Origin of the sequence: Rosistilla oblonga, assembly GCF_007751715.1 — a bacterium.
GTDB classification, from domain to species: domain Bacteria; phylum Planctomycetota; class Planctomycetia; order Pirellulales; family Pirellulaceae; genus Rosistilla; species Rosistilla oblonga.
In genome coordinates, this window is the sequence record NZ_CP036292.1 from 1,038,084 (window position 1) to 1,095,754 (window position 57,671).

Sequence of the window (57,671 nt, forward strand, 5' to 3'; positions counted from 1 at the left end):
TTCAAACCTTCGGGTTTGGCGAAAACGCTCAGCCAACGCAGTCGGATCCCAACACGATCGATGCCGCCGCCGCGTCGGTCCGCAGCGACAAGCGGACCGACAGCTGATTCCGAGCGGCTGAGCTGCTGGGAAAATCGGCGCACGAAAAAACCTCTGTCGCCAAGTTTGGCAGCAGAGGTTCATAGATTGTCGTCCTATTCAAGGACAGCCTTAGTTATCGGCGTGCAAGCCGCACGCAAATTGGGTTCCCATCCCGGCTTGTACAATTCAACTTCAAACGTCCGGTCGACTTAGCGACGGAAGCTTACCATGCGGTAAACGTTTGGAGCACGCAGGTTGCTAGCTTCTGGAGCGGGTGGAGCCGCGTCCGAAGGCGAAGCAGCGTCTGCAGCGGGCTCTGGAGTTGGAGCTGGAGCAGCAGGTGCAGCTTCTTCAACGATTACTGGAGCGCTTTCGACAACAGCACCCGAGCACGAAGCACATGCTGGTGCAGCTTCGACGACAACTGCGCCGCCACAGCTCGAGCATCCGCTTGCAGCAACAGGAGCGCCACAGCAGCTTGGAGCTGGAGTGCTGCAGCAGCTTGGTGCTGGTGCTTCGCAGCAAGTTGGTGCTGGTGCTTCGCAGCAGACTGGAGCTGGAGCTTCGCAGCAGCTCAGTTCTTCAACCATTTCGCAGCAAGTTGGTGCTGGAGGGCAGCACTTGTTCTTCTTCTTGTGGCCTGCTTCTGCCGATGCGCCGAATGCGATGACCATTGCAAATACAGCAACGCAGCTAACGATAGTACGCGTCATTCTGAAATCTCCAAACAAAGTTTGTGGGTACCCAATGCAAACCGATCCAACCGCACGTGCCGGAGTCCGATACGTTTAACCTGGTTCCCGTGAGGACCATCCTCGATGCATCGTCTGCACGCTGGAAATCAGGTCTATAACGGTCGTAATGCAATTTGCAACATTTTTACTGTCACGTTAAACTAACCAACACGCTGCGGTTGTCAATCTAGGCAGTTTGGCAAATAGCGTACATTTGAAACGTTTTTCGCGTTCTTGCTGCCCTCTGGCAAGCGATTCGACAACTCCTTGTACAGTTGGGAAAGTTGCAATGCTTCCGTTTCTGCTTGCTCTGACGCTACTTCAGCCGGTGAAGACGATTGGCCAGTGGGAGGGCGAAGGCTATCGAGCTCTCCGCGACGGAAATCTCGACCGCGTCGCGGAAATTGCCAAAAAAATCGAGGATCAGCACCCCGCATCCTTCTCCGCAGCGATGGCCAGAGGCAGTCTGTTGCTGCGAGCCGGGATGGCCAAAGAAGCGCTGATCGCTTTCGACGAAGCCGCCAAGCTGCAGCCGGCCCAGATCCCTTACATGTGGCAACGCGGGATCGCTCAATATTATGCGGGAGAGTTTGTTGCCGGGCGTAGACAGTTTGTCGTTCATCGCGAAGTGAACGCCCACGATGTCGAAAACGCTGTCTGGCATTACATGTGTGTCGCTCGCGTCGAAGGTGTCGACGCCGCTCGCCGCGAATACCTGCCCGCCCCGGGTGATTCTCGAGTCCCGCTGCAGGAGGTTTACGACCTGTTCGCCGGGACGGCCACGATCCAAACCGTCACCGACGCAATCGATGCGATCCCAGCCCAGTCTCGCGGCGCCGCGTCGGCTCAGTTCTACGGCTGGCTGTACCTGGGAATGTACGAAGATGCTCAAGGCAATCTGGCCGAGGCGCGGAAGTGGCTCGAAAAAGCTGTCGCCTTAAAGCAGACCCACTACATGGCCGATGTCGCCAACGTCCACCTGCAACAGGTTGTCGCTCGGATCGAGAAGCCGGCGGATAAATAGAGAGCGGCCTTTAGGAGAGCAGCCTTCACGTCAGCGATGACCCTTCGCGAGGGCAGCGCTTCTGCTTGCTCATAAATAGGTAGCGCTCACGTATTGAGCCGCCGTTTGGGCATCGTTCAACAGACCGTCCAATTGCCGAGCCCGCACGTCTTGCAGGATCTCGCGAAATCCTGGGCCCGGGGTGAGTCCCAGTTTCTGCAGCGTGTTGCCGCTGAGTAGCGCAGGCGGATCGAGCCGGTCGCGATCCCATCCGAGTCGCTGCCGCGCGGCGGCGACCGCGTCGCCCGGAAGATCCAACGCGCGGGTGACGGTTTCAGCCAGCGTGACGGCATCGCCAGCGTAGCGAGCCGCGAGGACTGGTTGCACGATCGACCAGGGCTGGCGATCGGCTTGCAGCACCGTCGGCAAACTCTCTAATGCAAACGCAGCTCGCGCCGTCTCTTCGTTCGACAATCGCCACAAGTCGGCGATTCGACGGAGCGCATCGCCCGAATCACCGCCGCTCCACTTGATCGCCAACAGACAAACGATCAATCCCGAGACGAAGTCATACTCGCGCCGCGCCACCAATAGTTTTGACATCAGCCCTGCCCCAGTCGTTGCCGGGGCGGCGATCTCCGCCGGCAGATCCGCTTGACGAATCTCCGCGTCCCAGATTTCAGCTAGCTGGGGAAAGACGACGTCGCTGATCCGTGTCTCGCGGAGGGTCGCGAGCCCATCGAAGGCGGCGGTCGCGGCTAACAGACGCCGCATCTCGGCGCCGACCCGCTCGTTGCTGACGACATCGATTTCGGCGGCATGACGATGGAGCGCGTCGCGGGTTGCCGATTCGATAGCAAAACCGAATACCGTCGCCATCCGGACGGCTCGCAGCATCCGCAACTTGTCTTCGCAGATCCGGGCGTCGGGATCGCCAATCGCCCGCAGCACGCCCGCCTGGAGATCGCTGCGTCCGTCGACGAAATCGATCACGCGGCCGGCGATCGGATCGTAGAACAGCCCGTTGATCGTAAAGTCGCGACGTTGGGCATCGTGTTCGGGAGAACTGAATACCACCGAATCGGGGCGGCGGCCGTCGCTGTAATCGCCATCGCTGCGGAAGGTCGCGACTTCGATCGGGTCTTCCCCGGCACCTTTGCGACCCAATACACTGACCACTCCAAAGGCGGCCCCGATCGCCAGCGTTCGCCGTCGACCGAAGAGTTCGCGAATTCGATCGGGCGTGGCGTCGGTGGCGACGTCAAAATCCTTGGGCCGCAGACCGAGGATCCGGTCGCGGACGCAGCCGCCGGCGAAGTAGGCGATGTGGCCGGCATCGGTTAGTTTTTGCACGACGCTGCGGGCGAAGCGTTCGCGAGGGTCAAGCGGCTGGTCGGAGTCGGTCACTACGGGTTTCCAAAATTCCACGAGAACAAGAGCAAGACGCAATGGACACAAACAAGGATCGTGCCGATCGACGCCAACGGACCGGGATGGGAGTCGTCGGTGTCATTTTACGCGAAGATCGGTTTCTGTTGATCCGTCGCAGCAAAACGGTCACCGCGCCGGGATTCGTCTGTTTCGCTGGCGGCGGCGTCGAAGCGGGAGAGTCGGAACAGGACGCCTTGGTTCGCGAGATGCAAGAAGAACTGGCGATCGACATCGTCCCCACCCAACGGATCTGGGAGAGCGTTACGCGATGGGGGACCGAACTGGGATGGTGGTTGATCGAAGCGGCCCACGATTTGGATCCGGTTCCCAACCCAGCAGAGGTCGAAGAGATTTTCTGGCTCAAGCGAAGCGAGATCACTCCGCGGCGGGATCTGTTGGGCAGCATGCCCGATTTTTTAGGAGCCTGGCAGCAAGGGGCGTTCAAGCTGCCGATCGATTACTGATCGGTCGCCCCCGCGTGGGAACGACCTCGCGATGCGGCTACCTATTAATAGACGGGATCAGGTTTCCGATGTCGGCTGACCGGTTCCCAATTGGGCCAAGACTTGTAGCACTCCGTTGAGGTGTGCCATCCGCGGTCCAAAGCGATCGACAAATTCGTTGAGCATGAATTCGCCATCGACAAGATGCTCGGCATTGTCGAGCACTTCGACGGTCAGATTTTCCAGGAACTGGGTCTGCACGCGGCTGAGCGTTTCGGCGGCGCGGTGGCAGTGCTTTGATAGCAACGGGTTGGCATCTTTCCACTGTTGCAGTTCGTTGGAGCGTTGCTTTTGCATCGCAGCGGTCTGTTGCGTCATCTGTTCGAGCAACTGATTCTGCTTCTGTTGGCCGACGACCAGTTCTCGCAGCAGCTCGATCACCTGCTCGTCGCCATCGAACTGAGGGCTTGCCGGTGTGGGGGGCTCCGCCGAGACATCGATGCTAAAAATAGGCGATACCGGTCGGTGAGGATTGGACATCGTCGAGGCTCCAATGATTGCAAAAAATGAGGACTTTTCGAGTATAACCACGGCCTGTTAAAAATGTCGAGCATCTAGAAATGTTTATCAAATTGAAAGATTTGCGTTGCATGCCGGATCGAACGATAGCGCGATATAGACCCATCCAAGTTGGGTCGGGCGAGCCGGGAAAGCGGTCGCAATCGGGCCGATTGTAGGTTTGATAGCATCGGAAAATTCTCCGCTCGCATCGGTCAGCAAAGCTCAAGCGGTCGTAGGTGTCGTACCGATTGGAATGATTGCGGCGACTTTGCCGCGGCAATTGACGATGCAACATGAATGCCGCTGGAGGCACACGATCTTGGCGACCAAGAAAGACATCAACCTTGGTTTTTACCTGGTGCAAAACGACGAAACCGCAGGCTGGATGGGGGGCTATCTGGTCCTCAATTCCAGCGGCCGCCCGCTGGAGTTCCATTGTTCGTTGCCTCTGCGACCGACTCGCACCCAACAAATCCTCTACGGTCCCTCCTTGGGCGCCTATCTGGTCGGCGACCTGATCGGCAAGGCGCTGTTGGATCGTGCCAAGATGAAAACTCAGTTGGTCCTTGCCGACAACGTCGACGCGCTGCCGCTGGCTCGCCGCAGCGGGATCCCGTTCGCCTGCACCGAGGTCAGCAAGCGAGCGAACATCGACGATGTGATCGAGGTCGACGGATGGCAAGCGATCGCGTCGCCGGGGCAGCGCGACGATGTGATGGAGATCCTGCAGAAGTTACCCGCGACGTTCGATCTGAACGAACCGTTCGATCGAATTCGCGAAGCGTTCAGTGAAGCCCGCGGCACGTCCCGCGCCGCCGCCTAACGTTCCCACCACGAACCACTGCAAGGTACGCGTGAACCTACTCGCATTCTCCGATCGAGCTCCCGAAGACGACGAACCGGCTGTCCCTGCGCGCCCCGATCTGCGGATCGTTCTCGCCGAACCGAGCTGGTATGCCGACGAGGATCCCGAGGCGCCGAGCGTCGAATTGATCAGCGAACCGCTGGCCTTCGAGACGCCGAAGTTGCTGTCGGTCAAGTTGAACAATATCAAGATCAAGACGACCGGATTCGATTTCCCTGAATCGCCGATGTGGGGAAAGAAGTCGGAAGAGAAGATCGTCCGCAAGAAGGTTCAACCGGCCGACGAAATCGTTGTTCCGGAAGAGGATCCAGAGCCGAAGGCGAAGAAAAAGAAGTCGGCCACGCGGATCGAGCCGCCGTCGGATGTGATCAAGCTGCAGGACCGGTTGTACTATCTGTTGCAGCCGCCGATGGAATCGCTGGTCGGTTCGGGCGAGCTGAACTTTCCGTTTAAGCCTTTCCCGTATCAGTTCGATGGGATCGCGTTTCTGTTCCCCCGCTACGCCGCCGTGTTGGCCGACGAGATGGGGTTGGGCAAAACGATGCAGGCGATCAGCACGATCCGGTTCCTGTTGTGCTCGGGCGAAGCGAGCAGCATTCTGCTGGTCTGCCCCAAGCCGTTGGTTACCAACTGGCAGCGCGAGTTCAAACTCTGGGCTCCCGAGATTCCGGTGGGAATCGTCGAGGGAGATGCGGAGAAGCGGGCTTGGCAGTGGCGGCATCGGGCGACGCCAGTGAAGATCGCCAATTACGAATTGCTGATGCGCGATCGCGACGTCGTCACCGACCCCGAATTGAAATTTGATCTGGTCGCGTTGGACGAAGCTCAACGGATCAAGAACCGCAACAGCACGACCAGCAAGATCGTCCATGCGATCTCTCGCAAACGGTCGTGGGCGCTGACCGGAACGCCGATCGAAAACAGCCCCAACGATCTGGTCGGGATCTTCGAGTTTTTGTCGCCTGGATATCTGAACAACGACATGACGCCGTTGGCGTTGGGCAAAGCGACTCGCGACTTTGTCTTGCGACGCACCAAAGATAAAGTGCTCACCGACATGCCGCCGCGATTGTTCCGCGACGCCGAATTGGATCTCACACCCGAACAATGGGCGACCTATCAACAGGCCGAAGATAGCGGCGTGATCCAGTTGGAAGAGATGGGCAAATCGCTGACCGTCCAGCACGTCTTTGAACTCGTCCTGCGACTGAAACAGATCTGCAACTTCGACCCCGCCACTGGGACCAGCACCAAGATGGAACGCTTGGTCGCCGACATGGAAGAGGTGGCGGCGAGCGGACACAAGGCGATCGTCTTCAGCCAATGGGTCAAAAGTATCGACAAGATGCGGCCGGCGCTCGAACGCTTCGGGCCGCTGGAATATCACGGCAGGATCCCGCACAAAAAACGGGACGGCGTGATCGATCAATTCAAGAACGATCCCAGCAAGCATGTGATCTTGATGAGCTACGGAGCGGGAAGCGTGGGGCTGAACCTTCAGTTCTGCCGGTACGTCTTCCTGTTCGATCGTTGGTGGAATCCGGCGATCGAGGATCAAGCGATCAACCGCGCTCACCGGATTGGAGCAGCCGGGTCGGTGACGATCACGCGGATGCTGGCGATGAACACGATCGAACAACGGATCGCCGAAGTCCTGGACCAAAAGCGTGAGCTGTTCGAATCGGTCTTCTCCGACAGCGCCAGCCCCGGCACCGTCGGGCTCAGCCGCGACGACATCTTCGGCCTCTTCAAGCTCCGCACCCCCGAAGGGATCGTCAAAACGATCTAAAACTAATTCTGCTACCTAAGCAGCAGGATGATAGGAACTGGCAGAGCGAGGTTTGGCAGAATGATGGGGGCAGAATGATGGGGGCAGAATGATGGGGGAAGAATGATGGGGGAAGAATGATGGGGGAAGAATGATGGGGGCAGAATGATGGGGGCAGAATGATTACCTCGATAAAAATCATTCTGCCCCCATCATTCTGCCAATCTCCATTCCCAGCTAGCGCGAGTTCTGCGTGCAGTTCCTCTGCGTCGCTCCACGAGCCGTGGGAAACGACAATAGCGGTCTTCGCTGGCGGTGTTTAAACTGGTTGAGTTTCTCCCGTTCTCTACGCCAGCGAGCACCTTGATGGATACACGCGCAAATCGATTCCTGCCAATCTTCCTCCTGTTGGCAGGCTTTGGAGTTTCCAAAGCGACCGCTGCCGAACCGACTTGGACTCAGTTCCGCGGTGCCGATCGAGCGGGGATCGTCCCGGACGCAGCGCTGCCGGTGCAGTGGGATGCCAAGAAAAACATTCGCTGGCGGACCGAACTGCCGGGCGAAGGTTGGTCGTCGCCGGTGACCGACGGAAAACGGATCTATCTGACCGCGGCGATTCCCAGCGACAAAGCGGCGGCGGGGGAAGATGCTTCCAACGGCAGCTTCGATCTGTCGCTTCTGATCATCGATGCCGAGACGGGCGAGCTGCAGACGCAACAAACGTTGATTCATCAAACGGCGGAAGAGACTCAAAAGATCCACGCCAAAAATTCGCACGCCAGCCCGACCACGATCCTCGATGGCGACCGGCTCTATTCCCATTTCGGATTCCAGGGAACCGTCTGCACCGATTTGCAGGGCAAGACGCTGTGGATCAATCGCGACCTGAGCTTCAAGGCCATTCACGGTAACGGCGGATCGCCGGTGTTGGTTGACAATCGGTTGGTCTTCACTTGCGATGGTGCCAGCGAACCTTTCGTCGCAGCTTTGAAGACCGACACCGGCGAGTTGGCGTGGAAGTGCCCGCGGCCGGTCGAGGCGAAGAAGAAGTTCTCCTTTTGCACCCCTGCGGTGATCAAGGTCGACAGCAAACAACAAATCGTCGCACCGGGAAGTAATTGCGTTTTAGGAATCGATCCGGCCGATGGATCGATCCTTTGGCAAGTCGACTACGACGGCTATTCGGTGATTCCTCAACCGGTTTACGCCGGCGGCATCTTGATCGTCTGCACCAGCTACGACAAAGGAGGCCTGTTGGCGATCGACCCACGCGGTCGCGGGAACATCACCGAGACAAACGTGTTGTGGCAGCTGGACAAAGGAGCTCCCAAGACGCCGACGCCGCTGATGCAGTCGGGGCTGCTTTATATGATCAACGACGCGGGCGTTGCCTATTGCTTGGACGCCGCCAGTGGCGACCGGGTCTGGCAGAAACGGATCGGCGGACAATATTCCGCCTCGCCCCTGTTGGCCGACGGCAAGATCTACTTCACCAGCGAAGCGGGAGAGACGACGGTGATCCAGGCCAGTCGCGACTTCCAAGAGTTGGCGAGGAACGACCTCGGCGAGCGAACGCTGGCCAGTCTCGCTCCGTTGGATTCGTCGATCCTGCTGCGGACCGCCAAAGCGCTCTATCGCATCGAAACGCCGTGATTTGCACCGGCGAAGATGTCCTGATCGCGGGAACACCGGCCGAGGTCTTCCTGTGGTTGGATGATCCACAGCGGGTCCTGCAGTGGGTTCCGCAAATGATCGCCAACGCGCACCAAGAGGCGGCTGGCCAGCGGATCGGGACTCGGTTCCATCAACGGTTTCAATATAAGAACCGCGTCGTCGCAACATCGGGCGAGATCGTCGCCTTCCGCCAGGACCAATTGCTCGGCATGCAGATCGATCAAGGAGGGATGCGTGTGCGAGTCGATTACCGATTGGAGCCGGCGGGTGATCGGACGATCGTCAGGCAAGACGTTCAGCTGCACTTCCGCCCGCTGCTGCGAATCCCCACGCGGATGGTGGCTCCACTGATCCGTTGGATCGCTTGCAAGCGGATCCGCGGTAACTTGGGGCATCTGAAACGAGTCGTCGAACAGGCAGGAAACTCGTAGCGAGATTGGTCGCGTCGCCAGTTGCATTGCGTGTCGGCAGTGGCACGCTAGTGCAGCGTCAACACCAAAATCGAGGGTAGTGGACGAGGTCACGAGTCCTTTCGCGCCAGAGATTATGGGGACTCGTGACCTCGTCCACTATCATCAGTCCTAAAATCAAAGTTTGACGAACCGCTCGCTCGCTAACTGTTGTTGCGTTTGCTGCGCTGCGACTTCAGCTTGGTTACCCAGCTGGTCCACGATGCTGTTGATTCCTTGGGGGTGTCGAAGGCCTGAGCCTTCCCCTCCAGTTTGCGGCCGCGGGCGTCTCGCAAAATCTCGATCCCCTCGTCGACATATTTGTTGCAGCCCTTGCAATAGGTCGGCGGTTCGTTGACCGACTTTTGACAGTAGGGGCATCGGTAGCCGACGACTTGGCTCTCGGCGGCACGAAACAGTCCCCCCACATCTTGGGCATGGCACCAAGGGGAGTTCTCTTTACGACAAAGCGTCTCGCGCGTGACGACGCCTTGGCGAACCAGGTCGAGGAGTTCGCTGGGCCGCAGCGGCCCGAGTTCGGTTTCTGCGTCTTGTTGAATGAACCACTGGCTCATGCTGAAAACAACCCCTTTGTCCGACAGGCTGTTTGGCATACAACCAGCCTGCGATTGTGTCGATGAAATACTGCCCGTTTGTGTTTTACCACCACCAGTAGCATATCTAAGTTGCCCGGCGAATTATATCGAGCGCTGGGCGATGTGGATCATTAAGAGTAAATTAACAGCGGTGCAGCGGCCAACAAATTTAGTCCGCGATTTTGCCTTTGCGTCGATCGATTCCGTGAGCTCCGATTCCTATGCGATGTCCTTTCTGTCAACACGACAACGATCGAGTGCTCGACACTCGAGCCAACGAAGACGGATTTTCGGTGCGACGCCGCCGCTGCTGCAACAATTGTCGCCGGCGTTTTACGACCTACGAACGGGTCGAAGAGATCGGAATTCGCGTGATCAAAAAGGATCTGGTCCGAGAGCCTTTGAATCGCGAGAAGATTCGGGCGGGGATCGAAACCGCCTGCTGGAAGCGGCCGCCATCGCGCGAGCGGATCGATTCGGTGGTCGAAGGGATCGTCGCGGAGATTCACGGCCAGTTCGAGGACGAGGTCAGCAGCCGGCAGGTCGGCGAGATCGTCATGAAACATCTCGCTCCGCTGGACGCTGTCGCCTTCGTGCGATTCGCCAGCGTCTATCAAGAATTCGATAGTCTAAACGACTTCGTCAACGTCCTCTCGGGACGCCAGCAGGCCTCCAAGGCAAGCGAATAAAGCCGGCAGATCACTCCGCTAAAAACGGATTGATGTAATCCAGGGTATCGCCAAAGCTGATTCCCATCGCGCGAGCTGCGGCGACGGCGGAGCTGTCCGGCGGCACGCGGCGCAATTCTCCCACCGCTTCGGCGATCGTTACGCTGTCGATCTGCGGCGGCTGGTAGCAGACCATTTCGCCAAATCGTTTTTGGACCACCAATCGAACCGCGTGAACGCCCAACTGAGTTGCCAGCACGCGGTCGAAGTTTGTTGGTCCGCCACCCCGCTGCAGATGCCCAAGCACGACGTAGCGGACTTCCTGCTCGATCCGCTTGTTCAGCTGTTGCGAGATCTCGTTGCCGATGCCTCCCAGCAGAGTTTGGCGGTCGGTCTGCACCGATTCCCGGGTGACGACGGCGCCGCTGGGCAGTTCGGCCCCTTCGGCAACGACGACCAACGTGAAATTTTTTCCCATCCGACGTCGGTCATCGATCTTGGCGATGATCCCCTCATAGGACCACGGGATCTCGGGGATCAGGATCACGTCGCCGCCCCCCGCGATGCCGGCGTGCAAGGCGATCCAACCTGCATGCCGCCCCATCACTTCTAAGACCATCACGCGATCGTGGCTCGACGCGGTGGTGTGCAGCCGATCCAAAGCGTCGGTGGCGCAGTTGACGGCGCTATCGAATCCAAACGTAAACGCGGTGCAGGAGAGATCGTTGTCGATAGTTTTGGGGACGCCAACGACCGGCAATCCGGCGCGGTGCAGTTCCAAGGCGATCGAAAGCGACCCGTCGCCGCCGACGCAGATCAGTCCCTGCAGCTGCGTTTTTTGAAACGTCTGCCGCACAGCTTCGATCATCGGTTCGGGAAGCGACAGCTTCAGATCCTCCCCCACGGTCACTCCGAATCGACCGCGATTGGTCGAACCGAGGATGGTTCCCCCCAGCGTCAGGATCCCCGAGGTGTTTTGTGGCGTCAGCGAACGGCAGCGGATGGGATCGACCAAGCCTTCGAAACCACCCTCGAAACCGAGGGTTTCGTAGCCCATCCGGTAGGCCGATTTCACAACCCCTCGGATTACCGCGTTCAGGCCCGGGCAGTCGCCCCCCGCTGTTAAGATGCCGATCCGTGGACGGGTGGAATCAATTGTTGTGGCATCGAAGGCTGTCATGTCGCAATTCCTTAGTGTCCAGTTTGTTTTCCATTTGGCAGCTATTGTAACTCAATGCATGGAACTCGCCGACAGCCATCGCTTTCTTGGGTATCGACGATTGAAAAGCGAAACCGATTGTTATAATCGAGTTAAGAACGGGAGGGCTCGCAAGCAAATCAACCTCGGCGAGCGAATGCCATGAAACAGCAAGTCTTATCTCTATTGCTGATCGCGTCTACCGGCGGATTCGTCGGTTCCGGTTGTGCCCCCAGGGTGGCTCCCGGAGATCCTGAAGTCCCACGCAAAACTGTCTATACCCGAGCCGAGATCGACGCGTTAAAAGCTGAAGGCGTATCGGATCGGGAGCTGAAGAATATGGGGATCAAGGTGATCAAATGACGAACCGATCTGAGGGTGAAGTTTGGGAGCAGAGCTGCGTTGGGAGGCGACGGGGCTTTTGCCCTGCCCCGCGGTGTTGCCGCTTGGCGGGCAGTTCTTCGCGGCGTGCTTTCACTCTCGTCGAACTGTTGGTCGTCATCGCCGTGATCGGTGTCTTGGTCGGCCTGTTGTTGCCGGCGGTCCAATCGGTCCGCGAGGCGGCGCGGCGGATGCAATGTTCCAACAATTTGAAACAGCTGGGCCTGGCGGCGCACAATTATCACGATACCCATCGCTCATTTCCTTCGGGGTGGATCAACCCCAAGCCCTGGGATGCCGATCGCGATTGTTACGGTTGGGGTGCGTTGATCTTGCCCTTTGTCGAAGGGACCGCGGCGGCAAACGCGATCGATGCAGTCCGCGTTCCGTTTAATGCCGCGCTGAACGATTCGGAGAAGTTGCGGGTGATGCGGCAGAAGCAGGAGGTGTTCCGTTGTCCCAGCGACGTGGGGCCGATCGAATCGAGCGACGGGGATCGGAAGCCCGGTGGGGAATCGACGGCCGTTTCAAACTACGTCGGGGCGAACAACATCGGTTGGGCTGAAGCGAGCGACAGCGGAGCCGCCGGCGACGGTGGGCCAGGTCGCCACGGAATGTTTGTCGAGGACAAGGGGATCCGATTTCGCGACGTCCGCGATGGGACTTCCGCTGTGGTGTTGTTTGGCGAGCGGAGGTGGCAATACAACGATGTTCTCGACCGCACGGTCCAGGTGGCCGCTGCGGCATTGGTCTACGGCCGCGAAACAAACGGCAGCCTTTCTGCGGAAGCCAGCGCGGTGATCGGGTTGGGGATCGTGAGGATGAATTACGACGGAGCCAAGAGTGGCGATACCGGAGCGCGACGCAAAAAGACGGGCTTTTCCAGTCTGCATCCCGGCGGGGCGATGTTTGCGTTTGTCGACGGTAGCGTTCATTTCGTGGCGGACAGTATCGAATTCACTGTCAAACTGGAGACCGATCCGACCAGCCTTCACTACTTGGTCAACAACAACGAAGGGAACGGTCCGCCGGACGATGTCTATGAACGTTTGATCGCTCGCGACGACGGGCAGGTTCTGGGGCAGTATTAAAAGTTGCTTCGAGTGAGAAGGCGGGTTCTTCAACGCAGCGATTCGGGGTATCTATTAAGATGTTCCCGTTTTGGTTTCGAACCCCTGCAATTTGAGTCTACCTTCCATGACTTGGACGCTCACCGACGATATCGCTGAAAAAAATGCCGGCGTCTGGACCCTGCGCGGACCGCTGCAAGCTCCCGAAAATGGCTGGCAGATCGGTTGTGGCGAATCTTCGGAACTCGATCGCTTGTTAGCCCTCACCAGCTCCGTCGCGATGCCCGTTTTCCAAGAAGCCGACCGGCCTCTGGAGGACTTGGTCGCGCGGTATCGGCCAAGCGCCGAAGCTGGGATCAGCCTCGATATCCGCTATCAATTGCTGAACGTCTCCCCCTCTCGTTTGGTTTTGCAAGCGACGTATGCGATTCAAACCCGGGAGTTCGAGACGCATCCGTCGTTGCAGATTGCGATTCCCGGGCTGCCCGAAACCGAACTCGCCACGATCAATCGGGCACATGTCGGGGCGATGCATCTGGCCGTCCTGATGCAGCCGTGCGACCTGGCTCAAGCGCGTCGAGTCGACGCTCCGCAAGATGGCGGGATTCAGTTCTACGGCGACTTTATGGAACGCGGCGTGATTCGTAAGTGCCGTCTGCGGTTGATCCTTTCGCCGCTGAGCCAACAGGAATTGCAGGCCGAAGAGGAGTTTGAGGCGTTGATGCGGGAACCGTTGCCGTTGGTCTCATAGCAAACCCGTCGGTTCGGTCACCGGCAGCGTCGATGCAATTTGCGGCTTCACAAATTCGTCTCTCCCCGTCTGAATAGGCGTAGGGCATTTGACATGCCGCAGCGTCGCAATAGAATAGAAGCTGTGGAGGAAACACCGAGTTAGTGGCGAACCAGCGTTCGACTGCTCGTATTTCTGCCTCCGGTTGACTTTCAACCCCGACAGACCGGTCCTGATAGCCCCATTCTATTTCGGTTGGCTATCCGCTTTCGCCGGTTGTTGGAGGGGTACTTGTACCCATCTAATAACGCGAGAGCGAACAAATGACACAGTTGCTTGGTATCGGTATGCCCGGATTGCCCGAAATGATGATCATTTTGGTGATCCTGCTGGTTCTATTCGGCGGGGCAAAGCTACCCACCTTGATGCGAAATCTTGGCCGCAGTGCCAACGAATTCAAGCATGGACTCAACGATCCGGTCTCCGAAGATTCCGACAAGGATAAGCCTGCAGAGTAGGCGATCGACGTCGCTTGGGCGTCCTTAGCACGCTCTTGCTGCAAGCGTTGTTTCTTATCGGTGGCGGATTTCCGTCGCCGATCGTTCGTCCGCGCGAATCCTTCAAGTGATCGGAAGACGCATGTTTGGTCTGAGTCCGTTTGAATTAGTACTCTTTGGCGTTGTCGCCATTCTGCTTTTTGGCAGTAAATTGCCCGAGGTGGCTCGTTCCTTGGGGCAGAGTTATAACCAGTTCCGCCGTGGGCTGAGCGATCTGCAGGGGCAATTTAAGATCAGCGAATTCACCAACCCGAGTCCTACTCCAGCGACTAAGTTGGAAGACTACGACGAACCCGAATACAGCAAACCGGTAGCTCCGAAATTTACGCCGCCGCCGGCTAAGAGCCCAAGCGAAGAGTAGTCGCGGGAAAAGAACTGTCCCCAAGACATGCTCAAGTTCCCCGCCGGTTTTACCGATAAGGTAAGCGTTACGGGGTGGGTAGTTTTTGTCGCGAGTCGCCAGTTTTTGTCGAACTGGTTTGCTCCGGTTACCTCCAATTTGAAGTTGAGTGGATGGGACCGGGACTGCAATTGCTGGCATTCACTTCGGCGGTCGATGTCGCCTCGCAGGTCGGCAGCATGGCCCGCGGCGCCGTGGGAAATTTTGCTGATTTGGTTTCGCCACAGTCGTCCAGCGAAACCGCGGAATCCGCCACTGCAACTTCCGTTTCTCTCCCCGATCTGCTCGATCGGATTCATGCCGCGGTGACCGATCATCTCAAGCGTTTGGGCTTACCCGAACAGACACCGTTTCAGGTCGAAGTTCAGGGCGACGGCGATCTGCGCGTTCTGTCCGATTCCGGCAATCGTTTGGAGATCGAAGATGCGATTCTCAGCGACGATTTGTTGTCCGCAGAAATCCGACAATATGCCCGTCAGCAATCTCCATTTGGCGATTCGTATTCGGTCCACTGGCCGCCGCTGGAACCGTCGGAAATGCTGAACGGCTAACGCTTCGATAAAGCGACGCGTTGGCAAGTTTATCGGCAGCGTCATTGTCGCGATTTGCGATCCCGATTAGCGGGGATTGCTGCGTCGTTCCACACGTGGTTCGCCCGGCCCCGTTTGACTCGATTGAGCTGCCAGCCGTTGCAGGTTCTGCCAAGCATCGGCGGCATGATTCGCTGGTGCGGATTCGGTTGCGGGCTCCGCCGGAACAGCAGTTTCCACTGGTTGTGCCGGGGTCGCTACCGTTGGTTGTGCTGCGGACGCTACCACCGGTTGTGCTGCGGGCACTGCCACCGGAGCTGCGTTAAACTTGCTGCCGGAATAGTCCGACCAGCGTCGTCCGAAGTTGTCTTTTCCCGATCCGGGAGCGACCAGGAAGACCATCCCCGCACCAAACAACAGGCCGGCGGTGATCGATCCCATCAACAACATCGTGTCGTTGGGGCCGACAGGTTTATCACCACTTTGTACCGGACCCAGCGGCGAGATCAAATCGATCGACAGCGCCGCCTGACGCGATGCTTCGGCTTCGTTCAGCGATGCTTCGGCGCGTTCGAGCAGGTTGGTGCGATGTCCAAAGTCGGACAACAGGTTGCTGTACGTGGTCCGCATTTCAGCCAGTTCGTTCAGGCGGTTGCTGAGTTCATCCTGCTTCTTCTGTAGTTTGGCAACGCGATCCGACGCAATGCGGATCTGCGGTTCCATCGACTCGATCGAAGCCTGGATCTCCTGAAGGATCTTGTCGAGAATCTCGCGCTGTGCGGTTTCGGCAGCTCGCATCTTGGGGTGGTTTGCAGTGTAAAGACTGCTCAACGAGGAAGCTGCCAGCTGGGCGTCGGTGTATCCGTCTTTCAGACGTTTCAGTGTTGGTTGGCTGGCCAGCAGTTCGCCGCCCGAAACCAGTAACTGATCGGGATCGGCTTGCCCACGTTTGAGCAACGCCTCGAGTTCGCGGAGTTTCTCGAGTTCCAGTTCGGCTTGCTGGGATTCCTTTTGCAGATCGGTAAGCACCCGCTGCGAATTGCCGCTACCGGCAAAGTTCTCAGTCAAAGAACGCAGTTCTCCCAAGTCGCTACCGACGCTGGTTTCCAATGCTTGCAGTTTTTTGTTGGCCTCTTGGCGATGAGCCGCAGCGAGGTCGCGGGAGTGCGTGAGTTCTTGGATTACGCCAGAAAAGCGGTCGGCGCGAATGTCGCGCATCGCATTGGTGAGCGCTTCGCGGACATAATTGCATAACTTTTCAGCCCGTTCCTGCGTGGTTTCCCGTGTTTCTAAATAGATCACTTCGGTCGCGCCGAACTCGGAACCCTTGGGAGGTCGCACGATAATTCGGCTCCTGGCATCGGCGATAAAATCTTGTGATGGCCCGTTTTCGAGCTCTGCCAGTTCGGGATCCAACCGCGTCAGCGCAGCCATCAGTACGTTGCGGTTGTTCGATAGTTCAAGCACCGTTTCCTGCGCCGCCTTGAGATCGGTTTGGCTGGCGAAGCGCCCCAAAAGATCTTGTTCACCGTGGGCTTCGTTGCGGATCACCAGCGATTGGCTGGCCGAATACGTGTCGACGCGAACGCGGGTGTACGCGTATCCCAGTCCAGCAAACAGGATCGTCGCGCCGGCCCATAGGGGCAGGTAGACACGAATGGTATGGAAAAGATGACGCCACGCGATGGGGGCTGCGCTGCCGGACATGATTCTAACTCTTCTATTCGACACCCAAGATTCAAAACGAAGCTGTTTGCAATACAACTTCTGTGGTAAGCCTAGGTTACAAATAGCGACAGTTCACTTTATGCATCGGCGCTGCTAAAACACCATCTCACCATGATGGTTCTTGTCGTGACCGTTGTGCGAATTATCCGACCTTTCCGCAACAAGCCGTTTTCCAAAATGGATGATCCCGATCTCGATGACAATTTCGAACCGCCAGTTCTGGAGTCGTCGGACCGCTTTTTTATGGCAGCTGTCGGATTTGAAGTTGGCCTAGGGGTTGTCGCTGTTGTCGTGGGGAGTTTTTTGGGCCCGAGAGCCAATGAATTGGTCCCGCCGCTTTCCGATGTGTGGGCAATTTTGTGGGGAGTTGGATTGGGGGCACTGTTGGCGCTGCCGATGGTCGCCATGGTCCAGGGGCTGCAGAAGTTGAGAATTCCGCAGGTCGAAGAAATCAATCGCTTGGGACGCGATCGGATGTTGCCCCTGATGGAGAATCTGTCCAACTGGGAGCTAGCGATTCTCTCGATTTGTGCCGGAGTCGGCGAGGAAATGCTGTTTCGCGGCTGGCTGCAGACGTGGATCACCGGCAGTGAATCGGAGTGGAGCGTTACTTCGATGGCGATCGGTATTTTTGTGGCATCGCTGGTCTTCGGATTGGCGCACGCAATCACCAAACTTTATGTGATCGTTGTCTTCGCGATGGGGATTCTGTTCGGAATCATGTTGGTGGCGACCGGGAATTTATTGGTTCCCATCGCGGCCCACGCGGTGTTCGACTTTATCCAGTTGAAGCTTGCCGTGAGCGAGTTGAAAAAAGAAGCCGCCGGCGGCGAAGTCTCCGCGCCAAAATAATCTCGGCTACGCCAGCAGCTGGTGAAGGTAGTTCTTCAATCCAGTCATTTGGTCGGGCGGAGAGCCGGGCCCCAAAATCATCGGCCCATCTTCGGCCGCCGGTCGCAATCCGTGACTGCCCCGAACAAGCGATGGATCCAGCGGGATCACATCCATTTTGTATCGCATCCCCATCTTCTTCTGCGCTAATCGCAATCCTGCTCGCGCTTTGGATGTGATAAATAATTCGCAAGGGTCGTAACCAGGTTTGCGATGGATGTCGACACACCGCGCGAAATCGGGAGCCTGGGAATCTTCCAGCCAATAATAATAGGCAAACCAGGCGTCGGGATCCGACATCGCGATCAATTCGCCGCTGCGCGGATGGTCCAACTGAAGATCGCCGGGGGGAACGACGCTGGCAATTCCATCGATCGATTCGAGAAGTTTGCGGGCTTCATCGAGGACCGATCGGTCGTTGACATATATATGAGCAAGTTGGTGGTCGACGACAGCAAAGGCTCGCGATTCACCGGGCATCAACATCTCGCCGAATGGCCCGTTCCGAACACTCAACATTCCCGCCCGCCGCAAATGTTGATTGATCATCACCGCTTTATTGACGGGAACCAGCCCATATTCGGAAACGACAACTACCTGGGCACCGATATCTTCAGCTGCATCGATCACTTCCCCGGCGCAAGCGTCGACTTCGGCGACTCGCTGCGGATCGTGATCGGGAAATCTTTGGTAGTCGTAGTCGAGGTGAGGTAGGTAGACCATCGAAAGTTGGGGCTTCTGCTTCCGCATCACCGCCGCGGTCGCTCGAGCGATCCACTGCGACGATGCCAGTCCAGCACCCGGACCCCAGAATGCGAAAAAGGGGAACGGTCCCAACTGATCAGTCAGTTTGCAGTCGGTGAAATCCAAAACGTCAAAGGCTTTGGATCCATCGCAACCGTAATGCGGTTTCGGTGTGCAGCTCCAGCGAACAGGGGCAGCTTGATTGAACCACCAAAACATCTTGGCGGTTTCAACACCTTCGTAAAACTTCTCGCCTTGGATCAGTCCGTTGTGTTGCTGCCAAAAACGAATCTCGGCTGTGTCTCGAAAATACCAACCGTTGCCAACGATACCGTGATCTCGTGGCGGCAGTCCGGTCAACATTGTCGCCTGCGAAGTGCAGGTGACCGCTGGAAATGGGCTCTGCCAAGGCAGAGCGGAGCCGAGTTGCGAAATCCGCGGCGCGTGAGCCGCCAGACGTGGGGTTAAGCCGACGACATTGATGAGACAGACGCGATTCAATTTGCTAGATACCTGGGACTGCGGAACTGAAGCCGAACCGGATGAAGGTTTTGATGGTTCCCAAAGTATAGGTCAGCGGCGTCTCTTCAACACTCACCAAGTCGTTAGGAGCCAGTCGGAGGTTCGCGGGTCCCCCCTTCATGGCGTCACGGATCGAAGCTTCGATCACGACCTCCGAATCATCGGGACGCTTGCGAATGATTTTAACTTTGTCTGCCAGCGACTCGCTCAAACCGCCGGCTTGGCTGATCGCATCCATCAACCGCATATCCCCATCTTTGGGCATCTCGATCATGTCGGATTGGCGAACCAATCCCGTCACGTTGATATAGCGTTCCGGTTTCTCGTAAATCATCACCACGCTACCGTCGACCAGTTGTCGATGGTTCTCGGGGACTTCGTCTAACCGCAACAGGTCGAGTTCGAACTGATCGGGAACCGGCGGTGGGACGGGGGCGTTGGGGTACGCCACCTGTTGGGTTTGGGCCATCGCAGCCAACCGGACGCCGGTCCCAGGTGGATGGCGGATCTGCGCGATCGTATTTGCGTTTTCGCTGAAACCTTCCGCCATGCTAATCGCGGTCATAAGATCGCTTCCGCCGGCGGGCAGTTCATAAGTTTGTGGTTTGTTGACGGCTCCCAAGACCGTGACGTGGTGCGCACGGCGTTGTTCGATGCGCAGCGTGACGTTGGGCGAAACGTAAACCCCGCGTCGAACCGATTCAAACGCGAGCAGTTTTTCGGCATCGGTCAATCGCATCCCGGCGACGGCGACCGGGCCAACAAGCGGAACATTGAGTGAACCGTCTTCGGCGACACGGAGCGTCCATTCGGGTGGCTTCTCCTGTTCGATGCCGGTTGCCACGGTGAGGATCACCGCATCGCCGGGGGTAAGCCGGTCGGCGGGTTGAACCGTACCGGCGAGCGCCGTCATGTCGATCTTTTTGGCGTTAACCGTTTTCGGTGCTGCCAGCTGCTGGGGCAAGTTCGAAGCTTGGTAGTTCGCGGTCGAACTACAGCCGATCAAGCCGGCCAGACCGAGCCAGACCGATAGAAAGAGAGCCAGAGATTTCATGAAAATGGAGTCCGTTCCATTGAAAGCCAATTCCTTGCGCAGATCAACTCGCAAGGTGGAATGTCGATCAACCTATATAGGTAGAAACGCTGGCTCAGCGAAACCCCGATCCCGTCAACCCCGAAAGGTTTTTCGCAATAGAAGGGGTGGAACCCCGGAAGCGATTCGATGGCTGGCGGGACAAACGGCCGTGTGACTCAGAAATCGGAGCTCGCCCGGTAATGGGAGCCGTTCGGAGGCAAGATGGCAGAAGTCTGAAGTACAAACGAAAAAAAGCCTGCTGAGCAAATTAATGCTCAGCAGGCTTTTTAAATAACCCGGCGATACCTACTTTCACGTTGGTATACACTATCATCGGCTCGAAAAGCTTAACTACTGTGTTCGGGATGGGAACAGGTGTGACCTTTTCGATATGGTCGCCGGAAAAGATTTGCTGCAGGTATTTCACCACAGCAAACCTGAATTCTGGTAATTGGTAGAAGATCATCTAGATCCGTGTCGTTGACAGGATCCTAAAACGTTGTTGCGAGTGCAAGATATCGATGGTCAAGCCTTCGTCCGTTAGTACTGGTTAGCTAAACACGTTACCATGCTTACACATCCAGCCTATCAACCTGGTAGTCTTCCAGGGGACTCTCGTCACAAGTGACATACGAAACCTAATCTTGGGTCGGGCTTCACGCTTAGATGCTTTCAGCGTTTATCCGTTCCGAAGTTAGCTATCCAGCCGTGCCGCTAGCGCGACAACTGGTACACCAGAGCTTCGTCCAACCAAATCCTCTCGTACTAAAGTTGAACACCCTCAAGTTTCGAACGCCCACGGCAGATAGGGACCGACCTGTCTCACGACGGTCTGAACCCAGCTCACGTACCACTTTCATTGGCGAACAGCCAAACCCTTGGGAGCTTCTTCACCCCCAGGATGTGATGAGCCGACATCGAGGTGCCAAACCGCATCGCCGCTATGGACGCTCGGATGCGATAAGCCTGTTATCCCCGGAGTACCTTTTATCTGTTGAGCTATAACCCTTCCATACGGGATTACAGGATCACTAAGACCTACTTTCGTACCTGCTCGACTTATGGGTCTCGCAGTCAAGCACGCTTCTAACTTTACTCTCTTCGCCTGATTGCCGTCCAGGCTGAGCGTACCATTGCACTCCTCCGTTACTCTTTGGGAGGAGACCGCCCCAGTCAAACTGCCCAACTGACATTGTCCCTCGCTCTGATTCAAGAGTCGAGGTTAGAACTAAAGCATAACCAGGGTGGTATTTCAAGGACGGCTCCTCCGACACTAGCGTGCCGGTCTCATAGCCTCCCACCTATCCTACACAAATTATACCTCAGCCCAATATCAGCCTGCAGTAAAGGTTCACGGGGTCTTTCCGTCTAACCGCGGGTATGTGGCATCTTCACCACAACTACAATTTCACCGGGTCGGTGGTTGAGACAGTGCTCAAATCGTTACGCCTTTCATGCAGGTCGGAACTTACCCGACAAGGAACTTCGCTACCTTAGGACCCTCATAGTTAGGGCCGCCGTTTACTGGGGCTTCGGTCGCCAGCTTCTCCCCGAAGGGATAACCGTCTTCCTTAACCTACCAGCACCGGGCAGGCGTCAGTCTCTATACATCCACTTGCGTGTTAGCAGAGACCTGTGTTTTTGATAAACAGTCGTTAGAGCCGATTTTCTGTGGCCTACTTGCGTAGGCGCCCCTTATCGCGAACTTACGGGGCCATTTTGCAGAGTTCCTTAACCACCGTTCTCCCGAGCGCCTTAGACTACTCGTCTCACCTACCTGTGTCAGTTTTAGTACGGTCACGTCGCTTCAAAGCTAGGAGCTTTTCTTGGACGTCCTTCCAGAGACTTCGAGAACTTAAATGCTCTCGGCCGACAACCTTGACTTGTGACAGGTTATTTAATCCCCATCATCTCAGTTGCCTTCACGGACATATCTAGTCGTACCGCTCTCATTCCGGACGCCGTCCCTCCATCACTCCACGACATGGCATAGGAATATTGACCTATTCTCCATCGTCTACGCCTTTCGGCCTCGACTAAGGTACCGGCTAACCCTGGGCGGATTTACCTTCCCCAGGAAACCTTAGGTTTTCGGCGAGCAGGATTCTCACCTGCTTTATCGTTACTCATTCCGGCATAATCACCCGATGACCCCGAGACCGCTCGTTACCGTACGGCTTGTATCTGATCATCGGCGCTCTCCTACCGCTCTAATCCGAAGATTAGAACCCGTTGCTTCGGTATAATACTTACTCCCGTTCATTATCGGCGCAGAAATGCTCGACCGGTAAGCTGTTACGCACTTTTTAAATGGTGGCTGCTTCTAAGCCAACATCCCGGCTGTCACGGCACTTCAACTTCCTTAGTGACTTAGTATTATTTAGGGACCTTAGCAGACGATCTGGGTTGTTTCCCTCTCGACCGCGGAGCTTATCCCCCGCGGACTGACTGCCGAGATAGTTCTATCGGTATTCGGAGTTTGGTTCAGTGAGGTACCCCGGGAAGGGCCCCCATCCGATTCAGTATCTCTACCCCCGATAGATAGTGGCTCGACGCTATCCCTCAAGATATTTCGGAGAGAACGAGCTATCTGCTGGTTTGATTACACTTTCAGTCCTCCCCACAAGTCATCCCCTCGGTTTTCAACCCAAGTGGGTTCGGTCCTCCACGCAGTTTAACCCGCGCTTCAACCTGCTCATGGGTAGATCACACAGCTTTCGCGTCTGCAGCACACGACTAACGCCCTATTAAGACTTGGTTTCCCTCTGGCTACGTCCCGTAAAGACTTAACCTGCCGTATACCACAACTCGCCGGATCATTATGCAAAAGGCACGCCGTCACCCGTGGCTAGGCCATAGGGCTCCGACCGCTTGTAAGCACATGGTTTCAGGTTCACTTTCCTCCCCTAGAAGGGGTTCTTCTCATCATTCAGTCACCCTACTGATTCACTATCGGTCGTTAAGGAGTATTTAGCCTTACGAGATGGTCCTCGTCGATTCAACCGGGGTTTCACGTGACCCGGCCTACTCAGGTGCTTCTACTGTGAGACAACATTTTTGTGTACGGGACTGTCACCCTCTATGGTCGGTCTTTCCAAGCCGTTCCACTAACACGTCTCAATCAGATATTGAAGTCCTACAACCCCGTGAGGGAAACCCTCGCGGTTTGGGCTATTCCGCTTTCGCTCGCCGCTACTGACGGAATCGATTTTTCTTTCTCTTCCTCTGGTTACTTAGATGTTTCAGTTCACCAGGTTGGATAGGGTATCCCGGGATCATCGTTTGTTTGTCAACTTCCCCAGGCTTTTCGCAGACTTCCACGCCCAATCTCTTAACGCCAAGACATCCCCCATGTGCCCTTAGTAGCTTGACCACCGAAATCTCGAACTCGCTAGACATCGCTCTCGGAAGAGTTTTGTTTTCGCAAACACAAGGCTTCAGGGTATCTACCAACGATAAATATTTGCTGCTCTTGTGATACCATGTTTGCAACGAGCTCTAACGTGAGGTTCGTTACTTGCAGTGGTATCAACGCTTCAGAAAAACATTGTCAGTGACTATGTTAACCAACTTAAAAGGATTTAAGTCAGCAACATAGAACTGTGGTGTTCTATTAGATGCCTTCTACCAATCAACCAAAATGTCAAAGATCGGACGCACTTAAGTCTAGCAAATGCGTTTAATTGTTTCTGATTGCCATTCGAAGCTGACATTTGTCAGTGTTTCGTTTGGCGTGTCAGGTGAGTCGAAAGTTTACAGTTGGTGGCGTTTGTCGTCAACAGCTGTTTTAAGTTTTCAACAAGTTTGTTTTTTTCAACGTTTGTTGTTTTGGCAACAACAAGTAGTTGAAAAGGTTATCAAGCGGCTGATGTTTTAGCAACAGTCGTTTGAAATTTCCAGTGGAGGTGAACGGACTTGAACCGATGACCCCCTGCGTGCAAAGCAGGTGCTCTCCCAACTGAGCTACACCCCCTGGATCTTTGCGAGGCGGAATTAGAATCGATGTCGCGGTTTAGTGCAAGGCCTGATTCAAATTTTTTCGTCTCGCTGAAGTTGTTTCGGCATTCGAGTGGTGAAAGCTTTAACAATTCAGTGGGTGTACCAAGATTCGAACTTGGGACCTCATCGTTATCAGCGATGCGCTCTAACCAACTGAGCTATACACCCTCGAAGCCGGACAAGCCGCCAATGTTTGGCTGCTCACCGTTGCTTCAACGATCCAAAGTTTACGCAGTCGGAGGCCGCTGTCAAACGGGCTTCGCATCAAATTTGAAAAATGGAACACAAGTTGCTTTGCGTTCGTCGTTCAAACTCGATGCTGTAACTATCGGACGGTTAGTGGCAGCAACTTGAATCGACATTCCCATGAAGTTGCATTTCTCGGTAAATTCAAGCGATGGAGTAACTGAAGTCACGCGCGACCAACAAAGGAATCGCTATGTTTAAGAGTTGTTTTGAAAGGACGGCGGCATCGCTGATCGGCCTATGTTTTTTTGCCGGCAGCTCGGTTGCTGCGGACCCGAGTGCAAAAGATGCCCTCAGCGATGCGATCTCCCCGGTGCAAAAGGATGTCGATTACGCTCGGGTGAAAGCCGATGAAATCGCCGATTGCCGGGTGCAGAGCACGAAAGAGTCCGGCTGGGCGGGATGGTATGTGTTGGGCCCCTCGGGCGAGAAGCTGCGTCGGTTCGCCGATACTAATAATGACAAACAGATCGACCTGTGGTGCTATTACCTCGGTGGCGTCGAAGTCTATCGCGACATCGACTCGGATTTTAATGGCAAAGCCGACCAGTATCGCTGGCTCGGAACCGCCGGTTCGCGTTGGGGAATCGACAAAGACGAAGATGGCACTGTCGATTCGTGGAAATCGATCTCAGCCGAAGAGACGACGCAGGAGTTGATCCGCGCGATCGCGACCAAAGACGCTCAGCGGTTTAACCGTCTAATGTTAAGTTCGGCCGAGCTGGACCAGATCGATCTGCCGAGCGAAATGTCGGGGCGACTGGAACGCAAGCTGGGCGACGCCAAGTCGGGATTCCAGACGCTTGTCAATAAACAGACCTCGATCGGTTCGGGAGCGAAGTGGCAGCACTTTATTGCTTCGCAGCCCGGCGCGGTGACTCAGGTGGTCAGCAACGACTCCGACCAGGATCTGCTGGTCTATGAAAATGTCGTCGCGATGTACGAAGGGGATACCGCTGGAAAAGCGGGCCAGTTGTTGGTTGGGACGCTGGTTCGCGTCGGCAACGCGTGGCGCGTGATCGATGTCCCTCAGTTGTTGGACAATAATGAAGGGGTTGCTCAGAACGGCGGCTTTTTCTTCTCGGCTCCTGGCGCGGCGCCTAATATGCCGGCCGAGAGCGTGGCTGGGAACGAGAGCATGCAAAAGTTGGTCGCTCAGATGGAGTCGATCGAGGAAAAGCTGCGATCGGCGAGTTCGGCCGCGGCCAAGTCGGCTCTCTATGACGACCAAGCCAAGGTTTTGGAGGCGTTGATCTCCAGCGCTCGCGATGCCAACGAATCGGGGATGTGGATTCGCCAGATGGCTGAAACGATCAGTGCGGCGATCCACGGTGGCGAATACGAAAACGGATTGGTCCGGCTGGATCGGCTGCGTCGTTCGATTCCCGCAGCCAATAAAGAGCTCGCTGCGTTTGTGACGTTTGAATACATCAACGCCGATTACGGCCTGAAGCTGCAGAAGCCCGATGCCGACTTTGCCAAGATTCAGGAGGAGAAGATCAAAGCGTTGACCGATTTCGTCGCCGAATATCCAACCTCCGACGAATCGGCCAAAGCGATGATGGATCTGGCGCTCAGCAAAGAGTTCGAGAACGAAGACAAGGCTGCGGTCGCTTGGTATGGCAAGGTGATCGCAAACTTTGCTTCGTCCCCCGAAGCCGCCAAGGCGCAAGGTGCGATTCGCCGGCTCGATGCGATCGGCAATACGCTGCCCCTTAAAGGAACCACGATCGATGGCCGTGCTTTTGATCTGAGTCGCTACCGCGGTCGGCCGGTCGTGATCCATTACTGGGCCACGTGGTGCGAGACATGCAAGCAGGACATGAAATTGTTCCGCAAGTTGCAGGCTCAATACGCTAAGGAAAACGTCGAGTTCATCGGAATCAACGTCGATACGGTCAAATCGTCGGCGCAGGACTACCTTCGCGAAAACGCGTCGGTCGTGAACTGGCCGCAATTGTTCGACGAAGGAGGACTCGAATCGAGCCCGCTGGCGAACATTTTGGGCGTACAAACGTTGCCGACGACAATCGTGATCGACAAGCAGGGCAAAATTGCCAAAACAAATGTGATCGCGACCGAATTGGAAGACGAAATCAAGAGTATCGTTCGCTGATCGGATACTTGACCAGTAGCCCCAAGTTTTCTAGCTTAGTCGACCGAAGGAGTGCTTGGTGCCGAAGCGATCGACACCAAGCGACGCCCTTTGAGAAAGAGTTTGAGCTGCAGCCGATTTGCTGCGGCTCGATCAACTGCCCGATGGTGTAATTGGCAACACAGTGGATTCTGGTTCCATCATTCTAGGTTCAAGTCCTAGTCGGGCAACTTTGATTGGATGAGCCGCTTGCCGGCAAGCCCGAATAACCTCAGCTTTTGCTGGGGTTTTTTTATGCAGTTCCGCTCCGTGGCGCGTCGCACCATCGCTGCGGAAAGCGGCTCCCAGCTTCAGATTCTCCGTCGCAATCGCTTCCGTTTCGCGTGGGCACTCCCCTGCCCTGCGGCTTTTCGCGGTCGTCGCGCAGGCTGGCAGCTACTGCAGTGCGAGCTGCAGCCATTGGCGGGCCTGCTGCCGATAGCGACTCTCTCGGTGCATCCAAAGGTCCATGTGTGGATGCAGATAGGGACCTTCGGGGATCGCGAACAATTGTTTGGTCGGCACGTCGAGGAACGTGAACGCGGCCAGGTCGAGATGATCGATCAAGTAGTTGTCGCGGATCGCGCTGGCCCGCGTGCTGCTGACTAAAACGGGGCGGCCGCGGAGGCGGGCCAATCGCTGCAGCGCCGATTCGCGGTCGCTGTCGGGATAATTCCATTGCCGCTCGCCGTCAAAGTGGTCGTGGGTGAACATCCCTTTCCAAAAGCTGGCGATTTCATCATCGGCGAGTCCGATGTAGCTAGCCGCGATCGCGCCGCGTGAGAATCCGCAGATGAACAGATTCTCGAGGTCGCCGCCGAATTCAGCGCACACGCGAGGCAGGTTCGTCTTGCAGTAGTCGACCGTCGCTTGGCGATCGCCCCACCAGGTCACCGCGTTCTCTTGCCCGCCAGCTGCGACGCAGGGCATGACTACCCAGATGAATCCTTCGCCACCGCTGATCCCATATCCGAGGTTCGCATCTTTCACTTGCCCGGTGGAATGCGACGGCGGGAATTTGTTGCCGGTGTATTCGACGATCACCGGATATCGGCCGCCAGGCTTCCAATCGACGGGCAGGTACAAAGCGTGATGGACGTTTGTGCCAGCATATTCCGCAGCGACTTGGCGGACTCGTCTACCAGCCGCGGGTGAACCGTCTTCCATCGCAGGAGTGATCAGATCGCCGTTTGATCCCGCTGCCAAGCCGGCTCCGCAGACCGCGACGAGCCAAACGATGGACGTAATCCGTGCACGCAACTGAAAACTCCAAATTGCTCGGCGAATCGGTAGCTTAAACGCAGATCGACGGGGCGTCTCTTTGAGTAATACACCGCTTCGGCCGGCTTAACGCGTCGACTTCGCCTTCAACCAGCTGGCGTATTCTTCGACGGTGATCCGAGCGTCTTTGTTGGCGTCTGCGGGGGAGATGTCCAACAGCATGTCCTTCCATTCCGCCGCCGTCAGCACGCCGTCTTTGTTCTTGTCGCTGCGTTCGATGATCCGTTTGGCATAGCCAACATATTTGGGATCCAACGCGGCGCCGGAACCAGCGGCGGCAGGCGTTGCCGCGGCGGCCGGTTTGCTGGTGGTCGACGTCATCGCGGACTCCGAACGGGACGACGTGCTGGAACTGCTGGAGACGCTGCTTCCTGGCGACACTCCCGATTCGACGGCGCTGTAACATTCGCTGGCGGTGATCACGCCATCGGAATTGAGGTCGAATTTGAAGAAGTCGCTGATCAGATCGTCGTTCCAGACCGAAGCGTATTCGGCCATCATGACTTGCCCGTCGCGATTGCTATCGCGTTCATTGAACCAGCCGGGCAGGCCAGCATCGGATTCGGCAGCGATCCGGCGATAGGATTTCCGGCCGCCGAAGGGATCTTCGTCGCTGGCCGGTTTCTTTTCCGGTTCGCGCTTCGATTCCCTGCGACTACGTTCCTCCTTCACCTCCTCTTCGGCCACGCGTCGGCGGGCGTAGCGGACGGCAAGTTCCGCGGGGGAAAGGCGGCCGTCGCCGTTGCGGTCGAAGTCCAGCGGATTGCCGAACCAGTTTCCGCTCATCTCCTCTTTGTCGAGGTAGCCGTTTTTGTTGCGGTCGTAGCGTCCCATCCGTTCGGCTGCGGTTCGTTCATCGCCGGGAGTCACGCGGACGGCAAATAATTCACCCACGCTACCAAATCCTGGCACGGGATCGGCGGGAGCTTCGGGTTCGAACCCCATCACCAGCTGATCGACTTCCATCGCCTCATCGACTTCGCGGCGTTCTTGGTCGCGGTCTCTTCCGCGATCGCGATCGCTGCCACGGTCGCTGCCGCGCCCCGAATCACGCTGGCCGCGCATCTTTTCGAATCCCTGTTTCAACGCGTCCAACGAGATCGGTTTGGACGAATCGATCTTGGGATTCTCGCGAGCCATCCGGTCGATCATGTATTTCGCGGGGCCCTGCATTTCATCGGTATCGATCATACCGTTGCCGTTGCGATCGAGCCGGTCGATGAAGCTGGAGGGATCGCCTCCGCCTCGGCCACCACGCCCGCCGCGGTCACCACCTCGATCACCGCGGTCCCCACCACGATCGCCACCGCCTCGACCAAATGGCGGTTGAGACCATCCGTCGGAGGCGATGATGGCGAGCAGGCAAGCCAACGAACCGATGAGAGCTTGTCGAGAGAACATGCTGAAAATCCTAAGGGCAACAAAAAACTGGACGATCCCACAACCAAGGCGCAGGGCGCCACCGATTTTAACCCTGGTCGGGCCGCAGAGTTCCGAAATTGTGGCGGAGGAATTCGCTATTGCTGGCCGATGGCTGCATATTCGGGGGCGGGAGTGCTCTGCGGCGGTTGCAGCATCGCGAGCCCTTCGTCGATCGATTGCTCGATTTTCACTGCCAATTGCCGCACAAACGGATCGACCATCAGGCCGGCCGGGTAAGCTTCCATGCGGTGATATTCCGCTCCTTCGACAGCTTCCAGTTCCGCTCCGAGATGGCATTTGTAATCGCGGCGGGGCCGGAAATGGACGATCCGCCCCGGGTAGGGCTTGGGAACATACGCTTCGCAAATCGCGTCGTGCTGTCGCCACAGATCGGCCATGTTGACGGTCGCCCCGATCCGCCGCGGTTTCTTTTTCGAGAACAATCGCGCGATCGAACCCCGCCAAACCTTGGTGCGGACGCCCAGCGAGTGGAGCTTGGACGACAGGAACAGCCGTTTTTCCTGCGAGTTCAGCAGCAGGAAGTTCCGCAAATGGAATTCAACGCGTTGGCGGCCGTAGCTGAGTTTCGTCGCCGTGGTCGGATTGGTCGATGGAGCGGTCAGCCAGTTGTAGGTCTCGATCATTGCGAGCATCGCGACCTGTTCGCCAGCGGCGGTCAATTGTTGGGCGATCTCGAGCGCAACAGTGCCGCCGGAACAATAGCCGGCCAATAGATAGGGGCCGTGCGGTTGGACTTCGCGAATTTCCCGCACCAATCCGGCGGCAAACTCTTCCAACGTATCGGCGATCGGCAGCCCCAAGACGCCGGGCGAATTTAAGCCATACAGCGGCTGGTCTTCTCCCAAATGATCGGCCAACGCGTGATAGATCATCGTCAATCCATCGGCGGCGGGAGTGCAGAACAGCGGCGTGCGATCCCCTTCGGGCTGGATCTCGACGAGCGTCGAGATCCAAGAATCGCTGGCGGGCGAGCTGACCGCTGGTAAAGCGACGCTGCTAGCCTGCGTCGCTATCGACTTTTTTTTTTCGTCGGACTCGCAAACGTCCGACGCGGCAACGGGATCGGGGAAGAAACCGCCGCGGCGGATCTCCAAGCAGCTCTCCTGAACCGCATTGATCACGTGCGCGATATCTTCATCGGAATGTTCGGTCGAGAGGAAACAGTTGTCTCCCCAGCCGCGAGTGAAGACGCCGCGATCCAACATGTGGAAATACAACATGTCGGCGTATTCCAGATCGGGCGGGAACATGAATCGGAACTGCGAAGCGAATTGAGCGACGCGGATCGGGAACTGTTCGCGTTCAAAAAATGCGTTTAGCGTTTGGACCAGACGCGTCGTCTTGTCGGTCAGTTGTCGTTGCAGCGCGGGCCCTTCCTCTTTCAGCTTCATCAGCACTTGATGCGCCGCAGCCAAGCCCAGCGGGTGCCGGACAAATGTGCCGGCGAAGAAGGTCATGTCGGCTTCGGGTTCCGAATCGTCTTCGAACTTCCACGTGCCGCCATCCAGGGCATCCATGTATTTTCGCGAACCGGCCAACGCGCCGATCGGCATTCCGCCGCCGAGGATCTTGCCGTAGGTCGACATGTCGGCCCAGACATCGAACCATTCTTGAGCTCCGCCTTGAGCGGCTCGGAATCCGGTGATCACTTCGTCCATGATCATCGCCATGTTCTTTTCGCGAGTGATCCGGCGAATCGCTTGCAGGAATTCCTTGGGCTGCAAAAACGGATCGGCACTCTGGACCGGTTCGATCAGCACCGCGGCGATCTCATCGGATCGCTGTTCGAGCACCTGCAGGGCTTCGGGCGTTCCGTAATCCAGCACGATCGCGTTGTCGGCAAACGTTTGAGGGACTCCGGGAGCGGCGGGGGAGGAGATGCGGCGGTCGCCGATCCGGCTGGATCGACACAAGACTTGGTCGAAGTTGCCGTGGTAGTCCTTATTAAAGTAGACGAACTTCGATTTGCCGGTCACGGTGCGGGCCAATCGCAGCGCCGCCATGACAGCTTCGGAGCCGGTGCAGCAGAAGGTGGCGCGTTCTTTTCGCGAGAAGTCGCACAACAATTGAGCGACTTCGCCAGCGATCGCCGACTGCGGGCCAACTTCTACTCCGCGATCCAATTGTTCGTGCAACGCTTTGGTGACGAAGTCGGGTGATTGGCCGAACAGGTTCAATCCGAAGCCCATCGCGATGTCGACGTATTGGTTGCCGTCGATGTCCCACAGCTTGGAACCCTTGGAGCGTTCGACAGCGATCTGATAGACCATCGATTTCCAGATCCGGCGGTATCCCGCCACGCCGCGCGGATCGGCAAAGTGATCGCGGTGCGTTTGAGCGTGCTGACGCGATTTGGCGGTCCGCCGCGTGAAGCGGTCCATGAATTGATTCAGGTGCTGTTGCTGTTGGTCGGTCAAACCGTTGTTGGTCCCTTTGCGAACCGGTTTGTAGGGACCAAAGCGTTCGAATTTGTTGACAGGCTTGGGAGCCGGGGCGATCGCCGCGGGAGCGTCGCTAGCGCAAGCTTGCCCGTTGTTAGACGCGCAGCTTTGGCTGGCGCCGGCGTCGACGGCAGTTGGCGACGGGGCGGGGGCTGCCGGTGCGGCGGCGATCGGTTGTGATGCGGGCTGCGGCGCCGCGATGGGCTGCGGCGCGGGAATCGTTGCCGCCGGCATCACGGGGCTGGCGGGCATTGGTTGCCCGGTGAGCATCGCCAAATGAGAAGCCATCAATGCGTTGTGTTGCAGGATGATCTGTTCGACTCCGCTGACGCTGGCCACGGGGCCGCTGTAGGTGACCGGTGCGGCAGGGGCTGCGATCGGAGTGACGGGTGTCGCTGGCAACGGTTGCGGTGGCGTTGGGATCATCGCCGCGGCGGGTTGCGGCGGCGCTACCGCGGCAACCACAGGAGCCGTCGGCGCGGCTGGTTGTGCTTCGACCACCGGGGCTGCAGGTGTCGCCACAGGTTCCGGTTGTGGTGTTGGTTCCGCGACTGGTTCTGCGGCGGCAGGGTGGGTGACTGGTGCCGGCATTTCGGGAGCGGGAGCTGCTGCGGGGGCAGGCATTTGATCGACCAAGTGGGCGATCAACGCATCGACCGACGTGACCTCTTCGATCAACTGGCGGAACGAGACCTTGACCGAAAACCGCTGCTTGATCTCTTGGCTCAATTGGATCAGGAACAACGAATCGAAGCCGAGTTCCATGAAGGTCGCGTCGCGATCGAGATCTGCGATTGCATAACCGGTCCGCTCGCGCAGCAGTGTCGAAAGCGTGTTTTCAACGTGGGTAAAACCGGGGTCAAGTCGATCCATTGCTATTCTCGAGACAGTTCTTTGATTAGGTGCGTCGTATTTGGTTTAGCAGCGTCATCTGTTGGTTCATCAACTGCATCTGCTGTTGGATCACCGTTTGGGCAACGCTGGTCGTGTGAGTTGGTAAAGGTTGTTGCGGAACCGTTGTGGCGGCCTGTTGGGCGACCGGCGGTTCGGCAGCCACTTCCACCGCCGGTTGCGGCGCCGGTTGTGGCTGTGGTTCGGGAGCCGATGTCGCTGGCTTTTCGGTCGACGCAGCAGGGTTCTGCTCGCGATCGGTTTTGCCACGCTGCAAGTCGGTTTCGAACGAATACCGTTGGCGTTCAAAGCGATACATAGGCAAGTGTAATCGCGACCTTAATTCGCCCGCGTAGACTTTTGTCCAATCGAGCGTTACGCCTTGTTGCCACAACCGTCCAATCGTTGTAACCGTAAACCTTGCGTCGGTTGCCGCCTGACTGACATGAGGCAACGACGAAAGCACATGTTGGCGGTTGGTGTCCAGCGGTTGCTGCCGCGCCAAGGTGCTCAAGGCTTGGTTGGGGCCAACTTCCAAGAGGACCAAGTCGCCCGAATGCTGTGCGATCAATGCGGCCAAGGCGTCGGAGAAGCGAACCGGTTCGCGAATCTGACGCGCCCAATAGACCGGATCGGTCGCGGTGGCGGCATCCATCGGCAGCGCTGTCACCGATGAAACGATCGGGATCGTCGGCGGATGCAACTCGATTTTTCGGACTTCCTGTTCGAACGGTTCGATCGCCGCGTCCATCATGCGGGAATGGAATGCGTGGGAGGTTCGCAGCGTGCGGCAGGCGATGCCTTCGCCGTGTCGGCCCGCTTCGATCTCGGCGGCGAAAGCCGTGACGGCTTCGCTTGGACCGGAGATGACACAGAACGCGGGGCCGTTGATCGCCGCAATCTCGAGCGATTCTGGCAGCAACGGCTGCAAACGCTCTTCTGACAATTGGACCGCCATCATCGAACCCGCTGGCAGCGACTGCATCAACCGGCCGCGAAGGGCTACCAATCGAGCGGCATCTTCCATCGACATCACGCCGGCCAAGGCGGCGGCAGCGAATTCGCCAACGCTGTGCCCGATCAGCGTCGTCGGCTGGACGCCTAACGATTGCCACCATTTCCCCAACGCCCAAGAGATCATGAAGAGCGCCGGTTGGGCGATTTCAGTTTGATCCAAGCGATCGGTCGGCGGGGCGTCAGCGGCGGGAAAGACGAGAGTGCGAAGGTCGAGATCCAGATGCGGCGTCAAGCATTCTGCACAGGCATCGAGATGTTCAGCGAAGACCGGTTCGGTTTCGTAGAGCGCGCGGGCCATGTCGATGTGCTGCGATCCCTGGCCGGGGAACAGGAACGCAATCGGTGTCGCGGTGGCGCGATTGTCGACGGTCGGCGCCTGCTTGGGGCTGCGCGAGCGGAGCAATTCCACCGCTTCGGGCAGATCGCTGGCAACGACGACACGTTTGTGGCGGAACGTCTTGCGGCCAACTTGCAGCGTGTGGCTGACGTCGGCCAGATTCAGGTCGTTGTTGTCGGCAAGGTGTTGCGCCAAGTCGTCGCTCATTTGATCGAGCGCTGCCAGCGAGCGAGCCGATAGTCGGATCAGATGACAGGGACGCGGCGACGCCAGCGATTCGGAAGCGGGAGCTTCTTCGATCACCAAGTGGGCATTGGTTCCACCGACACCAAAGGCGCTGACGCCGGCGCGGCGCGGCCCCGTCGGCGATTCCCAATCAGTCAGTTTGTCGTTGATGATGAAGGGGCTGTTGGCGAAATCGATCTTGGGGTTGGGCGATTTGAAATGCAGCATCGGCGGGATCTGGCGATGCCGCAGGGACAGACTGGTTTTGATCACGCTGCTGACGCCCGCCGCGACATCCAGGTGCCCGACGTTGGTTTTCAGCGATCCGATCCGACAGAACTGCTTCTTGTCGGTCGTCTCGCGAAACGCTTCGGTGAGCGCGTTGACTTCGATCGGATCGCCGACCAGAGTGCCGGTGCCGTGAGCTTCGACGTAGCTGATCGTATCGGCGGTGATCCCCGCGCGGCGATGGGCCAGTTTGATCGCAGTCGATTGTCCGGAGACGCTCGGTGCGGTGTAGCCCATTTTGTCGCCGCCGTCGTTGTTTACTCCCCAGCCGCGGATCACGGCATAGATGTCGTCGCGATCGGCGATCGCATCGCTCAACCGTTTCAGCACGACGGCGCCAACTCCGTCGCCAAAGATCGTCCCACAGGCGTCGGCGTCGAAGGTGCGGCACGATCCATCGGGTGAAAGGATCGAGTCTTCGGTGTGCAGATATCCCTGCTGCTGCGGAAACGTGACGGTCACTCCGCCGCTGATCGCCATGTCACACGAACGGGCCATCAAGTTTTCGCAAGCTTGCGAGATCGCCACCAGCGAAGTCGAACAAGCTGACTGAACGGCGACGCTTGGTCCACGTAGATTCAACTGGTAGGCGACTCGCGTGGCGAGATAGTCTTTGTCGTTGGAGATCTCCGCGGTCAAGCTGCCGCCGGGATACGAATCGGCCAGCGACTCGCGGAACTCCGCATCGGCAGCCAGCCGTGTGAAGATGTAGGTGTTCATGTGGCAGCCGGCAAAGACACCGACGCGGCCGGGAGCTGCATCGGGGACGTAGCCGGCGTTTTCCATCGCGTGCCAGGCCATCTCCAAGAACAAGCGATGCTGCGGATCCATGTCGACAGCTTGCTTGGGATAGATGCCGAAGAACTGGGCGTCGAAGAAGTCAGCGTCTTTGACGACCGCGGCTCGCGGAACGTAATTCGGATGCGACGGCAGGCTGCTGTTCGGGTTGTGCCCCTCCGGAACGTCGGTTACGCCGCTGAGTCCCGCCGCCAGATTTTTCCAGAACGTTGGGGCATCGTCGGCGCCAGGAAACCGCCCGGCGAGACCGATGATGGCGACGCTGTCGGTTGTGGTGTCAGCGGATGTTGGTTCCGTGGCGTTGTTCATGGGTGGTTGTGGATCCTTACGCAATCGTGGGGGCGAATCGACCGCCACTAAACCGGTTCGCGGAGCGTGCGGATTAAGAGTGGTCGGCTGCGTTCTAGAATCCTCTGCTCGATCTGCGATGTGTTCACTTGGGGACTCCGGCGATGGTAATCCTGGAAAAACAGAAGGGATCGCCACGCTTTTTCGGAATAAGCGGGTGATTCCGGTTTTGTTGGTACTCCATTGAGGGGGTGGTTCGCTGGCGGCCTGGGCTCTTCAGCCGTGAACTAGGTGATGCGTTGGGGCACCATGGTGGGTAGATGTTGAGAAATCGCAACCTCATCTGTTGCGTGGGCGCATCGGCCAATTTCTTTGCCAAACGCTGGTGCTTTTTCGTAAGTCGTGACAGGATCGGTGTTTAAGCATCTTGATCCGCTCTGTTCCCGTCGTCTGGCATCCAGCGTGCTTTTGTCACCCTGCGTCCCACACACGATCCAACGCACCGGGAGAGAGGAAAACACCATGGCGAAGAAAAGCACCCGCAGCCGAAACGACAATTTGGAATTCATCGACGAGAGCGATGAGTTCACCAGCCGCGTCGAATCGGACGACTTGAGCGAAGAGAACGAAGATCGCGACGACAGCGGCGATCTGGTTGCGGAAGTCGAAACCGATACGATCGACGATCCGGTGCGAATGTACCTGATGCAAATGGGGCAGATCCCGTTGCTGACTCGCGATGAAGAAGTCGAGGCGGCGATCAACATCGAATCGACTCGCGAACGCTATCGCCACTGGATGTTGGCTACCGATTTTGTTCTGCAGGGTGCTTGCAAGTTGTTGGAACAGGTTCGCGACGGCCAATTGCGACTCGACCGAACGATCGAAGTCAGCGTGACCAACGCGGTTGGCAAGCGAAACATCTTGCGTCGCATCGGCCCGAACGTGCAAACGATCCGCCATCTGTTGTCGCTCAATCGAGCCGACTTCTATACCGCGATCAGTCTCCGCAACAGCGAAGAGGTCCGTCGGGCGGCTTGGAAGAAACTGGTTCAACGCCGCAACAAGATCGTGCGTTTGGTCGAAGAGATGGATCTTCGCACCAACCGTCTGCAACCGGTGTTCGACAAATTGGCGGAGATCAATTCGCGGATGCAAGAGATTCAAGCTCAATTGTTGCAGCCTTCGGTGGAAGACACCCCCGGCGTTCGATCGCACGCTGAACTTCGCAAGGAACTGCATTATTTGATGCGGATGACGTTCGAGAGCTCGGCGACGCTAAATCGTCGCGTGGAGCGAACCGAAATGCACCGCGGAACCTACGATGCAGCAAAGCGAGTGTTGTCGGCGGGCAACTTGCGTCTGGTGGTTTCGATCGCCAAGAAGTATCGCAACCGTGGACTCAGCTTCTTGGACCTGATCCAAGAGGGGAACACCGGTTTGATGCGAGCTGTCGACAAGTTTGAACACGCTCGTGGATACAAGTTCAGCACGTATGCGACGTGGTGGATCCGCCAAGCGATCACACGAGCGATCGCGGATCAGAGCCGTACGATCCGCGTGCCGGTTCATATGATCGACACGATGAACAAAGTCCGTCAGATCACTCGCGATCTGGTGCAGGAATTCGGTCGCGAACCGATGGCCGAAGAGATCGCCGATCGAGCAGGATTGTCGTTGGACGATGCTCGCGTGATCTTGAAGATGAGCCGTCAGCCGCTCTCGTTGGATCAACCGTTGGGCGATCACGAGGACAGTGCGTTTGGTGAGTTCTTGGAAGATTATCGCGACGATGATCCGTTGCACGAAACCAATCGCGAAGCGTTGAAGGAACAGATCGAACAAGCGATGGAGACGTTGAACTATCGCGAACGCGAAATCTTGCGTCTGCGATACGGTTTGGCCGACGGTTACACTTACACCTTGGAAGAGGTCGGCAAGATCTTCCAAGTCACTCGCGAACGCGTGCGTCAGATCGAAAGCAAAGCGGTTCGCAAGCTGCAACAACCGTATCGCTCCAGTTCGCTAATCAGCTTTGTCGATGGCATCGATCCGATCCTGGTCGAGCAATCGGCGTCGAAGTAAGGAGTGGAGTAACAACGAGAATCGGTAAGGTGGGTTCAACCTGACACGTCCTCTCGCCAACTCTCCTTTCCCGGATCGTGGCCACGTCTGCTTGTGGGACAACATCGCAGACGTGGCCGCTTTCTTTTTCTACTGTCTTGGATTGCCAGGTTCCATCCATCACAATGGTCTTCACGTCGTTCGCGCCGAGGTTGTTGAGTTGCGACTCGGAAGCTTCTGCAAACGCGGGCGACGCATCGACCGCCCTTAAATTTCCTCAACACAAGAGTATTTCCATCATGCGAAAACTGTTCACCTCCGCCTTCCTCTTGATGCTTGCCGCCTGCAGCGTTGCTCCTTCGACCGCCACCGCTGATGACGGTTGGGTATCGTTGTTCGATGGCAAGTCGCTGGTCGGTTGGACCCAGAAAAATGGGACGGCAACCTATGCTGTCGAAGATGGCACGATCGTCGGCCGAACCGCTGTCGGCAGCCCCAATTCGTTTTTGTGCACCGACAAAGACTACGGCAACTTTGAACTCGAGTTCGAAGTGAAGGTCGACAAGGGGTTGAACTCCGGAGTGCAAATTCGTTCCCAAACGAAGGAACAAGCGGACAATAAAAAGGGTTTCGGTCGGGTCAACGGACCGCAAGTTGAAATCGAAAGCGGACCGGCCGAAGCAGGTTACGTCTATGGTGAAGCAACCGGCCGCGGTTGGTTGACTCCAGCGGAACGACTGAAGCCACACGACCACTTCGACAACGATGGTTGGAACAAATACCGAATCGTCGCTAACGGACCACGGATCCAAACTTGGATCAACGGCGAGATGATCGAAGACCTTACCGACGAACCGATCTTTGAAACGCATTCCAACGGTTTCATCGGTCTGCAAGTTCACGGGATTGGCAAAGACAAAGGTCCCTACCAAGTTGCATGGCGGAATATCCGCATCAAAGAACTCGCGGGCAAATAGTCGCGCCGCGTTGCGATCGCTCGATAGGCCGCTGTCTTTGACGGCGGCATTTTTTTTGCGCCGTCTCCGCGCGGGCCGGTCGACTCACACGCTGCTCGACGCGACGGGGCGTTCGCTTGGCTTGGACGCATACGATCGGGTGTATTGCGTCGCGTAGCCATATTCATACGGTTTGACGTATTCACCGTAGCCAAAGTGTTTGTCGGCTCGTTCGCCACCGTTGACGATAACGCCCGCAACTTTGACTTTGTTGGAAGCGAGCAGTTCGCGCGATCGCTCGACCGGTCGACGACCATTTTTTTGGACTCGGACGACTAAGAGAACGGAGTCGACGAGAGAGGCGATGATTAATGGGTCGGCAACGGCCAACAGCGGTGGTGAGTCGATGAACACAAAGTCGTACTCTTGTCGGGCTTCGGCGATCAACCGTTCCAATGCAAACGACTCGAGCAGTTCCGCCGGTTCGCTGGCGTGGTGCCCGTGCGAGATGAAGTCGAGTCGTTCGATCTCCGATGGGACTGCAACTTCGTCGAGCCCCGCGTCTCCCATCAAATATTCGGCGAGACCATTTGCGTTTTGGGTACCAAGCAACTTGTAGAGCGTGGGGCGGCGAAGGTCGGCGTCGATCAACAACACGCGTTTGCCCGCCTTGGCGATTGCCGCGGCGAGATTGACTGTCATCGTCGACTTGCCATCGCCGGGCATCGGGCTGGTGACTTGAATTACGTTGTCGTTGGTTTGCCCGGCATGGACAAACAGACTGGTCCGCGCCATCGTCAAGACTTCCGATTCGACGCTATGGGGTGCGAAGACCGTGCGGCACAGCGGGCTGATCGCAGATTGTTTGGCTGCCTTCTTCTCTTTGCGGGTCACCACGAAACGTGGAACATGTGCGATCACGGAGGCATTGAGCGAATGCTGTAGGTCGGAGGGATCGCGAAAAGTCTGGTCGGCATGTTCGGCCCAGAAGGCAAGCAGGCCGCCAACCAACAGCCCCGCCAAGCCACCATTTAGCAATATCTTCGCCAGCACAGGCCAGACCAAGCTGCCAAGTCCCGGTGGGGAAAGTAGGTCGATCGTGTAGCCCGCATAGTCGGATGTGAGTTCCAGTTCCTGCAGCCGCTCCATGACAACGTCGTATCGCTGTTGAGCACGCGTCATCTTGGCCTTTAACGCGGTCCCTTCGAGATATTCCGATTCGACTTCCTTGGCGGCAACGCGAACCGCTTTGGCTTCCTCGGTCAGTTGAGCCAGTTGTTTCGTGAGTTCTTTGACATCGTTTTTCAGTAAAGTCGAAAATGCGTCGAGGATTTCGGTGGGGGATAAATTGGACGCGACCAGTTCTTCGATACCCTCAGGAGCTTTTTCACGGATGTATTGGCGGACCGAAGCGAGTTCGTCGCGGACGCGTTGAACGAGCGGATGGTCGTCGCCATAGTCGGCGGTTAATGCTTGTTCGCGGAGCATCAAGCCGAGAACTTTGGTGTGTTCCAGATTGAGCGCCGCCGTTCGCTGTGGATCATCGCGCAACGCCCCCGATCCGCTGGGATCTCCGCTGGCGACATCCATGAAAAATCGCAAACGCTCGGTATCGCGTGGGTTCAACAACGCCAAGCGTTCGATATCGGTGCGCTGGTGTTCGACGTCTTCGGCTTGGATTTCGGCGATCGTTTCGAGTTTCGACTTTGCATACGTCAGCTGCGAACGCACGTTGGCCAGCTCTTGTTCGATCGACTGAAGTCGATTGTGGGACACACTTTGCAATTGGTCGCCGTCGAACATGCCGACCGAAGTCGAAAGGAAGTTGGTGTAAGCTTGGGTCGCCTGTTGTAGCTCTTGCTCATTGGTCAATTGAGCCTGATTGATCAACGTCGCCGCTTCTTGACCCACATTTTGTGTCCGTGATTCGACGTGATGGCAGTAACGCTCGTAGATCACCTCGAGAACGTGCTGAGCATCTTCGGGGTCGGCACTTTGGAAAGAGACTTGCAACACGCTCGCCCCTTCAGCGTCCCCCGATCCGCCTCGGCTGATATTCAGATCTTGTTTCAGCAAGCCGAGAGCCGAGATGCCTTCGCGACGGGCGGCGACAAATGAATCGAGGTCCGAAAGGTTGCCCGATTCGATGGCGTCGTTGAGGATCATTGGGCTTTCGAGCAACGCGATATGGGTCGCCAGCAAATCGGCTTGGACGACGTTGGCGTCGAAGCTGCGGCCGTCGGGACCCGAGCTGGTCATCAGTTCGGTGGCGCGTTGGGAAACCAAGATCTCCATGCTCGATTCGAACACATCTTTGGCGTTCTGATGATAGGCAAACGCGATCCCAAGTCCGACGACCAAACCAAACATCAGCAATGGCCAGCGGCGACGCAAGATCCGCGTCATGTCGCCGGGTTGCGAATCGGTAATGCCTTCGGCGGGAAGTGTCATTTCATTCATAGGGTGATTCGTCTGCATAGAGCGATCGTTTCGATAGTTGTGGCGCGCCGTGTGTCCATTGATCCGGCAGTGGTACGATGCCGTCGTGTGTGGAGGGGGGCATTGCGTTGCGGTTCGTTTGTTATGTTAACCTTGGTGTGTGCGTTGGCAAGCGTTAAAAGCTGTCTGCGGCGGGAATAATCGATTGATTGTTAGAAGTCCGAGTGAGTTCAATGCAAGTTGAAGTCTAGACGCGGTGAGTTGAAGGTCACATCAATCTGCCGGTCCGGACAAAGCTCTCGATGAGAAGTCTGGTCGGCCATTCAACGGCAGTATGTTCTATCGCGGTGGTTTTCCATCGCCGGACGTCGAACGGGTGCGCTGGACTTGGATCTTTGCGATCAGTGAATCGATTTGTTGACCGTTGCCGCCGAGAGCTTTGGCAACGTACGCTTGTTTTTGTGCTGAGCGAGTGTCGCCTAGATGCAGCAACAAGGAGGCTAAGCGGAGTCGGTAGTCGATGTTTTTAGGAGCGGCTTGAGTTGCGTTTTCCCAGTGTTCGGCTGCCTGTTGTGGTTGAGAATCGAGCTGAGCCAGTTGGGCGTAACTGGCGTGGCGTTCGGCTGGCGAGAGATCTGGATCCGATTCGATTACCTGCAGGCAGCGGTTTCGGCACAGCGTTGTCAGTTCGGCAAGCGATTCATCACGCATCGTCTGGCCCGTGATCGCAAGCAACAATTGCGGGGTGGCGGGTAGCAACCGGTTGGCAATCGTCGGTAGATCCCATTGCTGTAATGCGAGTTGCATGATCGTATCGCGCCGCGGCGAAGCGATCGCTAGATAACGTCGCCACGCCTCGATCGCTGGGGCTTGTTCGCCCGCCATATAGTTCAGCAGGCCGGCCAAATAGAGTTGTTCGGGATTGCTGGGAGCCAGTCGCGTCAGACGTGCGGCGTGGGGCTGCCAGGCTTCGCCGATCCAAGGAGCCAACGTGGCGCGACTTAAATGCACCTGTGGGATCAATGGATTGGCGACGTTGGCTCGCTGAAGCGATTCCGACGCGGAACGCAGCATGCGGAGCTCGGCTTCCGATGGAGCCAAGCGATCGCGGAGCAAAGCTTGCTGTTGCGGAGCGGATGCAATCAGCGTCTCGAACCATCCCAGCGGGGACTGGATGATCCATTGCTGATGCGTTGGGATGACGCCCGAAGACAGATCGCGATTTGCCGCTTCGCGGGCGAGGTTGTGAAGTCGTAGTTCAGCGGATTGCCACCAAGCGTAATGCTCCCACGCCACCGCATGATCGGGCATTTCGGCGGTCAGTTGTTGCAACTGCCGACTGTTTTTGAGGCATTCGGATCTTGTTGGTATGACCGTTTCACCGGGAGGCGTTGTGGCAACCAATATCCGGTCGGCGTGGAGTTCGCGGCCGAGAATATATTGGCTGTGCAGCAGCGGAATGGTCAGTAGCAAAAGCCAGGCGAGAGGGCTTGTCGCTGCGGGGCTGGCCAACAGGGAGGTTTTGTTGGGGGCCACCGCAGCGACGTCGAACCGACTCATGGAACGACGCGGTTCACAACCGCAAACGGCGCCTAGAAGGAGGCCTGCCGCCATCATGTTCGCGGGATACGTGATCACAAAATCGACAGCCCCCTGCCCCGCAACTGCGATCAAAGTAATGCAGCCCGCCGCGCCGATGCCGATCTTGCTGGGATCCTTGCTTTGCGTGAAAGTCTTCCAGGAACGACGCCCCAACAGAACGATTCCCGCCGCGACGATCGCGATTCCAATCACGCCACTTTCGGTAATCACCTCGAGATATTGGTTGTGGGCATTTTCATACCACGAACGCGTATCGCGATGCTTGAAGGGAAGGTGAGCAAAGCCATAGGTGCCGATTCCCGATCCGGTAGGCAGATAGTGCCAGGCCGCATCCAACCCCGCCCAGAAGTGCGAAAACCGATCGTCGGCAGTGATGTGTCCCACCGCGAGATCGGATGAACGGTCTTCGATCCGTTGGTTCTGAGCGACCCAGAACGTAGCTGCGGTGATCAGGAGCAAAGTGCAAACCGAGAGTGCCGCGATCGCTCGCCAGCCAACCGATCGCAAGCCGGTGGCGGCAATAAATAGGAGTCCGATCGAGCCGCAGATCCACGCGCCCCGGGATAAGGAGAGGAGGACGGCAAGGCAAATCAACAGCGACAAGGCGATCGAACCGACGACGGGCAGGTCGGTCCAGTAGCCGCTGCGATTATAGGATGATGAGCTGCTAGATGATTTGGAGCTACCAAAATTCCAGAGCTGTTTTTCGGCGAGGTTCCAGATCAAGATGCCGATCGCCGCAGCCAAGCCGATCAGCAGGTAAGCCGCTCCAGCGTTGCGATAGTGAAACGTCGAAAACGCATCGTTGAAGATCTCCTGTTCAATCCCCGGGACCACCTGCGACGATCCCGTGGCGCGTTGCATGACCGACCAGATTGCAATCGCTCCCGCATTGGCGGCGATCCCAGTCAGCAGAATCAATCGCCCCTGCTTGGTCACAAACAAAGTGCTGCCAAGAACCAGCGATGCGATCCCCAGTCCGGTCACGCTCCAATGGAGTCGGCTGGCCGCTGGAACAATGCTGATCGTTCGCTTGCGCTGCGAAGAATCTTCGCTGGCCAAGGCAGTTGAAACATCGCTAGGTTCGGGAGTGGGCGAGAACTCCGTCCGCGTTTCCGCTGCACCGGGGGAGACCGCATCGGCGATCGCCACCGGCAGCGGAAACGTTTGGATCCAGCCCCACAGCAGCCAGAGAAAGCAGAGACCGCACAATCCGGCGCGTGGCCGTGGGATCGTTTCACGCGATTCGGCGACGGTCAATCCAAACCCCGCTGCGATACTCAGTCCAACGGCAAGCTGCCACTGGACTGGCAATTCCGCACCGCCGTATCGCCAAGCCGAATAGCCCAGCAACCCCAAGATCGCGACTTGGCAGATCGGGCTGCCAATCTCTGCCCAAGACTTGCTGCGGTTGCCGTTGCTTGTTCGGCTTGCCAAGCTTGAACGATTGGATCGCGACATTGAACGGTTGTGTGGGAGAGTAAAAGAGGGAACAGATCGAAGTGACGTTTGAAGTGCAGCCATCGCTGCGCGACTAACAAGTCAATACGCGGTTAACAAGTGCAACGACCGCGGCAAGCAGTGCCGCCGATCGCGCACTTTTGAGAGAACGATGTCTCGTGTTGGCGTGACGAGCATCTACTAGTAGCCGTAGCTGCCGTATCCGTAGCCATACCCATAGCGTTTGGAAATGACATTGCCGTTGGGTTTGCCACGATTTTTGGAGCCCGAGTCGCCGCTGCCGATCGCGGCCAGGCCTGCCAAGCCGGCTAGGCCGGCGAGCCCACCGCCACCAAACCCGCCACCGCCTCCGCCGCCGCCACAACATCCGCTGCCGCCGATCGGTGCGCCACCCAAGGTCGGTTGGCAACATCCGTCGACAAACTCTTCCTCGATGAGGATCTCTTCTTCGCTGATGATGATCTCTTCACCGGCACAAGGTAGTTGCCCGCGGATGGCGTTGGAATCGACGATCAATTGCTCGTATTGCACTTGATGCGGTTCGGGAACAACCAGACTAGTTAGGCTGGTTTGCAATTCATCGAGCCGCGACAGGAGGTCATCGCACGGCTGATCGTCGTTTTCGATGTCGGTCTGCAGCTGCAGAATCGCAGCGGCAAGCCCTTCTAAATCAGCTGGCTCATTCGGCTCAAGCTGGTCTTCCATAAGAACGGCTGGTTCCCCGTCGGGGAGCGGTGGGGCGTCGTCTTGGTGCAGCTGGGATCCAACCACTCCAAAAGCTTGATGCGTGGAAAAGGCAATCACTAACAGCCCCGTGCATAACTTTCTGCGTTTCATCTGACTCAATCCTCACTGATACGGTCGAAGGTGAAGAAACTGGATGCATAGAAAACGCAAGTGTATGGTCTGCGCAGATGACGATCAATAGGCAAGCTTGGTATTTGTTCTAGTATTCCTAGCTTGCCGTGGCAAAGCCAAACCGGGCGATGATTGGAAGGCTGGGGATCTTTTGCGTTCTAGGGGCTGCATGGCGATCGTTCCGGAAATCCTTGCAGGCAAAGAAAACGTAGGCAAATGGACTCTTTGTATCGAAGATAGTCCCTAAGCCGAAGCTGTTCCGTGTTTTGGGTGGAAGCCTATTCCGCACGGGTGGTGTCCGCGGAGGACTCGGCGCCCCGATCGCACTGAAATTTTTTGCGATCTCGACGGTTCCCGTTTGTTGCGGGACCGACGCACGATCTCGCGCTATCGGCGATACGACGGAGTTCTCAAGGAGGAAGCAATGAATGGTATAGATGACAGTGGTTGGGATCACCCGGCCGATCACCGCCCGAGGATTCGCACTGGCTCCCGGATCATGTGGTGCCACTGGTTTGTTGTCGGTGTGCTTCTGCTGACGAGTTCGCTGAGCGGTTGTGCAAGTTTTCAGGGAGTGTTTTCTTCCTGCGATTGTTCGATCAACGAGAGCTTGCATCTGACCCGGGCGCGGATGATGGCTCGGCGGGTATGGAGCAAAGAGTACGCCAGTTGCTACTCACAACATTGCAACACGCTCGCGGTTCGACGCGGATTTATCGACGGTTTCGTCGATGTCGCTTCGGGGAAAGATGGATGTCCACCCGTCTTTCCACCACGCAACACAAATTGCTTGACCGGGGCCTTTCGCTCCCCTGACTCAGCTTGCCGCGATCAAGCTTGGTTCGAAGGCTATCCGCAAGGCGCTGCAGCGGCCGAGCAACAGGGATGTCATCTGTGGTGGCGAGCGAGCGTTCCGGCGCATCTGATGGCCCAGTACCATCATGTCGATCATCTGGCTTCGACAGCTGCATGTTGTGGCGCGACCGAGATGGCAGCCGAGCCTGGGCAGAGCGAAGCGACAGCGGTCCTGCCGGCTGAGCTTGTTCCCGAGCCGCAGTCGCAGCCCGCTTCCAAGCGTCGGGCCCACAACAGCGTGCTTGAATCATATTCGATCGAAGCGGCTTCGCACGAAACGGTAAGCGAGGTGATGCCGATGCTGGTCCGAGAAGTCCAGCCGCCAAAGCATCCAACCGTCTCCACGCCATCGGTCCAGCAAGCCACATCCCGAAAAGCTTCTTCGACAACTTTTCGTGCGGCGCAGCCGCCGGTCTCGCGTCAGAACGCTGACCGTGTGGCGGTTTATCCCGTTGTTGTTGCGGTGCCTCCGGCGATGTCTGCCGCTTCTGCAATGCCTGCTGCTTCCGCAGCGCCCACGACGGCGCAACGAACCTCGATTCAATACCATCGCAACGACGGTGCGCAGGATTCCGAGGGGATGATTCTGACACGTACGCTGGAGGAATCGCCGTTGTCGCAAGTCATCCGTACGTCGGCCCGCTGGAGCGAGGCCGCGAACACATCGAAATAAGCCCCCAAATTTGGTTGTGGCGTCGTATGGAAACGACCCGCCAACTGTTCACCCACACACCGCGCAATGGATTGTAGTCATATGTGTGTCCTAACAAAAAATCGAAGTTCGATTGTCCTATCTCGTTGGAACTGGCTTGCCGCCACGAGCCTGCTGGTTCTGTCGGCAACCGGTTGTACCTCGATCATGTCGCCCATTTCGGGAACTCCCGTTGGGCATTTGCCCCCCGAGATGCGAGGGCAAAGTCGTAACAATTTAGTCCCTGTGCCGCTCTCGATTCTGCGGCAACAAGCGCCTCCGCACTATCTGTTGGACGAAGGCGATATCCTGGGGATCTACATCGAAGGAATCATGCCGCCCAAAGCGGGCGCGGATCAAACCGAAGCCGCTCCGCCGGTCCACTTTCCCGAAGCTGGCAGCGATCTGCCGCCGGCGGTTGGATATCCGATTCCGATTCGCGACGACGGCACGTTGCCGTTGCCACTGGTCGATCCGATCCAGGTGCGTGGTATGACGTTGACGGAGGTCGAGGCGGCGATCCGCAAGGCGTATGTCGTCGACCGGAACATCTTAAAAGAGGGACGCGATCGGATCTTGGTCTCGCTGATGCGTGAACGCACCTACCGCGTGATCGTGATTCGCGAAGACGAAGACGATTCGTTGGCGCTGCCCGGCGGTGGCCGTGGTGGTAGCGGCAGCCAAGGCAGCATCGTCGGTGGTGCTTCGCGCTCGGGATCGGGCTACACCTTGGACCTGCCCGCCTACAAGAACGACGTGATGCATGCTCTGGCGCAAACCGGCGGTCTGCCGGGACTGAACGCCAAAAACGAAGTCAAGATTCTCAAGGCGAACCGCGTCGGACAGCTCGACGCCAATGGGATGCCGATGATGGTGATGCCCGGGATGATGGGAGCCGATGGGATGGTTGCTGGCGACTGCTACGGCGGCTGCATGCCTCACGATCCTTGTTATTCCGGTTTTAACCCGAACGAAGACTACGACCCCACGGCGATTCGCATCCCGTTGCGAGTCGCCCCGGGCCAGATGCCTCATCTGCAACCGGCCGACATCATCCTCGAAGAGGGCGACATCGTCGTCGTCGAAGCTCGCGATACCGAAGTCTTCTACACCGGCGGGCTGCTGCCCGGAGGCCAGTTCCCAATTCCTCGCGACTACGATTTGGACGTCGTGGGTGCGATGGCGATCGCCGGCCAAGGGCTTGGTAGTTCGGGACCGTCGCAAGGAGGCGGAGGCTTTTTGGGCGGCGGATTTGCAGGTGCCTCGCCGACCCAGTTGTACGTGATGCGAACAACTCCCTACGGCGACCAGTTCAACATCTCGGTCGACCTGAACAAGGCGCTTAACGACAAGTCGGAACGGCTGATGATCCAGCCGGGCGATACGCTGATCCTGCGATATAAACCATGCGAGGAACTGGTCAACTTCAGCCTCGTGACCTTCTTCACCTATGGTATTCGCGAACTGTTCAGCAACTAGGTCGCTAGTTGTTGAGGAAGCCAAAGCCGTCGGCAGCAGCTTCCCACAGAAGACGAAAGCGGCCGTGAGTCGCTCGCCTCGAGCATCTATTCAATCTGCCGTCTGGCGATCGCTTGGGTTCCCCACCCCAACCACTGTCCAAGGGGAAACTACAAGCGGTCGTCAGGCGGGCGGGATCATCGTGCGGCGGTGCCAGCCGAACGAACTTTGGTTAGCGAAGTTTGAATGACCGAGATTTCTAAGCTCGGATTCGTTGCCGATAGACAGATTAGATGTAGAACATCGCACCGTCGGCTTGCGAACAATCGTTGGCCAGATCTTCTAGACGGATCGATGCGAGGACGTCGCGAAACGCCTTGCTCGCCGCACGCCAAGTGGCGCCGAGAACTTGAGCTTCCGCGGTCGTGTCGGCGTTTTCCGGTGTTTGTTCCGCCTCGCCACATCCGATCGCATCGCAGATGTCCAACAGCGAGATCGCTGTCGCATCGACCGACAATCGATAGCCACCTTGGCTGCCACGCGTGCTTGTCACGTAGCCGGCGACCTTCAATTGTTGCAAGATTTGCACCAAGAAGGGCTGCGGGATGCTGTGCCGCGCGGTGATCTCACGCAACGCCACAGGGCGATCTTCGTCGTGACGAAGCGCTAATTCCAGCATCGCCAGACAGGCGTAGTGCGCCTTGGCGGACATCGAGAAACTCACAACGTCACCTCAGTCGCTGCTGTGCAAACCACATTCGGTTTTGGCCGAACCGCTCCAGCGACCCGCTCGTTCGTCTTCGCCCAGGGCGATCGAACGCGTGCAAGGCCAGCAACCGACACTTGGGTACCCTTGGTCGTGCAGCGGGTTGTAAGGGATGTCGTTCTTGGAGATGAAGCCCCAGACATCCTTCTTCGTCCAGTTCGCTAGCGGGCTGATTTTGACGAGCTGGAATTTCTTGTCCCAACCGACGATCGGATGCTCCGCCCGGTCGGGAGACTGGTCGCGGCGAATCGCGCTCGACCAAGCGTGCATTCCGCGAGCCGCTTGGTGCAAGACCTTGATCTTGCGATCGAAGCAGCAGCGATTGGTATCGGTCTTGTAGACCGGCCCGCCGTTGGCAGCTTCGTATTCCTCGACCGTCTGGTCCGGATATTTGTATTCGATTGTGATTCCGTACCGCTCGCGAACCTGTTCCCGCAGCGCCAGCGTCTCTTTGAACTGGTACCCGGTCTCCAAATTGAAGATCGGTGTCTGGGGAGCGATTTCGGAAAACATGTGGATCAGGCACATCCCCTCGGGGCCAAAGGCAGTCGCCATCGTGAACCGCGGCGCGTAATGCTCGACCGCCCAGGCAAGGATCTCCTGCGGCGTCGCTGTCTCCAGCCGTTGGCTGTGCGCGGCCAATTCCCCGAACAGATCATCCCCGGGGATCAAAGGCGGATCGGCCGCCAACGCCCCCTGTGGCTCTGCGGGAGCGGACGCGGGGGACTCGTCGGGACGAAGCACCTTCAATGTGGGGCGCTCCGAAGGTTCCGCTAGCTTGTGTTCTGACATGAGTATTTGACGGTATGCGTGGACTTAAACGGCGTTTGCCTCGCCTGGTTTCTCAATAGTATATACTTTATCAAGATAGTCAAGTATTGCTTGGATCGGTGCATTTTCCTCGCGGGTTGAAACTTTGTCGGAATTCGGCCGGAGTTTCTTGACGCTTGCAAAGGGGCGTCGATCTGCCGTTGGCTCTTAAACTACTGCGGCCCCGCTGGCAGTCGCCATCGCGTGGCGAGAGCGATTCGCAGCGGCCAGTGCGGAGAAAGAAGAGCCGCCAAAGAATGCCGCACAATCGGCAGAATCGTTAAAGTCGGCGAGCCACAACCGACGATAGATACGGCTGATGCTGGAATTTGGCTCTTGGCATCGAGGGCCGAATTCGGGTAGACCTCCCCGACGGCAAGACATGGATCAAAGGAAGCTTGATGGATAAGAATACGCTTAAGTTGTTTGCACCTCGACGAGAATCGCTCCCATCGGCGCCAGCCGTCACAGTCTCGGTAGGCGATTTGGTCCCGTTGCTGGTCGACGCTTGGGAGACCGATCGCAACTGGCTTCGCGATTTCTGCAAGGACGAGGTCTCGGTATCCGAAGACCTATACGAAGTCCTGCTGGCGTATCATCAGATCCGTCGCTGCGAAGCCGCCTGATCGGGCTTCGCTGGCGGGCACGACCTTCGGGAAGGCCCCGCGAGTTTTATTGATTGGCTTGAATCGCGTGGGCCTGAGCCATCGCGTCTTCGGCCATCTGGATGTACTTCTGATCTTGGGTCCCGGCCCATGCGCGTTGGCAAGTCACGCTTTTCGCGGTGTAATTGAACGCTTCGTTGGGTTCCAGTTCGCACGCGCGGTCGGCGTGAGCGATCGCTTGCACGTGGTCGCCGGTTCGCGTCAAAACGCGCGACAGCGCCAGGTGAGCTAGCACAAAGCCTTCGTCTTCGGCCAGGATCTCGTTGAGTCCCGCGACCGCTTCGACATCTTGGCCGGCGTCCATCAGTTTTTCGACTTCGTTGTAGCGTGCGTGCAGATCTGCCATCTCTATAGATTCCGGGTCGTGATCGAGGTTCAATGGAAAGGCCGCGCGGCCGTTGCCGCTGGCGAAACCTTCCGCTGTGGCCGCCGTGGAGCCGACATCTGGTGGGCTCAGCGCTTTGCGGCGGTTGTCTGAATCCTAGCCGAATTTCCGGCGGTGGAAAGCCTGGGAGCGGGATTCCTTATACTGTAAGATGCCCTGGACCACCCTCGGTGTCCCACGACGATTTGCCCGAATTCTGTGAGCATCCATGAACGATTCGACCGCGCCGCTGTTGGCTGTAGAGAATTTGAAGGTTCATTTTCCCTTTCGCCGCGGCACGTTATTCGCCCCCGAACATGGATTGATCCGCGCCGTCGATGGTGTCTCTTTCGAGATTCGCGAAGGGGAAACGTTGGGCTTGGTCGGTGAATCGGGCTGCGGGAAATCGACGACCGCCCGCGCTATCGCTCGGCTGAATGAACCGACTTCCGGATCGATCAAGATCGAGGGACACGAAATCTGTGGGCTCAGCGAATCGGCGATGATGCCTTTTCGGCGGACCGTGCAGATGGTCTTTCAAGATCCCTTCGCCTCGCTGAATCCACGCATGACCGTCGGTGCGATTATCAGCGAACCGCTGCAGATTCACGGCGTGCTGAGCAACGCCGATCGCCGCTTGGAAGTTCTGCGTCTGATGGATTTGGTGGGACTCAATCCCCGCTTCCTAAATCGCTACCCGCACGAATTCTCCGGCGGTCAACGCCAGCGGATCGGTATCGCTCGAGCCTTGGCGGTCCGCCCCAAGTTGATCTTGTGCGATGAACCGGTCAGCGCTTTGGACGTTTCGATCCAAGCCCAAGTCATCAATCTGATGATGGATCTGCAGCAAAAGCTGGGGCTCGCCTATCTCTTCATCGCGCACGATCTGGGGATCGTCCGACATATCGCGACCCGCGTCGGTGTGATGTATCTGGGACGGATCGTCGAATCGGCCAACGCCGATGAACTCTACAACGATCCAACCCATCCCTACACGCGGGCTCTGTTGTCCGCCGTTCCGGTTCCCGATCCGAAAGTCGAAGCCCAGCGAGAGCGAATCGTTTTGACCGGCGAAGTCCCTTCGCCCGACAAATCGTACCCTGGATGTCCGTTTGTCGATCGATGTCCCGATGCTCAGTCGGAATGTCGCGAGATCGTGCCGCGGTTGCCGGCGAGTTCTCACGCGACAGCCTGCATCGTGCACGATGCCCAGTGCCGAACCGCGTCGCAGCCCGCTGCGGCAACTTGATCGCTACGGGCTGCCGGATCAGGATTCGCCGCCGATCAACGAATCACGTTGGCGTCGGCGTCTAGAATGATCGAATTGGAAACATCGTTCCCCAGCGTCTTGAAGTCGTGGACTTTCCACAGCACTTCCTGGCCGCGATTGATTTCGATCAGCTGAGGATTCTCCGGTCCGGCGTGGCAGTTGCCAAATACGATGTTGCCGTTGGGATGGTATTCGAGCGTTGTCACCCACGCCAACGTGATCCCTGGTAGATCGTGCTGCTGCAGTTTCCAGACGATCTCTTTTTCGGGCGTCACTTCCAAGATGCTGTGCCCGTTGCCGGTGCCAATCAGCGTGTTGCCGTTGGGCAGTCGCAAAGCGCTGAAGACCGAATTGCCAAACGCTTCGGGACCGTGCCCGCCGCGTGCCTTGCGACCAAACATCGGCACATCGTATTGCCAGACGATCTTGCCATCGCGATCGTATTCGCAGACCTTGCCGTCTCCTTCCTGAGCGACCAGATAGTTTCCGTTCTCCAAACGACGAACCAGTCGCGTGTCGCGATGGGGATGCGGATGCGTGCGTTGCAGCGTGATCGAATGTTGTAGTGTCCCGTCGCGATCAACTTCCAACAACTTCCCTTCGCCGCTCAACGCGATCATGATCCGATCGCCGGGAATCGCCCGCACGCTGTGCACTTCAACTCGGTCGACGGTCGCGAACTTCTTCGCATCCAGCGACCAAACGATCTCGCTGCTGCGGGGATCGATCTCGATGATCTCGGTGTTCTGATGCGTCAAGATGTTGCCGTTGTCGAGCAACTGCAAATCGTGAGGCGATCCGCTGAGCATCATCTGCCACTGCGGCTTCCCCTCGGCATCGATGATCACCAACTTGTTCTGTTGATTGGCGAGGAAGCGATGTTGAGCGATCGCGGAGAGATTCGTGAGGATCAGAAAGGCAAACGCCAGTGGAAAAGCAAGTCGCATGTTGATGGAATCCATGTGTTGAGTTGAGGGATGCGGCGCTATAGATCGTCGCCTTTCGCTCCGCGAAAACGCGTTAGCCAGCCGCACTTTCGCGGAGCGAAACGCGACACACTCGCCGGCCGCACAGCGTGCTCCGCCGATATCATAACTTCAATCGAAGCTTTCGATCGCTTCGGTCGCCAGGAAATTATGGCACGATGCGAAAGCGAATTGGGTGCGACGTGGAGCGGGATGTCGACGAGGGTTCCAGCCAGGCGGCTTGGCCTCGCGTCGGAGCGTTGTATTGCGAATCGGTTTCATGCAGTCGCATGTTTTCGAACCGGTTCTCCGTTTCGAAGGAGAAGTAAAACATTCGTTCGCCGTTTGCCAGGCGACGGACATGGTGGAACCTGGACGTGTCCAACCAACTGAAGCCTTCGAGCGTGTACGGCAACCGGCAATCCTCGCTGATCATCTGGGTTTCAAACGTGCCGTCATCGCGGAGGATCGCTTTGTGCATTTGAATCGCCTGCATCGCGCCGCGCTGCCGCGTCAGGTAGCGGAAGGTTTTTCCGTCGAGCGTTGCAAATCCGATCACTTCGTTGCCGATCCCACAATCTTCACTTAACAGCGTCGAATCGAAAGTCCCGCGCGAGCTCAACCTGCTCTTCATCAACGCAACCGTCCCCGACGGATTGTGATGCAGATGATAAAACGTCTTCCCGTCGGCGGTTGCGATATCGATCACGTCGCGGCGGATCAGACAGTCCTCGGCCAGCAATGTCGATTCGAGTCTTGCCCCTGCCACTACGCGCTCTCGCAGCAGTGAAATCTTGCCATCGGCCTGTTGTTCCAGCCGTGCGGTCCAGATCGGCGTCTCATCGCTCGCGGTGACTTCGATCTCGTAGATCCCATCGCCGTCGGCGTCAGCTGGCATCGCGTCGCGCATCTTGCGATCGAAGACAAAAACTCCTTGCGTCGTCATCTTGACCAGATCGCGATCGGCGCCTCCGGTGACCGTCAGGCACAAACCATCGTACAGCCGATCGGAGTCGTCGCTGACGTCGATCGCCCACGCGCCGGCTAACTGCTGACGCGACAGGACGATCGTTTGGCCATCGGGTTCGAAGATGAATTCGTCGAATTGCGGCGGTTCGTTTTCGTTGCCAACTCTAACCACCATCGGCTGATCGGCGATGCGGAGCGAATAGAGATTGTCCATGTTCCGATCCAGCGGGACTTCGTAGTCGGGAGTCTGCCGGAATCGCAGCTGCCGCGTCGCGGGATCGATCTGGAAGCATTTGGCATCGTCACCGCTGAGCGTCGTCTGGCTGAGATCGCCATATCGCTCGGGGACCAGCCCGACCGAATCGCTTCCCTCGAGAACGTTCAAGACGATTTGGTCGCTGCGATTGACGATCATGTTGGCTGCGACCGGTTTCATGCTGGTCGTCAGGCTATCGTCGGTGGCGCTTGCGACAAACAGCCCGGCGATCGCCAGCAACAGCGCAGTGGTCGTCGCCGCCACGGTCCGCGACGAAGCGTGGCTCGATTGAGGGCTGTGCTTTTTCGCTAACGCATTGAGGTCATCCGCCATTTCCGCGGCGGTCTGATAACGGTCCTCGGGCTCGCTGGCGACAGCTTTTAAAACGATCCGTTCCAGTTCGACAGGCAGCTTGGGATTTGTGTTCCGCAGAAAACCTGGCTTGGCAACGGCGAGCGCGTCGCGGGTCGCCGAGTTCATTTTCTCAAGCGTGACCAGTTCGCAAAGGGTCAGTCCTAACGAAAAGGTATCGCTGCGCTCGTCGGAGATTCCTCGCAGTTGTTCGGGAGCCATGTAGCGAGGTGTGCCCACGGCGTGATACATGCTTGTCAGGCTGTTGTCGTCGAGCGTCCGCTTGGCCAGCCCAAAGTCGGTGACCCACAGTTTGTTCGTTGAGTCGATCAACAGATTGGCTGGCTTCACGTCGCGGTGCAGGATCTGTTTCGCGTGGGCATGGGCCAGCGCGGCAGCGGCTTGGCTGCCCAGTTGAGCGATCAGGTGCCAGTTGTCGCGCAACTGCTGCAGCAAACCAAAGGCTGCGATGTCGGTGACGCTGCTGTCGGCGTGCGACCCCGCGTGCTCTTCGTTGGCGACCCGCACGACGTCGGCCAGATTAGGACCGTCGATCAACCGCATCGTATAGAAATGGTGTTCCGCCGATTCGCCAAACTCATAGATCGGCACGATGTTCGTGTGGTGCAAACTGGCGACCGCACGCGCTTCGTGCTTGAAACGCTGGATCCCTTTTTCGTCCAATCGCTCCGACGAGATCACTTTGATTGCGACGCGTTCGCGGAGCGTGTCGCACTGCGCTTCGTAGACCAACCCCATCCCGCCGACGCCGATCTGACGGACGATCGGGTAGCCCCCGATGCGATCGGGAATCTGCTGCATCGTCGGCAGTTCGCCCGACGTGTTGGCGTATTCGTCCAGTTCCATCATCAACGGAAAGACACGCAATATGTCCGCCGCCTGCTCCGGAAACTGCTTCGAAAATTCGGCAACACTCAGATCGTCAGCATCGACCCGCTGCTCTTTGAAGCGGGCCCAAAGCTGTTCGATTTCGTGCAGCTGAAGGTCGGAGGCGTTCACGATTTCTCTTCCCGTCGAATCTTCGACGCTTTTGGTGGCCTGCTTGTTTGTTGTCGGATGCGTTTTAATGCGGGAGTGAAAATTCCTAAGACGACAGCTGTCGTCATTGGGGTTTCCGTTGGTGGGTGGATCGGAAGCGGAGTGCTCACCGGATGGAATGGGATGACTTCCGACGGGCCGCGTTCGGCTTCCGCAGGAATCCAATCGGTTCGCGTCGCGTCGGGAGTCTCCTCGGACTGATTGGAGTCGTTCCGCTGGTGGAGCGTTTTGTTGTGCGCGTACAGCCCCGCTGCATCACCGGTATCCATCGGATGCCCGCTGGCGTTCCGCGGTTCCGGTTCGCTTTCCGTATGCCACGACGTATGGTCCGACTTGGCGACGCTGGAAGCGTCCAGATGCTGAATCGAGAAACTGATCTTTTGGTGAGCAGTCGCACCGGCAGTACCAAGCACGCCGGGCAGCAGGTCCTGTGCGTTTGAGGCTGCCATCGATGGTGAGTCTTCAAGCAGCGGCTCACCCACCGCACCGATCGACGATTCGAAGCGGTGTTCCTCCACCTCTTCCGAAAACGCCGCGAAGGTGGGCGGCAGGTTGAGGTTGGCAGCGACGGAGCCAGTTGTTGCAGAGTGGGGCAACAGATTCGCTGGGTCGATCGAACCGCGGAACTGCTGATTCAGATCGGTTGTCGAAACGACAGGCTCCGCAGCGGGCGGAGGATCTGCGGATTCGTTGGTTTCGGATGCCGTGTGGTAATGGACGACAGTTGGGAACGCCGCGGCAACCTCTACGCTCGTCGCCGGTGCAACCGTTCGCTCGATCGGCGCGGGAGCTGCGTCCCAGGTCGACAGTGCCTGCGTTTCTGCGGCTGCTGGAGCGCGGCTGGCTGCGGGGGCCGTTACGCTAGCGATTGCCGGGCTGCTCACGTCAGTTGACGCCCACTCGATCGAAACCGTTGGGGCAACGGAAACCTTCGCGGTCGCGGGGGTCATGATTTTTGCGGATGCTGCCACTTCCGCTGCCGCAACTTCCGTGGCCAGCGACGAATCTGCTGAAACGATTGGGGAGGTTGGCGTTTGCATTGCTTCGCTGGCAGACTGACTTGCCAAGGCGAACGGCGCTGATGATGCTGCGACTGTTTCGTTCGATTGAGTCGTCGCACTTGTTGTGCTCTCTGGCGGTGCGACGCGGAGTTGTGGGGATGCGGCTGGTGCGGCGGTGACGTGGGAGTGATCGGTTGTGCTAACGGCGACCGCAACGTCGGCTGCCGTTTGGGCAGCATGGATGGTCATTGTGTCGAGAGTTGTCACGACGTGAGACTTCATCGCGCTAGCGGTCGCGGCGATGAAATCCAGTGCCGCAGTCACTTCCGACGCTACCGTCATTTCCACCGTCGAATCCACAGTTGGATCGTTGGCGGCGACAGTTGAGGTGAGCTTCGGAGTTGCGGCGGCGTCCGGCTTAGCTGCGACGCCAGTGGGTGTGTCTGCGATAGAATGCGTTGTTGATGCGGTGCCGCTGTCGGCCAACCGGTCCGCTGTCGTGGCTGTGTCGCTCGGAGCGTTGAATGCTGCGAGGTTGTCGGCCAAGATAGCTTCCGATTGGGACGTCGGCTTTGCAGCGACCGCGTTGTCGAGCTGTGGCTGAACGGTATTTGTGCGAATTTCGTTACCAATCGCTGCCGAATCCGATGGAGGATTGGCGGCTGAGTTTGTTGCCTTGCTGGTTTGCAATTTGGCAACGTCCACTGGCGTGGGCGCTTCGTTCGCGGCTGCCGCGACGCTGTCGATAGCTGCTGCGTTGGTTGGGCTAGGCAGCTCGCCATCGCTGGTCGATGTCGTCGCTTGCTCGTTTGGCGTTGCGGGTGCGGGGACGGAGTCGACCAATTGCGCCGGAGCTTCGGGAAGCGATCGAGCGAGCGAAGCGTCGATGCTGAGGGTCAGCGGAGTTTGAACGAGTTGAATTTCGGCGTCGGCTTGCACTGTCAGAACGTCGTTCGTCGAAGCAGTCGCGGGCGGAGTTGGTGATGCATCGCCCAGCTGTGTTTGCGACGTCGATTCTCGCTGCGGCGACGCTTCGGTTCGCGCGACCTCGGTCACCAGCGAGACTCCGACGATCGTTTGCGGATGTGACGCCGCGGCGACGGGTGCGGTTTGCTCGAGACCGACATCGGCTGAGACTACAGCCGTCGCTGCCTCTGAATCCGCGGCCGGTCGTTGGGCGGCTACCAGTTGCACATCGGCAATCTGAAGACTTTGCGAATCGGCGGCCTGGGAAGTTGATGCGTCTGCGAGCTGCTGGAGATCGGTTGTTTCAGAGACGGGAACGCTGCCCGTGTCAGCGGTCCGTGTGTTGGATAGGTCGGCG

Annotated in this window: 43 protein-coding genes, 3 tRNA genes and 2 rRNA genes (2 of these 48 cut by a window edge); 24 read left to right on the top strand and 24 right to left on the bottom strand. The window is 57.6% G+C overall.

The features are described from left to right. The 3 genes from CA51_RS03650 to CA51_RS03660 all read left to right on the top strand — a co-directional run. A protein-coding gene (locus CA51_RS03650) for an FxsA family protein (protein ID WP_145117892.1) crosses the window boundary here: on the top strand, positions 1 to 107 show its final stretch. 364 nt of this gene lie to the left of the window's left edge; only the last 107 of its 471 coding nucleotides appear in the window; its start codon lies off the left edge, out of view; it ends in the stop codon at positions 105 to 107. 248 nt (positions 108 to 355) lie between these two features. Then, positions 356 to 751 (top strand): hypothetical protein, encoded by a 396-nt coding sequence (locus tag CA51_RS03655; protein ID WP_145117894.1) that lies wholly within the window; start codon positions 356 to 358, stop codon positions 749 to 751. Positions 752 to 1,104: 353 nt separating this feature from the next. After that, positions 1,105 to 1,839 (top strand): tetratricopeptide repeat protein, encoded by a 735-nt coding sequence (locus CA51_RS03660; protein ID WP_145117896.1) that lies wholly within the window; start codon positions 1,105 to 1,107, stop codon positions 1,837 to 1,839. A gap of 69 nt (positions 1,840 to 1,908) precedes the next feature. Here the strand turns inward: CA51_RS03660 and CA51_RS03665 are convergent, their stop codons facing one another. After that, positions 1,909 to 3,225: a CCA tRNA nucleotidyltransferase gene (locus CA51_RS03665; RefSeq protein ID WP_197451572.1), complete on the bottom strand. Its 1,317-nt coding sequence runs from the start codon at positions 3,223 to 3,225 to the stop codon at positions 1,909 to 1,911. Between the two features lie 41 nt (positions 3,226 to 3,266). Between CA51_RS03665 and CA51_RS03670 the strand changes: the two genes are divergently transcribed. After that, positions 3,267 to 3,713: an NUDIX domain-containing protein gene (locus tag CA51_RS03670; protein WP_145092063.1), complete on the top strand. Its 447-nt coding sequence runs from the start codon at positions 3,267 to 3,269 to the stop codon at positions 3,711 to 3,713. A gap of 57 nt (positions 3,714 to 3,770) precedes the next feature. Here the strand turns inward: CA51_RS03670 and CA51_RS03675 are convergent, their stop codons facing one another. Beyond that, the gene (locus tag CA51_RS03675) at positions 3,771 to 4,232 is read right to left on the bottom strand and encodes a hypothetical protein (protein WP_145117900.1); all 462 of its coding nucleotides are present in this window, start codon (positions 4,230 to 4,232) and stop codon (positions 3,771 to 3,773) included. 199 nt (positions 4,233 to 4,431) lie between these two features. Between CA51_RS03675 and CA51_RS03680 the strand changes: the two genes are divergently transcribed. The 4 genes from CA51_RS03680 (at position 4,432) to CA51_RS25630 (ending at position 8,991) form a co-directional block, all read left to right on the top strand. Beyond that, on the top strand, positions 4,432 to 5,076 hold the full coding sequence (locus tag CA51_RS03680) for a hypothetical protein (RefSeq protein WP_145117902.1): 645 nt from the start codon (positions 4,432 to 4,434) through the stop codon (positions 5,074 to 5,076). A gap of 166 nt (positions 5,077 to 5,242) precedes the next feature. Continuing rightward, positions 5,243 to 6,907 (top strand): DEAD/DEAH box helicase, encoded by a 1,665-nt coding sequence (locus CA51_RS03685; protein ID WP_391556911.1) that lies wholly within the window; start codon positions 5,243 to 5,245, stop codon positions 6,905 to 6,907. 345 nt (positions 6,908 to 7,252) lie between these two features. After that, entirely contained in the window at positions 7,253 to 8,539 is a 1,287-nt protein-coding gene (locus CA51_RS03690) for a PQQ-binding-like beta-propeller repeat protein (RefSeq protein WP_145117904.1), read from the top strand. Beyond that, positions 8,536 to 8,991: an SRPBCC family protein gene (locus CA51_RS25630; RefSeq protein WP_197451574.1), complete on the top strand. Its 456-nt coding sequence runs from the start codon at positions 8,536 to 8,538 to the stop codon at positions 8,989 to 8,991. The genes CA51_RS03690 and CA51_RS25630 overlap by 4 nt, the downstream gene beginning before the upstream one ends. 182 nt (positions 8,992 to 9,173) lie before the next feature. Here CA51_RS25630 and CA51_RS03700 read toward each other — a convergent pair whose 3' ends face one another. Next, positions 9,174 to 9,623, bottom strand: a complete 450-nt coding sequence (locus CA51_RS03700) for a DUF4339 domain-containing protein (RefSeq protein ID WP_145117908.1) — start codon at positions 9,621 to 9,623, stop codon at positions 9,174 to 9,176. Between the two features lie 203 nt (positions 9,624 to 9,826). Between CA51_RS03700 and nrdR the strand changes: the two genes are divergently transcribed. Next, positions 9,827 to 10,294, top strand: coding sequence for a transcriptional regulator NrdR (nrdR, locus tag CA51_RS03705; RefSeq protein ID WP_145117910.1), 468 nt, complete (start codon positions 9,827 to 9,829; stop codon positions 10,292 to 10,294). Positions 10,295 to 10,304: 10 nt separating this feature from the next. Here the strand turns inward: nrdR and CA51_RS03710 are convergent, their stop codons facing one another. Beyond that, positions 10,305 to 11,453, bottom strand: a complete 1,149-nt coding sequence (locus tag CA51_RS03710; RefSeq protein ID WP_145117912.1) for a 6-phosphofructokinase — start codon at positions 11,451 to 11,453, stop codon at positions 10,305 to 10,307. A gap of 180 nt (positions 11,454 to 11,633) precedes the next feature. On the opposite strand from CA51_RS03710, the gene CA51_RS03715 reads away from it, so the two are divergent. The 6 genes from CA51_RS03715 to CA51_RS03740 all read left to right on the top strand — a co-directional run bounded on the left by CA51_RS03715 (position 11,634) and on the right by CA51_RS03740 (position 15,160). Next, positions 11,634 to 11,834: a hypothetical protein gene (locus CA51_RS03715; protein WP_145117914.1), complete on the top strand. Its 201-nt coding sequence runs from the start codon at positions 11,634 to 11,636 to the stop codon at positions 11,832 to 11,834. 83 nt (positions 11,835 to 11,917) lie between these two features. Further along, positions 11,918 to 12,943 carry a DUF1559 domain-containing protein gene (locus tag CA51_RS03720; RefSeq protein ID WP_197451575.1) on the top strand — a complete coding sequence of 342 codons (1,026 nt, stop codon included), beginning with the start codon at positions 11,918 to 11,920 and terminating at the stop codon, positions 12,941 to 12,943. Between the two features lie 106 nt (positions 12,944 to 13,049). Then, complete coding sequence (locus CA51_RS03725; protein WP_145117919.1) at positions 13,050 to 13,673, top strand: hypothetical protein; 624 nt, start codon at positions 13,050 to 13,052, stop codon at positions 13,671 to 13,673. Positions 13,674 to 13,975: 302 nt separating this feature from the next. After that, positions 13,976 to 14,170: a Sec-independent protein translocase subunit TatA/TatB gene (locus CA51_RS03730; protein ID WP_231745985.1), complete on the top strand. Its 195-nt coding sequence runs from the start codon at positions 13,976 to 13,978 to the stop codon at positions 14,168 to 14,170. Between the two features lie 121 nt (positions 14,171 to 14,291). Then, positions 14,292 to 14,570 carry a Sec-independent protein translocase subunit TatA/TatB gene (locus CA51_RS03735; RefSeq protein ID WP_145117921.1) on the top strand — a complete coding sequence of 93 codons (279 nt, stop codon included), beginning with the start codon at positions 14,292 to 14,294 and terminating at the stop codon, positions 14,568 to 14,570. 152 nt (positions 14,571 to 14,722) lie between these two features. Continuing rightward, a complete protein-coding gene (locus CA51_RS03740) occupies positions 14,723 to 15,160 on the top strand; it encodes a hypothetical protein (protein ID WP_145117923.1) in 438 nt (145 codons plus the stop codon). A gap of 66 nt (positions 15,161 to 15,226) precedes the next feature. Here the strand turns inward: CA51_RS03740 and CA51_RS03745 are convergent, their stop codons facing one another. After that, positions 15,227 to 16,846 carry a GumC domain-containing protein gene (locus CA51_RS03745; RefSeq protein WP_145117925.1) on the bottom strand — a complete coding sequence of 540 codons (1,620 nt, stop codon included), beginning with the start codon at positions 16,844 to 16,846 and terminating at the stop codon, positions 15,227 to 15,229. Between the two features lie 132 nt (positions 16,847 to 16,978). On the opposite strand from CA51_RS03745, the gene CA51_RS03750 reads away from it, so the two are divergent. Further along, on the top strand, positions 16,979 to 17,719 hold the full coding sequence (locus CA51_RS03750; RefSeq protein WP_145117926.1) for a CPBP family intramembrane glutamic endopeptidase: 741 nt from the start codon (positions 16,979 to 16,981) through the stop codon (positions 17,717 to 17,719). Between the two features lie 6 nt (positions 17,720 to 17,725). Here CA51_RS03750 and CA51_RS03755 read toward each other — a convergent pair whose 3' ends face one another. The 6 genes from CA51_RS03755 to CA51_RS03780 all read right to left on the bottom strand — a co-directional run bounded on the left by CA51_RS03755 (position 17,726) and on the right by CA51_RS03780 (position 24,266). After that, positions 17,726 to 19,003 carry an alkaline phosphatase family protein gene (locus tag CA51_RS03755; RefSeq protein WP_145117929.1) on the bottom strand — a complete coding sequence of 426 codons (1,278 nt, stop codon included), beginning with the start codon at positions 19,001 to 19,003 and terminating at the stop codon, positions 17,726 to 17,728. A gap of 4 nt (positions 19,004 to 19,007) precedes the next feature. After that, entirely contained in the window at positions 19,008 to 20,078 is a 1,071-nt protein-coding gene (locus CA51_RS03760; RefSeq protein WP_145117931.1) for an SLBB domain-containing protein, read from the bottom strand. A gap of 315 nt (positions 20,079 to 20,393) precedes the next feature. Further along, positions 20,394 to 20,502 (bottom strand): 5S ribosomal RNA (gene rrf / locus CA51_RS03765). 118 nt (positions 20,503 to 20,620) lie between these two features. After that, positions 20,621 to 23,472: ribosomal RNA gene (locus CA51_RS03770) — 23S ribosomal RNA — on the bottom strand. Between the two features lie 527 nt (positions 23,473 to 23,999). Continuing rightward, a tRNA-Ala gene (locus tag CA51_RS03775) sits at positions 24,000 to 24,072 on the bottom strand. 120 nt (positions 24,073 to 24,192) lie between these two features. Beyond that, positions 24,193 to 24,266 (bottom strand) — tRNA-Ile (locus CA51_RS03780). Positions 24,267 to 24,537: 271 nt separating this feature from the next. Between CA51_RS03780 and CA51_RS03785 the strand changes: the two genes are divergently transcribed. Continuing rightward, positions 24,538 to 26,460 carry a TlpA disulfide reductase family protein gene (locus tag CA51_RS03785; protein WP_145117933.1) on the top strand — a complete coding sequence of 641 codons (1,923 nt, stop codon included), beginning with the start codon at positions 24,538 to 24,540 and terminating at the stop codon, positions 26,458 to 26,460. 137 nt (positions 26,461 to 26,597) lie between these two features. After that, a tRNA-Gln gene (locus tag CA51_RS03790) sits at positions 26,598 to 26,669 on the top strand. A 205-nt stretch (positions 26,670 to 26,874) separates the two neighbouring features. Here the strand turns inward: CA51_RS03790 and CA51_RS03795 are convergent. The 4 genes from CA51_RS03795 to CA51_RS03815 form a co-directional block, all read right to left on the bottom strand. After that, the gene (locus CA51_RS03795) at positions 26,875 to 27,738 is read right to left on the bottom strand and encodes an alpha/beta hydrolase family protein (RefSeq protein WP_197451576.1); all 864 of its coding nucleotides are present in this window, start codon (positions 27,736 to 27,738) and stop codon (positions 26,875 to 26,877) included. An 87-nt stretch (positions 27,739 to 27,825) separates the two neighbouring features. Next, on the bottom strand, positions 27,826 to 29,160 hold the full coding sequence (locus CA51_RS03800) for an EF-hand domain-containing protein (protein ID WP_197451577.1): 1,335 nt from the start codon (positions 29,158 to 29,160) through the stop codon (positions 27,826 to 27,828). A gap of 116 nt (positions 29,161 to 29,276) precedes the next feature. Continuing rightward, positions 29,277 to 32,516, bottom strand: coding sequence for an aminotransferase class III-fold pyridoxal phosphate-dependent enzyme (locus tag CA51_RS03810; RefSeq protein WP_145117937.1), 3,240 nt, complete (start codon positions 32,514 to 32,516; stop codon positions 29,277 to 29,279). A gap of 25 nt (positions 32,517 to 32,541) precedes the next feature. After that, positions 32,542 to 35,508, bottom strand: a complete 2,967-nt coding sequence (locus CA51_RS03815; protein ID WP_145117939.1) for a type I polyketide synthase — start codon at positions 35,506 to 35,508, stop codon at positions 32,542 to 32,544. 501 nt (positions 35,509 to 36,009) lie between these two features. Between CA51_RS03815 and CA51_RS03820 the strand changes: the two genes are divergently transcribed. Then, on the top strand, positions 36,010 to 37,572 hold the full coding sequence (locus CA51_RS03820) for a sigma-70 family RNA polymerase sigma factor (RefSeq protein WP_145117942.1): 1,563 nt from the start codon (positions 36,010 to 36,012) through the stop codon (positions 37,570 to 37,572). Positions 37,573 to 37,850: 278 nt separating this feature from the next. Continuing rightward, complete coding sequence (locus CA51_RS03825; RefSeq protein WP_145117944.1) at positions 37,851 to 38,528, top strand: 3-keto-disaccharide hydrolase; 678 nt, start codon at positions 37,851 to 37,853, stop codon at positions 38,526 to 38,528. Positions 38,529 to 38,612: 84 nt separating this feature from the next. Here the strand turns inward: CA51_RS03825 and CA51_RS03830 are convergent, their stop codons facing one another. The 3 genes from CA51_RS03830 to CA51_RS03840 all read right to left on the bottom strand — a co-directional run bounded on the left by CA51_RS03830 (position 38,613) and on the right by CA51_RS03840 (position 44,846). Further along, entirely contained in the window at positions 38,613 to 40,967 is a 2,355-nt protein-coding gene (locus CA51_RS03830; protein ID WP_197451578.1) for an exopolysaccharide transport family protein, read from the bottom strand. A 318-nt stretch (positions 40,968 to 41,285) separates the two neighbouring features. After that, positions 41,286 to 43,985, bottom strand: a complete 2,700-nt coding sequence (locus tag CA51_RS03835; RefSeq protein WP_197451579.1) for an O-antigen ligase family protein — start codon at positions 43,983 to 43,985, stop codon at positions 41,286 to 41,288. 204 nt (positions 43,986 to 44,189) lie between these two features. Next, the gene (locus CA51_RS03840; protein ID WP_145117951.1) at positions 44,190 to 44,846 is read right to left on the bottom strand and encodes a hypothetical protein; all 657 of its coding nucleotides are present in this window, start codon (positions 44,844 to 44,846) and stop codon (positions 44,190 to 44,192) included. Positions 44,847 to 45,291: 445 nt separating this feature from the next. On the opposite strand from CA51_RS03840, the gene CA51_RS03845 reads away from it, so the two are divergent. Both CA51_RS03845 and CA51_RS03850 read left to right on the top strand, forming a co-directional pair. After that, on the top strand, positions 45,292 to 46,395 hold the full coding sequence (locus tag CA51_RS03845; RefSeq protein ID WP_145117953.1) for a hypothetical protein: 1,104 nt from the start codon (positions 45,292 to 45,294) through the stop codon (positions 46,393 to 46,395). A 264-nt stretch (positions 46,396 to 46,659) separates the two neighbouring features. Beyond that, the gene (locus CA51_RS03850) at positions 46,660 to 47,892 is read left to right on the top strand and encodes a polysaccharide biosynthesis/export family protein (protein ID WP_231745986.1); all 1,233 of its coding nucleotides are present in this window, start codon (positions 46,660 to 46,662) and stop codon (positions 47,890 to 47,892) included. Between the two features lie 268 nt (positions 47,893 to 48,160). Here the strand turns inward: CA51_RS03850 and CA51_RS03855 are convergent, their stop codons facing one another. Both CA51_RS03855 and CA51_RS03860 read right to left on the bottom strand, forming a co-directional pair. Beyond that, the gene (locus tag CA51_RS03855) at positions 48,161 to 48,583 is read right to left on the bottom strand and encodes an RrF2 family transcriptional regulator (protein ID WP_145124008.1); all 423 of its coding nucleotides are present in this window, start codon (positions 48,581 to 48,583) and stop codon (positions 48,161 to 48,163) included. Between the two features lie 21 nt (positions 48,584 to 48,604). After that, complete coding sequence (locus CA51_RS03860; protein WP_145117957.1) at positions 48,605 to 49,429, bottom strand: phosphoadenylyl-sulfate reductase; 825 nt, start codon at positions 49,427 to 49,429, stop codon at positions 48,605 to 48,607. Positions 49,430 to 49,848: 419 nt separating this feature from the next. On the opposite strand from CA51_RS03860, the gene CA51_RS03865 reads away from it, so the two are divergent. Further along, complete coding sequence (locus tag CA51_RS03865; RefSeq protein WP_145117959.1) at positions 49,849 to 50,073, top strand: hypothetical protein; 225 nt, start codon at positions 49,849 to 49,851, stop codon at positions 50,071 to 50,073. 46 nt (positions 50,074 to 50,119) lie between these two features. On the opposite strand, the gene CA51_RS03870 is transcribed toward CA51_RS03865, so the two are convergent. Then, the gene (locus CA51_RS03870; RefSeq protein WP_145282448.1) at positions 50,120 to 50,458 is read right to left on the bottom strand and encodes a scaffolding protein; all 339 of its coding nucleotides are present in this window, start codon (positions 50,456 to 50,458) and stop codon (positions 50,120 to 50,122) included. A 247-nt stretch (positions 50,459 to 50,705) separates the two neighbouring features. On the opposite strand from CA51_RS03870, the gene CA51_RS03875 reads away from it, so the two are divergent. Beyond that, positions 50,706 to 51,725: an ABC transporter ATP-binding protein gene (locus CA51_RS03875; RefSeq protein ID WP_145117961.1), complete on the top strand. Its 1,020-nt coding sequence runs from the start codon at positions 50,706 to 50,708 to the stop codon at positions 51,723 to 51,725. Positions 51,726 to 51,760: 35 nt separating this feature from the next. Here the strand turns inward: CA51_RS03875 and CA51_RS03880 are convergent, their stop codons facing one another. From CA51_RS03880 to CA51_RS03890, 3 genes are all read right to left on the bottom strand, one after another. Beyond that, positions 51,761 to 52,693 carry an outer membrane protein assembly factor BamB family protein gene (locus CA51_RS03880; protein WP_197451580.1) on the bottom strand — a complete coding sequence of 311 codons (933 nt, stop codon included), beginning with the start codon at positions 52,691 to 52,693 and terminating at the stop codon, positions 51,761 to 51,763. A gap of 187 nt (positions 52,694 to 52,880) precedes the next feature. Then, positions 52,881 to 55,307, bottom strand: coding sequence for a serine/threonine protein kinase (locus CA51_RS03885; RefSeq protein WP_145117965.1), 2,427 nt, complete (start codon positions 55,305 to 55,307; stop codon positions 52,881 to 52,883). After that, positions 55,304 to 57,671: the 3' portion of a hypothetical protein gene (locus tag CA51_RS03890; protein WP_145117967.1), read on the bottom strand. Its footprint extends 1,319 nt past the window's final position; 2,368 of the gene's 3,687 nt are visible here — the last part of the coding sequence; its start codon lies beyond the right edge, outside the window; it ends in the stop codon at positions 55,304 to 55,306. The genes CA51_RS03885 and CA51_RS03890 overlap by 4 nt, the downstream gene beginning before the upstream one ends.

Coding starts and splice junctions, on each gene's coding strand:
- CA51_RS03660 (WP_145117896.1), top strand. CDS start 1,105: ATGCTTCCGTTTCTGCTTGCTCTGACGCTACTTCAGCCGGTGAAGACG.
- CA51_RS03670 (WP_145092063.1), top strand. CDS start 3,267: ATGGACACAAACAAGGATCGTGCCGATCGACGCCAACGGACCGGGATG.
- CA51_RS03675 (WP_145117900.1), bottom strand. CDS start 4,232: ATGTCCAATCCTCACCGACCGGTATCGCCTATTTTTAGCATCGATGTC.
- CA51_RS03690 (WP_145117904.1), top strand. CDS start 7,253: ATGGATACACGCGCAAATCGATTCCTGCCAATCTTCCTCCTGTTGGCA.
- CA51_RS03700 (WP_145117908.1), bottom strand. CDS start 9,623: ATGCCAAACAGCCTGTCGGACAAAGGGGTTGTTTTCAGCATGAGCCAG.
- nrdR (WP_145117910.1), top strand. CDS start 9,827: ATGCGATGTCCTTTCTGTCAACACGACAACGATCGAGTGCTCGACACT.
- CA51_RS03710 (WP_145117912.1), bottom strand. CDS start 11,453: ATGACAGCCTTCGATGCCACAACAATTGATTCCACCCGTCCACGGATC.
- CA51_RS03715 (WP_145117914.1), top strand. CDS start 11,634: ATGAAACAGCAAGTCTTATCTCTATTGCTGATCGCGTCTACCGGCGGA.
- CA51_RS03725 (WP_145117919.1), top strand. CDS start 13,050: ATGACTTGGACGCTCACCGACGATATCGCTGAAAAAAATGCCGGCGTC.
- CA51_RS03730 (WP_231745985.1), top strand. CDS start 13,976: ATGACACAGTTGCTTGGTATCGGTATGCCCGGATTGCCCGAAATGATG.
- CA51_RS03735 (WP_145117921.1), top strand. CDS start 14,292: ATGTTTGGTCTGAGTCCGTTTGAATTAGTACTCTTTGGCGTTGTCGCC.
- CA51_RS03740 (WP_145117923.1), top strand. CDS start 14,723: ATGGGACCGGGACTGCAATTGCTGGCATTCACTTCGGCGGTCGATGTC.
- CA51_RS03745 (WP_145117925.1), bottom strand. CDS start 16,846: ATGTCCGGCAGCGCAGCCCCCATCGCGTGGCGTCATCTTTTCCATACC.
- CA51_RS03750 (WP_145117926.1), top strand. CDS start 16,979: ATGATGGTTCTTGTCGTGACCGTTGTGCGAATTATCCGACCTTTCCGC.
- CA51_RS03760 (WP_145117931.1), bottom strand. CDS start 20,078: ATGAAATCTCTGGCTCTCTTTCTATCGGTCTGGCTCGGTCTGGCCGGC.
- CA51_RS03785 (WP_145117933.1), top strand. CDS start 24,538: ATGTTTAAGAGTTGTTTTGAAAGGACGGCGGCATCGCTGATCGGCCTA.
- CA51_RS03800 (WP_197451577.1), bottom strand. CDS start 29,160: ATGTTCTCTCGACAAGCTCTCATCGGTTCGTTGGCTTGCCTGCTCGCC.
- CA51_RS03810 (WP_145117937.1), bottom strand. CDS start 32,516: ATGGATCGACTTGACCCCGGTTTTACCCACGTTGAAAACACGCTTTCG.
- CA51_RS03815 (WP_145117939.1), bottom strand. CDS start 35,508: ATGAACAACGCCACGGAACCAACATCCGCTGACACCACAACCGACAGC.
- CA51_RS03820 (WP_145117942.1), top strand. CDS start 36,010: ATGGCGAAGAAAAGCACCCGCAGCCGAAACGACAATTTGGAATTCATC.
- CA51_RS03825 (WP_145117944.1), top strand. CDS start 37,851: ATGCGAAAACTGTTCACCTCCGCCTTCCTCTTGATGCTTGCCGCCTGC.
- CA51_RS03830 (WP_197451578.1), bottom strand. CDS start 40,967: ATGAATGAAATGACACTTCCCGCCGAAGGCATTACCGATTCGCAACCC.
- CA51_RS03840 (WP_145117951.1), bottom strand. CDS start 44,846: ATGAAACGCAGAAAGTTATGCACGGGGCTGTTAGTGATTGCCTTTTCC.
- CA51_RS03845 (WP_145117953.1), top strand. CDS start 45,292: ATGAATGGTATAGATGACAGTGGTTGGGATCACCCGGCCGATCACCGC.
- CA51_RS03855 (WP_145124008.1), bottom strand. CDS start 48,583: ATGTCCGCCAAGGCGCACTACGCCTGTCTGGCGATGCTGGAATTAGCG.
- CA51_RS03860 (WP_145117957.1), bottom strand. CDS start 49,429: ATGTCAGAACACAAGCTAGCGGAACCTTCGGAGCGCCCCACATTGAAG.
- CA51_RS03865 (WP_145117959.1), top strand. CDS start 49,849: ATGGATAAGAATACGCTTAAGTTGTTTGCACCTCGACGAGAATCGCTC.
- CA51_RS03870 (WP_145282448.1), bottom strand. CDS start 50,458: ATGGCAGATCTGCACGCACGCTACAACGAAGTCGAAAAACTGATGGAC.
- CA51_RS03875 (WP_145117961.1), top strand. CDS start 50,706: ATGAACGATTCGACCGCGCCGCTGTTGGCTGTAGAGAATTTGAAGGTT.
- CA51_RS03880 (WP_197451580.1), bottom strand. CDS start 52,693: ATGCGACTTGCTTTTCCACTGGCGTTTGCCTTTCTGATCCTCACGAAT.